The 57,266-nt window shown below is 68.4% G+C and carries 53 protein-coding genes and 1 tRNA gene; 36 read left to right on the plus strand and 18 right to left on the minus strand.

What is annotated here, in order from left to right:
• Window positions 1-154 precede the first annotated feature (154 nt).
• The 4 genes from fabG to E1181_RS19455 are packed head-to-tail and all read left to right on the plus strand — an operon-like array spanning window position 155 to window position 3,637.
• Window positions 155-910, plus strand: coding sequence for a 3-oxoacyl-ACP reductase FabG (fabG, locus tag E1181_RS19440; protein WP_235876881.1), 756 nt, complete (start codon window positions 155-157; stop codon window positions 908-910).
• On the plus strand, window positions 907-2,094 hold the full coding sequence (locus tag E1181_RS19445) for an acyl-CoA dehydrogenase family protein (RefSeq protein WP_235876882.1): 1,188 nt from the start codon (window positions 907-909) through the stop codon (window positions 2,092-2,094). The genes fabG and E1181_RS19445 overlap by 4 nt, the downstream gene beginning before the upstream one ends.
• Window positions 2,091-3,188, plus strand: coding sequence for an acyl-CoA dehydrogenase family protein (locus E1181_RS19450; protein ID WP_132676813.1), 1,098 nt, complete (start codon window positions 2,091-2,093; stop codon window positions 3,186-3,188). Before E1181_RS19445 ends, E1181_RS19450 begins: the two co-directional genes overlap by 4 nt.
• On the plus strand, window positions 3,185-3,637 hold the full coding sequence (locus tag E1181_RS19455; RefSeq protein WP_132676815.1) for a MaoC family dehydratase: 453 nt from the start codon (window positions 3,185-3,187) through the stop codon (window positions 3,635-3,637). Before E1181_RS19450 ends, E1181_RS19455 begins: the two co-directional genes overlap by 4 nt.
• A gap of 61 nt (window positions 3,638-3,698) precedes the next feature.
• On the opposite strand, the gene E1181_RS19460 is transcribed toward E1181_RS19455, so the two are convergent.
• From E1181_RS19460 to E1181_RS19480, 5 genes are all read right to left on the minus strand, one after another.
• Entirely contained in the window at window positions 3,699-5,249 is a 1,551-nt protein-coding gene (locus E1181_RS19460) for an AbgT family transporter (protein ID WP_132676817.1), read from the minus strand.
• A 98-nt stretch (window positions 5,250-5,347) separates the two neighbouring features.
• On the minus strand, window positions 5,348-5,959 hold the full coding sequence (locus E1181_RS19465; protein WP_132676819.1) for a TetR/AcrR family transcriptional regulator: 612 nt from the start codon (window positions 5,957-5,959) through the stop codon (window positions 5,348-5,350).
• A 47-nt stretch (window positions 5,960-6,006) separates the two neighbouring features.
• Window positions 6,007-6,771 (minus strand): SDR family oxidoreductase, encoded by a 765-nt coding sequence (locus tag E1181_RS19470; protein ID WP_268952482.1) that lies wholly within the window; start codon window positions 6,769-6,771, stop codon window positions 6,007-6,009.
• Between the two features lies 1 nt (window position 6,772).
• The gene (locus E1181_RS19475) at window positions 6,773-7,525 is read right to left on the minus strand and encodes an SDR family oxidoreductase (RefSeq protein ID WP_132676821.1); all 753 of its coding nucleotides are present in this window, start codon (window positions 7,523-7,525) and stop codon (window positions 6,773-6,775) included.
• Window positions 7,522-9,213: a class I adenylate-forming enzyme family protein gene (locus E1181_RS19480; RefSeq protein WP_235876883.1), complete on the minus strand. Its 1,692-nt coding sequence runs from the start codon at window positions 9,211-9,213 to the stop codon at window positions 7,522-7,524. Before E1181_RS19480 ends, E1181_RS19475 begins: the two co-directional genes overlap by 4 nt.
• Window positions 9,214-9,480: 267 nt before the next feature.
• On the opposite strand from E1181_RS19480, the gene E1181_RS19485 reads away from it, so the two are divergent.
• Window positions 9,481-10,065 carry a DNA-binding protein gene (locus E1181_RS19485; RefSeq protein ID WP_132676823.1) on the plus strand — a complete coding sequence of 195 codons (585 nt, stop codon included), beginning with the start codon at window positions 9,481-9,483 and terminating at the stop codon, window positions 10,063-10,065.
• 35 nt (window positions 10,066-10,100) lie between these two features.
• Complete coding sequence (locus E1181_RS19490) at window positions 10,101-10,757, plus strand: RES family NAD+ phosphorylase (protein ID WP_207922218.1); 657 nt, start codon at window positions 10,101-10,103, stop codon at window positions 10,755-10,757.
• Window positions 10,758-10,826: 69 nt separating this feature from the next.
• Here E1181_RS19490 and E1181_RS19495 read toward each other — a convergent pair whose 3' ends face one another.
• Window positions 10,827-11,792: a TerC family protein gene (locus tag E1181_RS19495; protein ID WP_207922226.1), complete on the minus strand. Its 966-nt coding sequence runs from the start codon at window positions 11,790-11,792 to the stop codon at window positions 10,827-10,829.
• A 676-nt stretch (window positions 11,793-12,468) separates the two neighbouring features.
• Here E1181_RS19495 and E1181_RS19500 point away from each other — a divergent pair.
• The 13 genes from E1181_RS19500 (at window position 12,469) to E1181_RS19560 (ending at window position 26,322) form a co-directional block, all read left to right on the plus strand.
• A complete protein-coding gene (locus E1181_RS19500) occupies window positions 12,469-15,093 on the plus strand; it encodes an alpha/beta fold hydrolase (RefSeq protein WP_235876888.1) in 2,625 nt (874 codons plus the stop codon).
• Window positions 15,090-16,016, plus strand: coding sequence for an ABC transporter permease subunit (locus tag E1181_RS19505; RefSeq protein WP_207922219.1), 927 nt, complete (start codon window positions 15,090-15,092; stop codon window positions 16,014-16,016). Before E1181_RS19500 ends, E1181_RS19505 begins: the two co-directional genes overlap by 4 nt.
• Window positions 16,017-16,302: 286 nt before the next feature.
• On the plus strand, window positions 16,303-17,211 hold the full coding sequence (locus tag E1181_RS19510; RefSeq protein WP_132676829.1) for a LysR family transcriptional regulator: 909 nt from the start codon (window positions 16,303-16,305) through the stop codon (window positions 17,209-17,211).
• A 132-nt stretch (window positions 17,212-17,343) separates the two neighbouring features.
• Complete coding sequence (locus E1181_RS19515) at window positions 17,344-18,534, plus strand: CaiB/BaiF CoA transferase family protein (protein ID WP_132676831.1); 1,191 nt, start codon at window positions 17,344-17,346, stop codon at window positions 18,532-18,534.
• Window positions 18,531-19,304: a crotonase/enoyl-CoA hydratase family protein gene (locus E1181_RS19520; RefSeq protein ID WP_132676833.1), complete on the plus strand. Its 774-nt coding sequence runs from the start codon at window positions 18,531-18,533 to the stop codon at window positions 19,302-19,304. The genes E1181_RS19515 and E1181_RS19520 overlap by 4 nt, the downstream gene beginning before the upstream one ends.
• The gene (locus E1181_RS19525) at window positions 19,301-20,050 is read left to right on the plus strand and encodes an acetoacetate decarboxylase (protein WP_207922220.1); all 750 of its coding nucleotides are present in this window, start codon (window positions 19,301-19,303) and stop codon (window positions 20,048-20,050) included. The genes E1181_RS19520 and E1181_RS19525 overlap by 4 nt, the downstream gene beginning before the upstream one ends.
• A complete protein-coding gene (locus E1181_RS19530) occupies window positions 20,047-21,003 on the plus strand; it encodes a 3-hydroxyacyl-CoA dehydrogenase NAD-binding domain-containing protein (protein ID WP_207922221.1) in 957 nt (318 codons plus the stop codon). Before E1181_RS19525 ends, E1181_RS19530 begins: the two co-directional genes overlap by 4 nt.
• A 12-nt stretch (window positions 21,004-21,015) precedes the next feature.
• Complete coding sequence (locus tag E1181_RS19535; protein WP_132676837.1) at window positions 21,016-22,200, plus strand: acyl-CoA dehydrogenase family protein; 1,185 nt, start codon at window positions 21,016-21,018, stop codon at window positions 22,198-22,200.
• A gap of 403 nt (window positions 22,201-22,603) precedes the next feature.
• Window positions 22,604-24,295, plus strand: a complete 1,692-nt coding sequence (locus tag E1181_RS19540; protein WP_132676839.1) for a sensor histidine kinase — start codon at window positions 22,604-22,606, stop codon at window positions 24,293-24,295.
• A gap of 73 nt (window positions 24,296-24,368) precedes the next feature.
• On the plus strand, window positions 24,369-24,809 hold the full coding sequence (locus tag E1181_RS19545) for a roadblock/LC7 domain-containing protein (RefSeq protein WP_132676841.1): 441 nt from the start codon (window positions 24,369-24,371) through the stop codon (window positions 24,807-24,809).
• A gap of 2 nt (window positions 24,810-24,811) precedes the next feature.
• On the plus strand, window positions 24,812-25,171 hold the full coding sequence (locus E1181_RS19550) for a DUF742 domain-containing protein (RefSeq protein ID WP_132676843.1): 360 nt from the start codon (window positions 24,812-24,814) through the stop codon (window positions 25,169-25,171).
• Window positions 25,152-25,724 (plus strand): GTP-binding protein, encoded by a 573-nt coding sequence (locus E1181_RS19555; protein WP_132676845.1) that lies wholly within the window; start codon window positions 25,152-25,154, stop codon window positions 25,722-25,724. The genes E1181_RS19550 and E1181_RS19555 overlap by 20 nt, the downstream gene beginning before the upstream one ends.
• Before the next feature lie 37 nt (window positions 25,725-25,761).
• Window positions 25,762-26,322 carry a GAF domain-containing protein gene (locus E1181_RS19560; RefSeq protein ID WP_132676847.1) on the plus strand — a complete coding sequence of 187 codons (561 nt, stop codon included), beginning with the start codon at window positions 25,762-25,764 and terminating at the stop codon, window positions 26,320-26,322.
• Window positions 26,323-26,389: 67 nt separating this feature from the next.
• Here the strand turns inward: E1181_RS19560 and E1181_RS19565 are convergent, their stop codons facing one another.
• Both E1181_RS19565 and uvrB read right to left on the minus strand, forming a co-directional pair.
• Entirely contained in the window at window positions 26,390-27,949 is a 1,560-nt protein-coding gene (locus E1181_RS19565) for an acyl-CoA dehydrogenase family protein (RefSeq protein WP_235876884.1), read from the minus strand.
• Between the two features lie 722 nt (window positions 27,950-28,671).
• A complete protein-coding gene (uvrB, locus tag E1181_RS19570) occupies window positions 28,672-30,837 on the minus strand; it encodes an excinuclease ABC subunit UvrB (protein ID WP_132676849.1) in 2,166 nt (721 codons plus the stop codon).
• A 193-nt stretch (window positions 30,838-31,030) separates the two neighbouring features.
• Here uvrB and E1181_RS19575 point away from each other — a divergent pair, with 193 nt between their 5' ends.
• Both E1181_RS19575 and E1181_RS19580 read left to right on the plus strand, forming a co-directional pair.
• On the plus strand, window positions 31,031-31,627 hold the full coding sequence (locus tag E1181_RS19575; protein WP_132676851.1) for a DUF402 domain-containing protein: 597 nt from the start codon (window positions 31,031-31,033) through the stop codon (window positions 31,625-31,627).
• A 140-nt stretch (window positions 31,628-31,767) separates the two neighbouring features.
• Window positions 31,768-32,250, plus strand: coding sequence for a hypothetical protein (locus E1181_RS19580; RefSeq protein ID WP_132676911.1), 483 nt, complete (start codon window positions 31,768-31,770; stop codon window positions 32,248-32,250).
• Window positions 32,251-32,411: 161 nt separating this feature from the next.
• On the opposite strand, the gene coaE is transcribed toward E1181_RS19580, so the two are convergent.
• Together coaE and rpsA are read right to left on the minus strand one after the other, a co-directional pair.
• Window positions 32,412-33,599 (minus strand): dephospho-CoA kinase, encoded by a 1,188-nt coding sequence (gene coaE / locus E1181_RS19585; RefSeq protein ID WP_132676853.1) that lies wholly within the window; start codon window positions 33,597-33,599, stop codon window positions 32,412-32,414.
• Between the two features lie 164 nt (window positions 33,600-33,763).
• Window positions 33,764-35,278 (minus strand): 30S ribosomal protein S1, encoded by a 1,515-nt coding sequence (gene rpsA, locus E1181_RS19590; RefSeq protein WP_132676855.1) that lies wholly within the window; start codon window positions 35,276-35,278, stop codon window positions 33,764-33,766.
• 307 nt (window positions 35,279-35,585) lie between these two features.
• Here rpsA and E1181_RS19595 point away from each other — a divergent pair, with 307 nt between their 5' ends.
• From E1181_RS19595 to E1181_RS19610, 4 genes are all read left to right on the plus strand, one after another.
• On the plus strand, window positions 35,586-36,443 hold the full coding sequence (locus E1181_RS19595; RefSeq protein ID WP_132676857.1) for a class I SAM-dependent methyltransferase: 858 nt from the start codon (window positions 35,586-35,588) through the stop codon (window positions 36,441-36,443).
• Between the two features lie 131 nt (window positions 36,444-36,574).
• Entirely contained in the window at window positions 36,575-37,507 is a 933-nt protein-coding gene (locus E1181_RS19600; protein ID WP_132676859.1) for a GNAT family N-acetyltransferase, read from the plus strand.
• Window positions 37,508-37,555: 48 nt separating this feature from the next.
• On the plus strand, window positions 37,556-38,185 hold the full coding sequence (locus E1181_RS19605) for an ATP-binding cassette domain-containing protein (protein WP_132676861.1): 630 nt from the start codon (window positions 37,556-37,558) through the stop codon (window positions 38,183-38,185).
• A 16-nt stretch (window positions 38,186-38,201) separates the two neighbouring features.
• Window positions 38,202-40,223: a YhgE/Pip domain-containing protein gene (locus tag E1181_RS19610; RefSeq protein ID WP_132676863.1), complete on the plus strand. Its 2,022-nt coding sequence runs from the start codon at window positions 38,202-38,204 to the stop codon at window positions 40,221-40,223.
• 252 nt (window positions 40,224-40,475) lie between these two features.
• Here the strand turns inward: E1181_RS19610 and E1181_RS19615 are convergent, their stop codons facing one another.
• Entirely contained in the window at window positions 40,476-40,862 is a 387-nt protein-coding gene (locus E1181_RS19615) for a VOC family protein (RefSeq protein ID WP_132676865.1), read from the minus strand.
• 240 nt (window positions 40,863-41,102) lie between these two features.
• On the minus strand, window positions 41,103-43,796 hold the full coding sequence (gene polA, locus E1181_RS19620; protein WP_268952483.1) for a DNA polymerase I: 2,694 nt from the start codon (window positions 43,794-43,796) through the stop codon (window positions 41,103-41,105).
• A 109-nt stretch (window positions 43,797-43,905) separates the two neighbouring features.
• Between polA and E1181_RS19625 the strand changes: the two genes are divergently transcribed.
• Window positions 43,906-44,304 carry a hotdog fold thioesterase gene (locus tag E1181_RS19625; RefSeq protein ID WP_246536489.1) on the plus strand — a complete coding sequence of 133 codons (399 nt, stop codon included), beginning with the start codon at window positions 43,906-43,908 and terminating at the stop codon, window positions 44,302-44,304.
• Between the two features lie 84 nt (window positions 44,305-44,388).
• On the opposite strand, the gene E1181_RS19630 is transcribed toward E1181_RS19625, so the two are convergent.
• Window positions 44,389-45,000 (minus strand): ANTAR domain-containing response regulator, encoded by a 612-nt coding sequence (locus tag E1181_RS19630; protein ID WP_093416966.1) that lies wholly within the window; start codon window positions 44,998-45,000, stop codon window positions 44,389-44,391.
• A gap of 121 nt (window positions 45,001-45,121) precedes the next feature.
• Window positions 45,122-46,426, minus strand: a complete 1,305-nt coding sequence (locus tag E1181_RS19635; RefSeq protein WP_132676915.1) for an amino acid permease — start codon at window positions 46,424-46,426, stop codon at window positions 45,122-45,124.
• Window positions 46,427-46,694: 268 nt separating this feature from the next.
• On the opposite strand from E1181_RS19635, the gene E1181_RS19640 reads away from it, so the two are divergent.
• The 4 genes from E1181_RS19640 to E1181_RS19655 all read left to right on the plus strand — a co-directional run bounded on the left by E1181_RS19640 (window position 46,695) and on the right by E1181_RS19655 (window position 49,587).
• A tRNA-Leu gene (locus E1181_RS19640) sits at window positions 46,695-46,770 on the plus strand.
• A gap of 83 nt (window positions 46,771-46,853) precedes the next feature.
• Window positions 46,854-48,116 carry a site-specific integrase gene (locus E1181_RS19645; protein WP_165944680.1) on the plus strand — a complete coding sequence of 421 codons (1,263 nt, stop codon included), beginning with the start codon at window positions 46,854-46,856 and terminating at the stop codon, window positions 48,114-48,116.
• A gap of 80 nt (window positions 48,117-48,196) precedes the next feature.
• Complete coding sequence (locus E1181_RS19650) at window positions 48,197-48,949, plus strand: hypothetical protein (protein WP_132676869.1); 753 nt, start codon at window positions 48,197-48,199, stop codon at window positions 48,947-48,949.
• Between the two features lie 50 nt (window positions 48,950-48,999).
• Window positions 49,000-49,587: an NUDIX hydrolase gene (locus E1181_RS19655; RefSeq protein ID WP_132676871.1), complete on the plus strand. Its 588-nt coding sequence runs from the start codon at window positions 49,000-49,002 to the stop codon at window positions 49,585-49,587.
• On the opposite strand, the gene E1181_RS19660 is transcribed toward E1181_RS19655, so the two are convergent.
• Window positions 49,534-50,667 (minus strand): protein kinase family protein, encoded by a 1,134-nt coding sequence (locus E1181_RS19660; protein ID WP_132676919.1) that lies wholly within the window; start codon window positions 50,665-50,667, stop codon window positions 49,534-49,536. The two genes, E1181_RS19655 and E1181_RS19660, sit on opposite strands and share 54 nt — an antisense overlap.
• A gap of 177 nt (window positions 50,668-50,844) precedes the next feature.
• A complete protein-coding gene (locus E1181_RS19665) occupies window positions 50,845-51,228 on the minus strand; it encodes a helix-turn-helix domain-containing protein (protein WP_132676873.1) in 384 nt (127 codons plus the stop codon).
• 173 nt (window positions 51,229-51,401) lie between these two features.
• Here E1181_RS19665 and E1181_RS19670 point away from each other — a divergent pair, with 173 nt between their 5' ends.
• Genes E1181_RS19670 through E1181_RS19690 form a run of 5 tightly spaced genes read left to right on the plus strand, consistent with a single transcriptional unit; the run spans window position 51,402 to window position 55,209 of the window.
• Window positions 51,402-51,677 carry a helix-turn-helix domain-containing protein gene (locus tag E1181_RS19670; protein WP_132676875.1) on the plus strand — a complete coding sequence of 92 codons (276 nt, stop codon included), beginning with the start codon at window positions 51,402-51,404 and terminating at the stop codon, window positions 51,675-51,677.
• A complete protein-coding gene (locus E1181_RS19675; protein WP_132676877.1) occupies window positions 51,674-52,057 on the plus strand; it encodes a WhiB family transcriptional regulator in 384 nt (127 codons plus the stop codon). Before E1181_RS19670 ends, E1181_RS19675 begins: the two co-directional genes overlap by 4 nt.
• A complete protein-coding gene (locus E1181_RS19680) occupies window positions 52,032-52,361 on the plus strand; it encodes a hypothetical protein (RefSeq protein WP_132676879.1) in 330 nt (109 codons plus the stop codon). Before E1181_RS19675 ends, E1181_RS19680 begins: the two co-directional genes overlap by 26 nt.
• Window positions 52,358-53,086, plus strand: a complete 729-nt coding sequence (locus E1181_RS19685) for a hypothetical protein (RefSeq protein WP_235876886.1) — start codon at window positions 52,358-52,360, stop codon at window positions 53,084-53,086. Before E1181_RS19680 ends, E1181_RS19685 begins: the two co-directional genes overlap by 4 nt.
• Window positions 53,083-55,209 carry an FtsK/SpoIIIE domain-containing protein gene (locus E1181_RS19690; RefSeq protein ID WP_132676881.1) on the plus strand — a complete coding sequence of 709 codons (2,127 nt, stop codon included), beginning with the start codon at window positions 53,083-53,085 and terminating at the stop codon, window positions 55,207-55,209. Before E1181_RS19685 ends, E1181_RS19690 begins: the two co-directional genes overlap by 4 nt.
• Window positions 55,210-55,423: 214 nt before the next feature.
• Here E1181_RS19690 and E1181_RS19695 read toward each other — a convergent pair whose 3' ends face one another.
• Complete coding sequence (locus E1181_RS19695) at window positions 55,424-55,627, minus strand: hypothetical protein (RefSeq protein WP_132676883.1); 204 nt, start codon at window positions 55,625-55,627, stop codon at window positions 55,424-55,426.
• Window positions 55,624-55,839, minus strand: coding sequence for a zinc finger protein (locus tag E1181_RS19700; RefSeq protein ID WP_132676885.1), 216 nt, complete (start codon window positions 55,837-55,839; stop codon window positions 55,624-55,626). The genes E1181_RS19695 and E1181_RS19700 overlap by 4 nt, the downstream gene beginning before the upstream one ends.
• A 284-nt stretch (window positions 55,840-56,123) precedes the next feature.
• Between E1181_RS19700 and E1181_RS19705 the strand changes: the two genes are divergently transcribed.
• Complete coding sequence (locus E1181_RS19705) at window positions 56,124-57,245, plus strand: hypothetical protein (protein ID WP_132676887.1); 1,122 nt, start codon at window positions 56,124-56,126, stop codon at window positions 57,243-57,245.
• Window positions 57,246-57,266 lie beyond the last annotated feature (21 nt).

The raw sequence follows: 57,266 nt of genomic DNA on the forward strand, positions 1-57,266 counted from the left end.
CCCCACGACCCCACCGGATTTCAGTGGAAATCCGCCACCCGACTTCAGCGGAAACCGGGTACCCGATTTCAGTGGAAATCCGGTACCGGAGTTCAGTGGAAGTCCGGGGGTTCGGCGGGGGGTTGGAAACGCACAGAGCAGCGAGGAGTTGTCCATGGTTGAGAGTCGTGTCGCGATCGTCACCGGTGCCGCTCGCGGGATCGGCGCCGCCACCGCGAAGAGGCTGGCCGAAGACGGGTTCGCCGTCGGCGTCATCGACCTCGACGAGAAGGCCTGCGGTGACACCGTTTCGGCGATCGAGGCGGGTGGCGGCAAGGCGCTGGCGATCGGGGCCAACGTCGCCGACGCCGAGCAGGTGCAGGCCGCCGTCGACCGGGTCGCCGCCGAGCTGGGCGCACCGACCGTGCTGGTCAACAACGCGGGCGTGCTGCGCGACAACATGCTGTTCAAGATGTCCGAGGACGACTGGGACACCGTGATGAACGTGCACCTGCGCGGCTCGTTCCTGATGGCCCGGGCGGTGCAGAAGCACATGGTCGAGGCCAAGTGGGGCCGGATCGTGAACCTGTCGTCGACCTCGGCGCTGGGCAACCGCGGACAGGCCAACTACTCCACGGCCAAGGCCGGTCTGCAGGGCCTGACCAAGACGCTGGCGATCGAGCTGGGCAAGTTCGGCATCACCGCGAACGCGATCGCCCCGGGCTTCATCGCCACCGACATGACCAAGGCGACGGCCGAGCGCGTCGGCATGTCCTTCGAGGACTTCACCACCGCCGCGATCTCGCAGATCCCGGTCGCGCGGGCGGGCAAGCCCGAGGACATCGCCAACACCGTCTCGTTCTTCGCCGACGAGCGTTCCGGCTTCGTCTCCGGCCAGGTCATCTACGTGGCCGGCGGACCGAAGGCGTGAGCACCGTGGACGCCACCGAGCTGCGCGGCCGGGTCCAGGAGTTCCTGGCCGCGCACGACCCGAAAAGCACCGACCGGCTGGAGTTCCTGCGCGCCCGGTTCGACGCCGGGCTGGCGTGGGTGCACTTCCCGGAGGGGTTGGGCGGTCTGGGCGCGGCCCGCGAGCTGCAGGCCGACGTCGACGCCGCCTTCGCCGAGGCGGGCGCACCGGACAACGAACCGCACATGAACGTCATCGGCCTGGGCATGGCGGCCCCGACGATCCTGCGCTTCGGCGACGACGAGCAGCGCAAGCGCTTCCTCCGTCCGCTGTGGACCGGCGAGGAGATCTGGTGCCAGCTCTTCAGCGAACCGGGCGCAGGCTCGGACCTCGCGGCGCTGTCCACCAGGGCCGTGCGCGACGGTGACGAGTGGGTCGTCGACGGGCAGAAGGTGTGGACGTCGCTGGCGCACCAGGCCCGGTGGGCGATCCTGGTGACCCGCTCCGATCCGGACCAGCCCAAGCACAAGGGCCTGACCTACTTCATCTGCGACATGACCGCGCCGGGCGTGGAAGTCCGCCCGCTGCGGCAGATCACCGGCGAGGCCGAGTTCAACGAGGTCTTCCTGACCGGTGTGCGCATCCCCGACTCGCAGCGGCTCGGCGAGGTCGGGCAGGGCTGGTCGGTGGCGCTGGGCACGCTGATGAACGAGCGCGTCGCCATCGGCGGCCGCACGCCCCCGCGCGAGAGCGGCCTGATCGGTGCCGCCGCCGATCAGTGGCGGAGCCACCCGGAGAAGCGCACGCCGGGCCTGCACGACCGGCTGTTGGAGCTGTGGGTGGAGGCCGAGGCGCTGCGGCTGGCCAGCATCCGCCTGCGGCAGCAGATGGCCGTCGGCGAGCCGGGACCGGAGGGTTCGGCGATCAAGTCGGCCTTCGCTGAGCTCAACCAGCGCCTCACCGGCTACCAGCTGGAGCTGCTGGGCGAGGAGGGCTTGGAGTACGACGACTGGACGTTCCGCCAGCCGGAGTTCACCGACTTCACCAAGCGCGGGCCCGGTTTCCGCTACCTGCGGGCCAAGGGCAACACGATCGAGGGCGGCACGACCGAGATCCTGCGCAACGTCATCGCCGAGCGGATCCTCGGGCTGCCGCCGGAGATTCGCACCGACAAGGACAAGCCGTGGAAGGAGCTGCCGCGATGACGGACCTGCTCTACACCGAGGTCGAGGAGGACCTGCGCTCCGGCGTGCGCCGAGTGCTGCGGGACCGCTGCGACTGGACGGCCGTCCTGGCCCGCGTCGAGACCGACGAGCCCTACGACCTGGACCTGTGGCGGTCGCTGGCCGGTGAGATGGGCCTGGCGGGACTGCTGGTGCCCGACGAGCTCGGCGGTTCCGGCGCCACGGCTCGGGAGCTGTCGGTGGTGGCCGAGGAGATCGGCCGCGCGGTCGCTCCGGTGCCCTTCCTGAGCACCGTGCTGGCCACCGCGGCGCTGGCGGGCTGCGCGGAGCGGACCGCGCTGCCGCAGCTGGTGGACGGTTCGAAGGTGGGCACCCTCGCGGTCGGGCTGACGACCGTTCCGCACGCGACGTTCCCGCAGTCGGTGAAGGCCGAGGACTCGGCGCTGACCGGCACGGTGTCGGCCGTGGTGGACCTGGAGGTGGCCGACTACGCGGTGGTTCCGGCCGTCGACACCGACGGTTCGGCGCTGTACCTGGTGGAGACCTCGGCGGCGACGCGCACGTCGGCGACGCCGCTGGACCTGACTCGCCGCTTCGGCACGCTCGTCCTCGACGGCACCGCGGGCGAGCGCATCGCCTCCGGCGCGGAGGCGGAGCGGGTCCTGCGCCACGCGCTGCTCACGGCCGCGGGGATGCTGGCGGCCGAGCAGGTCGGGCTCGCGCAGCACTGCCTGGACACCACCGTGGAGTACGGCAAGACCCGCTACCAGTTCGGCAGGCAGATCGGTTCCTTCCAGGCGATCAAGCACCGGCTGGCCGACCTGTGGACCAAGATCAGCATGGCGCGCGCGGTGTCCCGCAACGCCTCCGACGCGCTGGCCGCGGGCGCCGATGAGGAGCTGGCGGTGGCGATGGCGCAGGCCTACGTCTCCGACCTGGTGGTCCACGCGGCGGAGGAGCACCTCCAGCTGCACGGCGGCATCGGCATGACCTGGGAGCACCCCGCGCACCTGTACCTGGGGCGCGCGAAGAGCTCCCAGCTCACCTTCGGCATCGCCGAGGCCCACCGGGCCCGCATCGCCGAACTCGTCGACCTTCCCGGAGGAAGCGCATGAAGGTTTTCACCAGCAAGGAAGAGATCCTCGCCGCCCAGGGCGAGCAGCTGGGCACCAGCGAGTGGCTGACCATCACGCAGGAGCAGGTCAACACCTTCGCCGACGCGACCCACGACCACCAGTGGATCCACGTCGACGTCGAGAAGGCGAAGCAGGGGCCGTTCGGCACGCCGATCGCGCACGGCTTCCTGACGCTGAGCCTGCTGCCGAAGCTGAACTCGGAGACCTTCCGGGTCGACAACGTCAAGATGGGCATCAACTACGGCCTGAACAAGGTCCGGTTCCCCTCCCCCGTCCCGGTCGGCGCGCGGGTGCGCGCGACGACCGAGCTGATCAGCGCCACCGAGATCGAGGGCGGCCTCCAGCTGGCGGTCAAGGCGACGGTGGAGATCGAGGGCGCCGACAAGCCCGCCTGCGTCGCGGAGTTCCTCTCCCGCGTCCTGCTCTAGCGGCGGTTCTGGCGAATGTGGGGAGGTTTCCGCGGAAACCTCCCCACTTCTCGTTTCGGTCTCACGGCTGGATGTGGATGTCCATGCCGGGGCCCAGGGGGATGTCGGCGAAGTAGAAGACCGTCATGACCAGCGCCCACAGCAGCCAGAACGGGACGACGAACGGCACCATGCGGGCGACCAGGGTGCCGATGCCCGCGCTCGGTTCGTAGCGGCGCAGGTACCCCAGGATGATGATCATGTACGGGTTCAGCGGCGTCATGATCTGCGTGGCCGAGTCGCCGACGCGGAACGCCGCCTGGGCGAAGCCGGGTTCGAACCCCAGCAGCGCGAACATCGGCACGAACACCGCCGCCATCAGCGTCCACAGGCTCGACCCGGAGATGATGAACAGGTTCAGCAGCGAGGCCAGCAGCATGAACCCGAGGAACGCCGGATACCCGTCCAGGTGCATCGACTGCAGCAGGTCGGCACCCGAGACCGCCACCAGCGAACCGAGTTTCGTCCAGTTGAACAGCGCGATGAACTGCCCGAGCATGAACGCCAGCACCAGGAACCCGGTCAGGTCGCGCAGCGCGAGCGCCATCAGCCGCGGCACGTCGGCGGCCCGGGTGATGGACCCGGCCTTGGCGCCGTAGGCGATCGCCGGGACGGCGAAGCCGAGGAAGATCAGCGTCGTCACCGAGTCCATCAGCGGCGAGTCCGGCAGGAACCCGCCTTCGGCGTTGGCCAGCGGCGAGTTCGGCCAGAGCACCAGCACCAGCACCAGCGCGGTCGCGACCAGGAACGACACCCCGGCCCACCGCAAGCCCCGGCGCTCGGCGGGTTCCAGCGCGACCTTGAGGTCGGACGCCTCGCCGTCGGCGACCTCGCGGGGGACGCCGTTGCGGATCAAGCGCGGTTCGATGAGCCGGTCGATGAGGAACCCGGCGAGCAGCCCGAGCAGCACCGCCGAGACGGCGTTGAAGTAGTAGTTCGACACCGGTGTGACCAGCGTGCCCGGGTTCGGCAGCGTCTCGGCGACCTTGTTGCTGATCCCGGAGAACAGCGCGTCCAGGCTCGTGACCACGATCGACGTCGAGTACCCGGCGCCGGTGGCGGCGAACCCGCCCAGCAGACCGGCGACCGGGTGACGACCGGCGGCCTTGAACACCAGCGCCGCCAGCGGCGGGATGATGATCATCGAGGAGTCGGCCATCACGCTCGCGCTGACCCCGACCAGGCCCACCGCGTACGGCAGGACCGAGCGCCGGGCGTTGCCGAAGGACGACCTGATCAGGGCGGTCAGCATGCCGGTGCGCTCGGCCAGGCCGACCGCGAGCATGATCGTGACGACGGTTTCCAGCGGCGGGAACCCGATGAAGTTCTCCGCCATCGTCGTGAACAGGAACTCCAGGCCGTCGCCGGTGAAGGCGCCGCGGATCGGCGTCGCCTCGTCGGAACCCGGGATGGTCACCGAGACGCCGAACGCCGATATCGCCGTGGACACCACCGCGACCAGCAGAAACAGCAATCCGAAGAGGATGAACGGGTCGGGGAGCTTGTTGCCGATCCGCTCGATCAGGTTGAGCACGCGGTCCAGGCGCGGTGAGCGCGCTTCGGTCTCGGTCAAGGTCACTCCCGTCGGCCTCACGACATGCCGGCGTCAGCCAACCCCTCCGCACCGCCGGGTCACAAGCCCCGGGGGCGGAACGAAACACGACCGAAAAACTACGGTCTCAGCGAGTCCAGCAGGAGGTCGGCGAAGTGCTCGCCGACCTCCTGACCGGTGAGCTTGCCGTCCTCGTGGAACCAGGTGCCGAGGTGGTGCACCGCGCCGAAGAAGAAGTCCACCACCAGGTCCGCGGACTTGTCGGTGCGGAACACCCCGGTCTTCTGGCCCTCTTCGATCAGGCCGCGCACGCGCTCGTGGTAGCGGCGGCGCTCGGCGCGCACCTCGGCCTGCTTGTCGGCGTGCAGCAGGTGCATCGACCGGAAGAAGATGATCGTGTCTTCCAGGTTGGCCGTCGTGGTGGCCACGACGTCCGAAGCCGCGGCGTGCAACCGCTCCTTGACCGGCGAGTCGCTTTCGGCCGCGCTCTCCAGCCGCGCCTGCTGATCGCGCAGCACCCTGGCGTAGATCTCGTAGAGCAGGTCGTCCTTGGAGCCGAAGTAGTGGTACATCGCGCCCTTGGTGACGCCCGCGGCATCGACGATCTGCTGCACCGAGGTGGCTTCGAAGCCCTGCTCGGCGAACAGCCGGGTGGCTACGGCCAGCAATCGTTGCGGAACCGGCTCGGTGCCCGCCTCCGTGCCCGTGCGTGCGTTGGCCGACCGCGCCATCTCGTTCCTCCCCTTGTCGATGCCCTCGGGCAAGCCTAGTCGGGCCGCTACTCGACCTTTCGCTGCAGCTTGCGCATGCCCGCCTGCCAGCGCTCCGGCTGGCCCGCCCGCAACGCGTAGTAATCGGCGACCTCCGGGTGCGGCAGGATCAGGAACTCCTCGCCGCCCAGCTTCTCGGCCACCATCTCAGCGACGTCGGTGGCCTCGATGGCGGTGGCACCCATGAGGATCCGCCCGGTCTCGCCGCTGGCCTCCAGCAGCTGGGTGCGCACGCCTTGCGGGCACAGCGCCTGCGCCGTGACGCCCTTGTCCGCGTAGGTGATGTTGAGGTACTCGGCGAAGGCGACCGCGGCGTGCTTGGTCACCGAGTACGGCGCGGACCCGAGCATCGTGAGCAGCCCGGCGGCCGAGGCGGTACCGAGGAAGTGGCCCTCGCCGCGTTCCAGCCAGTGCGGCAGCACCGCGCGGGCCGCGCGCACGTGGGACATCACGTTGACCTCCCACGAGGCGGCCCAGGCGTCCTCGTCGGCCTCCGGCCCGCCGTTGCGGCCGATGCCGGCGTTGGCGCAGAACACGTCGATCCGGCCGTGCTCTCCCATCGCGGCGTCGACGAGCTCGGCCACGCCCTGCTCGCTGGCGGCGTCACCGGGCACGGCGATGCCGCCGACCTCGTCCGCGACCGCGCGGACGGCGTCCGAATCGAGGTCACCGAGAACCGTTCTCGCGCCGAGCGCGGCGAACTTGCGGGCCATCGCGGCACCGATGCCGTTGCCGGCACCGGTGATGATCACGACCGAATCGGCGAACTGCACGTCACATACCGCCCTTCAGGGTCGAACCGCCGTCGAGCACGAGGATCTGACCGGTGATCCAGGACGCCTCGTCGGAGAGCAGGAACGCCGCCGCACCGGAGATGTCCGACGGGATTCCCAAGCGCCCCAACGGGTATCCGGCGGCGACCTCGGCCTCGTTGTCGGCGTAGAGCGCGGTGGCGAACTTGGTCTTGACCACGGCCGGCGCGATCGCGTTGACGCGCACCTTCGGCGCGAGCTCCACGGCCAGCTCCTGGGTCATGTGCGCCAGCATCGCCTTGGTGGCGCCGTAGAACCCGATCCCGGGCGCGGGGTTGAGACCGGCCACCGAGGACACGTTGAGCACCGATCCGCCGTGCTCGCCCATTCCGGCGCGGAAGACCTGCTGGGTCCACGACAGCGCGGCGAGCACGTTGACCTGGAAGGTCTTCTGCGCGACGCCGTGGTCGAGGTCGATCATCGGGCCGTAGGCGGGGTTGATGCCGGTGTTGTTGACCAGCAGGTCCACCCGGCCGAAGGCCTCCGCGGTCTTGGCCACGGCCTCGGCCTGGTGCTCCAGGTCGTCGGCCTTGCCCGCGATGCCCAGCGCGTTGTCCTTGCCGAGGCTCTCGACGGCTTCGGCCAGCGGTTCGGGCTTGCGCGCGGTGATGGTGACCTTGGCACCTTCGGCGACCAGGCGTTCGGCGATGGCCAGCCCGATTCCGCGGCTGGCTCCGGTCACGATCGCCACTCGACCGTCGAAACGCTTGCTCACTGTTCGTTCCTTCCGTGTTGCTCGCCCGCGCGCGCCGTGTCGCGCAGTTGCCGGCGCAGGATCTTCCCGGTTGCGGTTTTCGGGAGTTCGTCGAGGATTTCGACGCTCCGGGGGTACTTGTAGGCGGCCAGCTGCCGCTTGCAGTGCTCGACGAGCTCCTCGCCGGTGGCGGTGCTGCCGCGGGCAAGGCTGATGAACGCCTTGACGGTCTCGCCGCGGTAGGCGTCGGGAACGCCGACGACGGCGGCTTCCCGCACGGCCGGGTGTCCGTAGAGGACGTCCTCGACCTCGCGCGGCCACACCTTGAAGCCGGAGGCGTTGATCATGTCCTTCTTCCGGTCCACGACGTAGAACCAGCCCTGCTCGTCCATGAACCCGACGTCGCCGGTGTGCAGCCGGCCGTCCCGGATGCTCGCCGCGGTCTCCTCGGGCTTGTTCCAGTAGGCCGGGACCACCATCGGGCCCTCGATGACGATCTCACCGACCTCGCCGACGGGCAGGTCGGATCCGTCCTCGTCGACCACCCGCAGCACGGTGTTGTACGTGGGCACGCCGACCGCGAGCGTCCCGGACGCGGCGTCGACCGGCGCTTCCTTGCCCAGCGGCACGGAGGTGGCGGTGGCCGTGGTCTCGGTGAGGCCGTAGCCGTTGCGGATGTAGAGCCCGAAGCGCTCGCGGAACGCCTCGACGACCGCCGAAGGCAGCGGTGCTCCGCCGGAGTGGACCATCTTCAGCGAGGCGAAGTGCTCCGGCGAGACCTCGGGGTGGTTCATCAGCGCCATGTAGGCCGTGGACGGACCGACCATGAACGCGGGCGCGTGCTCGGCGAGAGCGTCGAGCACGACACCGGGTTCGAACCGGTAGGCCAGGTCGAGCTGCCGGCCTGCCGCCAGGGCGGCGGCGAACTGCACGACCAGTCCGGTGATGTGGAACAGCGGGGCGAGCGCGAAGATCCCGCCGGGGGTGTCCTCGTTCAGCCGCAGCGCCGTGCCCTCGGCGTTGAACACGACGTTGCCGTGGGTATTGGTGGCTCCCTTGGGGACTCCGCTGGTGCCCGAGGTGTAGACCAGCAGCGCGATGTCCGATGCGGACGGCGAGACCGCGGGCGGGCGCTTGCCGGCGTAGGAGCGGGCGACGGCCAGCAGGTCGGCGCAGCCCTCGGCGGGTTGACGCTGCGACTTGGCGAACAGCCGCTGGTCGTCGCGGGTCTGCAGGTCCAGTTCGCTGGTGGTGACCGCGATGCCGATCTCCAGCGCGGTCGCGACTCCGCCGACGACGTCGTGCCAGCCCTGCTCGGAGGAGATCACGGCGGTCGGCCGGGAGTCGCCGAGGATCTTGGTGAGCTCGTGCATCCGGTACATCGGGTTGAGCGGGACGACGATGGCCCCGGCCTTCCACCCGGCGAGCACGGCGATGGCGAACTGCGGCACGTTCTGCAGGTAGACGGCGACCCGGTCGCCCTGGGCGACACCGCGTTCGACGAGGTGGCAGGCGAGCCCGTCGCTGAGCTCGTCGAGCTCGGCGAAGGTCAGCCGCCCGTCGAAGTAGGTGAGCGCGACGTCGTCGGGGTGGTCCCGGACCGTGTCGGCGAGCAGGTCCAGCATCGTGGCGTGCTCGGGCTCGATCTGCGCGGGGAGATCGTCGTCGAAGAGCTCCAACCACGGTCGTTCGTCGTACACGCTGCCCAACGCGCCACCTCCACTGTGAGACCGACCAGTCGGTACGGCCAGTCAACGATCCTTCGGCGCTCCCGTCAAGAGGCGATCCGCCGACAGTTCGCAGTCGCCGACCCCTCCTGCCGGGCGATCCGGCACACGGACGCCGCAGCCCGGGGAATCCGGTCAGAGCAGCCACACCGTCACCATCCGCAACAACTGCTGCACCCGCGGTGACGTTCAGGTGGGTCCGCGCACGTTCGCGCACGCATTTCGTGCGCTCTGCGGTATCCTCGGCATATGTCAGCCGCGCTGGAGACCGTGTTGGCCAGGGCCGGTTTGAAGGTCACCGCCAACGAATTCCTCACCCTCGTCGAGGACGCAGCCAGGAAGCTCACCTCGCCGCAGGTCGACCCAGCCGCGCACTTCACCGACTCGGAGCGCGCCGCGCTCGCGGCCACCGGGCTGGACCTGTCGCCGCTGGGCGACACCGAGGTCGACCCGCGGGCCCGCACCGTCGCCGAGCAGACGGTGCTGCGCGACACCGCGCTGTCGGTCGGTCAGGCCGCCGCGCGGATCGGGGTCGACACCAGCCGGGTCCGCCACCGCATCGGCGAGCGCCGCCTGATCGGCTGGAAGGACCGCGGCGGCTGGCGCCTGCCCGCGTGGCAGTTCACCGATTCCGACGCGCTGCCCGGCCTGGACGTCGTGCTCCCGTGGATGCCCGCGGACCAACCCGCGCTCGTGCTGGCGAACTTCATGACCACCCCCCAGGAGGATCTGGAGATCCACGACAGACCGGTGAGTCCGCGAGAGTGGCTGCTGGCCGGCGGCGATCCGCACCGGGTCGCCGAGCTCGCCGCCGCCATCGGCACCCCCGCCTGACCAGCCCCACCGCGACCACCACCTGGGACCACACATTGGCACGGCTACCCCAGCCGCCTGCTCCTGCAGCGCTGCAGGCGATCCTCCGCCGAACAGAGGACGTGATCGCGGTGCCCTCGGGCACCAGGCTCGCGCGCGTGTTCACCTCCGGCGGCAACCACCCGCAGCAGTGGAACAGCTTCCGCTACGCCGGACCGCTGCCGCACGCGCGGTTCGACCCGCACCTGCCGAACTCCCAAGGCGGACCGACGATCACGCGCGAGCACGGCGTCCTGTACTTCTCGCTGTCGGTGCAGACCTGCATCGCGGAGGTGTACCAGGCGACGTCCACCGTGGACCGGCGCACCCGCAGCCCGCACCTGGTGCTGTTCCGTCCACGCCGAACGCTGCGGCTGCTCGACCTCACCGGGCTCTGGCCCACCAGGGCGGGCGCTTCGCAGGCCATCAGCAGCGGGCCGAAATCGCGCACCCAGGCGTGGGCCCGCGCGATCCGCGCGTCCTACCCGGAGCTCGACGGCCTCTGGTACCGGTCCGCGATGGACTCCGGCAAGCCCTCGGTCTGCCTCTGGGACCCGCCCGCGGACACCGCGCTCCCGGACAACCCGGACGTCCTGCTCCCGCTGAGCCACCCCGGTCTCGACGTCCCGCTGGGACGCGTCTGCCAGGAGCTCAGCTACACCTTGCTGGACTGAAGGGGCACGCACGAGAAGATCCCCTCCGGACGGTGTCCGAAGGGGATCTCCTGGTCTTGCCGCGGAGCGTCAGCTCTGGCTGGCCTCGGTCGCCGCGTCCCGCTTGGACTTGGCGAGGCTCGCCCACGTGGTGATCGCGAGGGTCAGCACGATGAAGCTCAACGACATCCAGTTGTTGATCTCCGCCCACTCCGGCACCAGGTGGTACTCGTGGAAGGCGTGCAGGATCAGCTTCAGGCCGATGAAGCCGAGGATGACCGCCAGACCGACCGACAGGTAGACCAGCTTGTCCACCAGGCCGCCGAGCAGGAAGTACAGCTGCCGCAGGCCCATCAGCGCGAAGGCGTTGGCGGTGAACACCAGGAACGGGTCCTGGGTGATGCCGAAGATCGCCGGGATCGAGTCCACGGCGAACAGCAGGTCGGCACTGCCGATGGCCACGATGACCACGAACATCGGCGTCAGGTACCGCTTGCCGTCGATCTTCACCGTCGACTTGGCCTCGTGGTAGTCGTCGGTCACCGGGAACATCTTGCGAACCCAGCGGACGACCGCGTTCTCCTTGTACTCCTCTTCCTCGTCCTTCTTGCGGACCATGCTGAAGGCGGTCCAGATGAGGAAGGCGCCGAAGATGAAGAACACCCAGACGAACTGCGCGATCAGCGCAGCGCCGACGGCGATGAAGATGCCGCGCATGAGCAGCGCGAGCAGGATGCCGATCAGCAGCACCTTGTGCTGGTGGATCGACGGCACCGCGAAGCTGGACATGATCACCATGAAGATGAACAGGTTGTCCACGCTCAGCGAGTACTCGGTGATGTAACCGGTGAAGAACTCGATGGCGAAGTGCTGATCACCGAAGATCCACACACCGATGCCGAACAGGATCGCGCAGCCGATGTAGAAGGTGACCCACTTCGCCGCTTCGGCGGTGGTCACCTCGTGGGGCTTGCGGTCGACGATCACCAGGTCGAGCAGCAACAGCAGGGCGAGCCCGCCTAGGGTCGCTGCCCACACCCACCAGTGCACGTGCATCGTGTCGACTGCGGGCTGCTGCGCAGGGGCCGCGCGCAACAACAGGTCGGCACCCATCAATCACCTCCGGTTCAGGGCGTACACGTCCGGGACCGGAGGTCTCTTCCACCGATCTGCTTTATCGGTCGACGGCACCGGGCTTGACCAGGCAAGTTCCGTGATGACGACACCGTCGCGAAGGAATACTCCCCTCCACCACTCGTCAAGATTGTCACTTATGCCGGGGTCCCCGCACCAGGTGGGGTGACCAGTTGCAACGCAAGTCACGGATCGAACCTAGGTGGGACCGCTGAACGGGGCAATGCGGGTGGCGCGCGCTCCCCGATCCGGGGGCATTGCGTTCACACCGATGATCGCTAGTATCGCCACGGCCTGATCACTCGGGCACCGCACGCGGGGATGCGGCCAAGACCACACGAAGGCGGGCACGACGAGGTGTCCGATTGCGCTTTGGTCTCTGGTTCATAGCGTCTTGCCTTCCCTCCGCGTCTGGATGAAACCGGTGCCGCTCCGTTCACCTACTGTCAATGCCGTGTCCGCCTCCCCCCGTCGCCGAACCGGCCTGTACCTGCTCGCCCTGCCCTGCGTCCTCTTAGTGGTGCTGGGGGCGTTCCTGTGGTCCGGCCAGGTGCAACCGCTGCAACCGGCGGCGCAGCCCCCGGCTCCCCGAGAGGCCATGGTCGACGTGCTCGACGGCCCGGGCGGCACCGAGAGAGTGCAGATCGACGTCACGCTCCACTCCCCCGTCGACACCCCGGCGCCGGCGATCCTGCTGGCCCACGGCTTCGGCGGCAGCAAGGCCGACACCGCCGAGCAGGCGCGGGAACTCGTCCGGCGCGGCTTCACGGTGCTGACCTACTCGGCGCGCGGGTTCGGCCGCAGCACCGGGCAGATCGCGCTGAACTCCCCGGACTACGAGGTCGCCGACGCCCGGCAGCTGCTGGACTGGATGGCCCGCCAACCGGAGGTGCTGCGCGACGGCGACGGTGATCCGCGCGTCGGTGTCACCGGCGCCTCCTACGGCGGCGCGCTGGCGCTGATGCTGGCGGGCACCGATCCGCGGGTGGACGCCATCTCGCCGGTGATGACCTACAACGACCTCGGGCAGGCGCTGCTGCCCAACAACGCCAGCCAGGTGCGCATCGGCGGAGCCACCCCGGCAGACGGCTCGTTCAACCCCGAGGGCGTGTTCAGGCAGGCGTGGACCGGGCTGCTGTTCTCCGCCGGAGGCGCACCCCGGCCCACCGCGGGAACGCCGCTGACCTGCGGGAACTTCATCCCCGCCGTGTGCGCGGCCTACTCCGAGGTCGCCCAGTACGGACGCGCGAGCCAGCAGACGCTGGACCTGCTGGCCAAGTCGTCCCCCAAGACCTACAACTCGCGGGTCACCCAGCCGACGCTGCTGGTGCAGGGCGAGCGCGACACCCTGTTCGGGCTCGACCAGTCCGACGCCAACGCGCGGCAGATCTCCGCCGCCGGCGCCGAGGTCAAGACCATCTGGTTCGCCGGCGGCCACGACGGCAACCCGCCCGGCCCCGACGTGCGCGGGCGCGTCGCCGACTGGTTCGCCTTCCACCTGGGCGGCGTGCCACCGGTTCCCGACCCCGGCTCCGGTTTCCAGTTCGACATCGCCGGGCGGCCGCAGCGCGACGGCGACATCCCGGTGCGCACCATGACCGCGCCGTCCTACCCGGGGCTGCGGGACTCCCGGACGCCGCGCTACTCGCTTCCGCTGGACGGCCCGGTCACGCCGGTGATCAACCCGCCCGGCGGCTCCCCGGCGGCCACGAGCGCGCTGCCCGGCGCCGGCCAGGTGCTCGACGCGGCGGGCAGCCTCGGCCAGTCCCTGGCCCGGGACCTGCCCGGCCAGGTGGCGGTGTTCCGCACCCAGCCGCTGGAGGAGCAGACGCTGATCTCCGGCACGCCGCGCACGCGGCTGGCGATCGCCGCGGTGCCGGGCCAGCCGCAGCCCGCCGACGCGGTGCTGTTCGCCAAGCTCTACGACGTCGGCCCGGACGGGCAGCGGCAGCTGCTCGGCAACGCCGTGTCCCCGCTGCACATCAGCGACGTGCCCGCGGACGGCAGCCCGGTCGAGTTCGACGTCGCGCTGCCCGGTGTCGTGCACCCGATCGAGACGGGGCACCGCATCGAGCTCGCGGTCGCCACCACCGACCAGGCGTACGCGCTGCCGAGGGAACCGTCGGCGCACCTGGTGGCGCTGGCCGGCGACCGGACGGTGTCGATCCCGTCGGTGCACGCGACGTCCTCCAGCGCAGGTTCGGTCCCGGTCGGCCCGCTGGTGGGCATCGGGCTGGTGTTCGTGCTGGCGCTGCTGCTGTGGGTGATCTCGGCGATCCGCCGCAAGTTCAACGACGACCCGGATGCGCGGCTGGCGGAGACGCCGCTGGTGATCTCCGGGCTGACCAAGTCCTACCCGGGCAAGAAGGCCGCGGTGGACGACCTGAGCTTCCAGGTGGAGCGCGGTCAGATCGTCGGCCTGCTGGGTCCCAACGGCGCGGGCAAGACCACCACGCTGCGGATGCTGCTGGGGCTGCTGCGGCCGAGTCGCGGCGAGGTCCGCATCTTCGGTCACCGGCTGCAGGCCGGTGCTCCGGTGCTGTCGCGGGTGGGTGCTCTGGTGGAGTCGCCCGGTTTCCTGCCGCACCTGTCTGGCCTGGACAACCTGCGGCACTACTGGGCGGCGACCGGCCGTCCGATGCTGCGCGCGCACCTGGACGAGGTGCTGCAGATCTCCGGCCTGGAGAGCTCAGCGAAGCGCAAGGTGCGCACCTACAGCCAGGGCATGAAGCAGCGGCTGGCGATCGCCCAGGCGATGCTCGGCCTGCCGGAGCTGCTGGTGCTCGACGAACCGACCAACGGGCTCGACCCGCCGCAGATCCACCAGATGCGCGAGATCCTGCGCCGCTACGCCGCCACCGGCCGCGCGGTGCTGGTCTCCAGCCACCTGCTCGCCGAGGTCGAGCAGACCTGCACGCACGTGATCGTCATGCAGGACGGCACGCTCGTGGCCGAGGGCAGCGTCGCCGACATCACGGCCGTCAACGGGGAGGCGACCTTCCGGGTCGACGACCCGGAGGAGGCCGCCGAGGCGCTGCGCACCATCGAGGGGCTGGGCCTGGTCGAGATCGAGGACGACCTGGTGCACGCCGACCTCGCCGGGCACAAGGCCGCGGTCGCGGTGAACGTGCTGGTCGCATCGGGTGTCTCGGTGCACCAGGTGGGCCCGAGGCGCCGCCTGGAGGACGCCTTCCTGCAGCTCGTCGGAGAGGAACAGCGGTGAGCAACAACGAAACCCCCACCGAGGTCGCGGTACCGGAGACGGAGACCGCGCTGGTGCGCGCGCCCGTGCTGGGAGTCCCGCAGGCCGACGGCGCCGCGGAGGGCTACTCGGCCAAGCGGACGCTGCCGCTGCGGGTGGAGCTGGCGCGCCAGCTGCGGCGGGTGCGCACCCGGCTGACCCTGGCGTTCCTGGTGCTGCTGCCGCTGCTGCTGCTCGCCGCGTTCGAGCTCGGCGAGGACGACTCGCGCGGCGGGCGGAGCTTCGCCGACATGGCCACCGCCAGCGGGCTGAACTTCGCGGTGTTCACGCTGTTCGCCTCGACCGGGTTCCTGCTGGTCGTGGTGGTGGCGCTGTTCTTCGGCGACACCGTGGCCAGCGAGGCGTCCTGGTCGAGCCTGAAGTACCTGCTCGCCGCGCCGGTTCCGCGGATGCGGCTGCTGCGGCAGAAGGCGAAGGTCGCCGCGCTGCTGTCGGTCCTCGGCGTGGTCCTGCTGGTCGGGGTGGCGCTGGCGGTGGGCGTGCTCTGGTTCGGCACCGGCGACCTCATCAGCACCACCGGCGAAGCCCTGACCTTCCCGCGCGGGGTGCTGAGCCTGGCCGCCGCGACGCTCTACGTCGCGGTCCACCTCAGCTGGATCGCCGGGCTCGCCCTGTTCCTCAGCGTCAACACCGACGCTCCGCTGGGCGCGGTGGGTGGAGCGGTCCTGATCTCCATCCTCTCGGAGATCATCGACCAGATCTCCGCCCTGGGCGACCTCCGCAACTACCTCCCCACCCACTTCTCCACGGCCTACTCGGACCTGCTCAGCGAGGACATCGACCCCTCGTCGATGATCACCGGCTGCTTCTCGGCCCTGTCCTACGCCGCGGTCTTCACCACCCTCGCCATCTGGCGCTTCAACCGAAAAGACATCACCAGCTAACCCTTCCCCCGCCACACACCCCCGGATCACGACCGTCCTCAGAACCCGGAATACCGCCGTAATCAGGCACCGGAATACGGCCGTAATCGGGTCCCTGATTGCGGCCGTACTCGGGGATCGGAGCACTGCCGTGTTCGGGGACCGGAATACCGCAGTAATCCGAGACATGATTACTGCGGTATTCCGGGTAAGTGGTCGGGGACGGCACCTGGGTGGGTGTGCGACGAGGGATGGGTTGGGCGTGTGGCGTAGTGGGTTGGGTCTGGCGGCGTAATGTTGTTGGGCGATGGAGATCTTTCATCTTCGGTACTTCGTCGCCGTGGCGGAGAAGCTGAGCTTCTCGGGCGCCGCGCGGTCGTTGCACATGGCCACCTCTCCCCTGAGCCAGCGGATCCGGGATCTGGAGCGCGAGCTCGGGACCGTGCTGTTCGAGCGGGACTCGCACCACGTGCAGCTGACCGAGTCCGGGACCGCGCTGCTGCCGATCGCGCGGGACGCGTTGAGCCGGTTCGACGACGTGCCGTGGCGGCTGCGGGAAGCGATCGGACGGCACCGGCCCGTCGTCTACCTCGGCGTTCCGCCCGGCCTGCACTCGACCTTGCGGGAGCGGCTGACGGTGTTCACCCGCCGCTGCGCCGAGGTGTGCGACCTGAAGCGCTGGCCCGGCGGGAGCCGCGAACTGCTGCTCGGGGTGCAGCGGGGCGAGCTGGCGATGGCCCTGGTGCACCTGCCGGTGCACGCCGAGGGCATCGAGGTGTTCGAGCTGATGCGGGAGCCGCTGGGCGCGGTGCTGCCCGCCGCGGACTTCGCCGGCCGCGAGGCGGTGTCGCTGCACGAGCTGGTCGGGCTGACCTACGTGCGCCCGGTGGCGCGGATGCTGCCGGACTACTGGGACGAGCTGGAGGCGCGGCTGACCGCCGCCGGAGTGCACCGCCGGATGACGCTGGACACCGGTGATTACGGCAGCACGGCGGAGGTCATCGCCAACCGCGGAGCATTCGCGATTTCCATGCTCGACCCGAAGAGCGGAATGCAGAAAATGCGCGACGAGAACATCACCGTGCTCCCCATCCAGGATTTCTCACCCAGCCTCGCAACCGGTCTGATCTGGCGCCAGGACCGCACCGAGGAGCAGCCTGAACTGCACGAACTCATCGCCGCCGCGAAGGAATCGATGACTGAACCGGCGGCGTGACCGCTGTGGTCACGCCATTGTTCGCGATACGGTTCCACTGATCAATTGAACACCGCTCCACAGCCGACCTAACGTAGTTAGCGAAGCAAATAAGTCGATTCGGGACGATTTCCCGACGCACTAGGAGTGGTGATGGCAACCCCCGCCGACAACGCCTCCGGCCCTCTGGCCGGCGTGCGTGTCATCGACCTGTCGACCGTGGTCATGGGCCCGTACGCGGCCCAGATCCTCGGCGACCTCGGCGCCGACGTGATCAAGATCGAGTCGCCGAAGGACACCGCGAGGCTCGGCAACGTCCACCGCACCCCCGGCATGACGCCGCTGGCGATGAACGTCAACCGCAACAAGCGCAGCGTCGCGCTCAACCTCAAGGACGCCGACGACGCCCAGCGCGCCCGCGACCTCATCAGCAGCGCCGACATCGTGATAACCAACATGCGCATCAACGCGCTGCGGCGCCTCGGCATGGACTACGACAGCCTCGCCGCCGACAACCCCCACCTGATCTACGCCCACGCGCAGGGCTTCCGCCCGGACTCCGACCGCGCCGAGCTCGCCGCCTACGACGAGACCGTGCAGGCCGCCTCCGGTCTGCTCGACCTCGCCCAGCGCGCCGGCGACATCGGCAAGCCCGTGGTGCTGCCGAGCATCTTCGGCGACAAGGTCGCCGCGCTGACGATCGTCTACTCGGCGCTGGCCGCGCTGGTGCACCAGCGCGCGACCGGGCAGGGCCAGCTGGTCGAGGTGCCGATGGCCGACACGATGCTGGCGTTCAACCTCGTCGAGCACCTGCAGGGCCGGATCTTCGAACCGCCGAAGACCGACACCGGCTTCCCGCTGTCGATGACCACCGGTCACCGCGCCCGCCCCACCAAGGACGGGTTCGCGATGATCATGCCCTACTCGCCGAAGAACTTCCGCGACCTGTTCACCGCCGCCGGACGCGACGACCTCGCCGCCGATCCGCGCCTGGCAGGCGACTACATCGACGCCCGCGAGCACGGAACGGCGCTGGTCGAGCTCATGGAGTCGGTGACGCCGACGCTGACCACCGCCGAGTGGGTCCAGGTGTGCACCGAGCACAGCATCCCGGTCGGCCCGGTCCTGCGGCTCGACGAAGCCGCCGACGACCCCTACGTGCAGGAAGGCCACCTGCTCGACCTGGCCGAGCACCCCACCGAGGGCAGCTACCGGCAGGTGGGGGTCCCGATCCAGTTCTCCGCCACGCCGGCCTCCATCCGACTGCACCCGCCGATCCCCGGCCAGGACACCGACGCGGTCTTCACCGAACTCGACGAGCGCAACGAGGGGAACGCGGCATGACCACACCGAACACGACCGTGCGGACCGAGACCCGCGGCAACGCCCTGGTCATCACCATCAACCGGCCCGAGGCGCGCAACGCGATCAACGCCGACGTCGCGCACGGCATCGCCGCCGCCGTCGACGAGCTCGACGCGAACCCGCAGCTGCGGGTGGGTGTGCTGACCGGAGCGGCGGGCACCTTCAGCGCGGGCATGGACCTCAAGGCCGCCGCGCGCGGGGAATCCCCCAGCGTCGAGGACCGCGGTTTCGCCGGGATCACCGAGTTCGACAGCGCCACACCGCTGATCGCCGCCGTGGAGGGCTTCGCGATGGGCGGCGGCTTCGAACTGGCGCTGGCCTGCGACCTGGTGGTCGCGTCCTCGGGCGCGACGTTCGCGCTGCCGGAGGTCAAGCGCGGGCTGATCGCCGGTGGTGGCGGCGCGATCCGGCTGCCCAAGCGGATCCCGCACCACCTGGCCATGGAACTGCTGCTGACCGGCCGCAGCATCGACGCCGGCCGTGCCGCCGAGCTCGGCCTGGTCAACCGGGTCGCCGACGACGGCGCCGCGCTGGACGCCGCGCTGGAGCTGGCCGAGGAGCTGACCGCCAACGCGCCGCTGGCGCTGACCGCGGTCAAGCAGGTCGTCCGGCACTCCGACCGGTTGCCCGAGCCGGAGGCGTTCGCCGCCCAGCGCCGCGAGATCCGCGGTCTCCACGAGTCCGCCGACTTCGCCGAGGGCGTCCGGGCCTTCACCGAGAAGCGCGCACCGAAGTGGACGGGACAGTGAACAGCGAAGAGATCCTGCGCCGCGTGGCGACCCCGCTGGGCGCCCCGGCCTACGCACCGGCGGTCGCGCGGTTCACCGACCGCGAGTACCTCAACGTCGTCTACCGCACCGACCCCGAGGCGCTGCGCGCGGTGGTTCCCGAGCCGCTGGAGTTCGACGAGCCGCTGGTGCGCTTCGAGATCATGAACATGGGCGAGGTCACCTCGTTCGGCCCGTACGTCGAGGCGGGACAGGCGATTCCGGTGCGCTTCGGCGAGGAGCGCGGCGAGTACCTGCACGCGATGTACCTGAACAACTTCCCCGCCACCGCCGCCGGCCGCGAAGCCAGCGCCTACCCGAAGGTGATGGGCGAACCCGCGCTCGAGGTGGAGAACTCCGCGCTGGTGGGGACGCTGGACTACGGCTCGCAGCGGGTCGCGACGGCGACGATGGGCTACAAGTGGTTCCCGATGGATCTCGCCGCCGCCGAGGCCGAGATCACGGTGCCGACGTTCATGCTCAAGCTCGTCCCCGGCTACGACCACCGGCCGCGGATCGCCGAGCTCGTGCGCACCCGCATCACCGACATCACCGTCAAGCAGGCCTTCACCGGACCCGCGCGGTTGCAGCTGTTCGAGCACGCGCTGGCACCGCTGGCGGACCTGCCGGTGCGCGAGGTCGTCTCGGCCAGCCACATCATCACCGATCTCACGCTGTCGGGAGTCGAGCCCGTCCACGACTACCTGGCGGAGAGGAAGCAGTCATGAGTCCGAAGTGGACGAACGTCGCGGTGGTGGGCGCTGGGACCATCGGCCTGGCCTGGGCGGCGCTGTTCGCGCACGCCGGCCTGGAGGTCCGGGTCACCGATCCGCGCGACGACCTCGACGCGGCCGTCGACGACGCCCTGCCGATGCTCGCCGAGAGCATCCCCGGTGCCGACGTCACCGCGCTGCGCAGCCGCATCACCGCCACCGACGACCTGGCCGAGGCGGTGGAGAACGCGCAGCTGGTGCAGGAGAACGGGCCGGAGCGGCTGGAGTTCAAGCAGCAGCTGTTCGCCGAGATCGCCCGGCACGCCCCCGCGGATGCGGTGCTGGCCTCCTCCAGCTCCGGGATCGTGGCCTCCGCGATCGCCGCCGAGCTGGACGAGGACGTGGCCGCGCGGCTGCTCATCGCCCACCCGTTCAACCCGCCGCAGGTGGTGCCGCTGGTGGAGATCGTGCCCGGCGCGACGGCCGAGGAGGTCGTGCAGCAGGCGATCGCCTTCTACCGCGACCTGGGCAAGACGCCGGTGCGGATCCACAAGGAGGTCGACGGGTCCGTCGCCAACCGGTTGCAGAGCGCCCTCCTGCGCGAGTCGATCTCGCTGGTGCAGCAGGGCGTCGTGTCCGCCGAGGAACTCGACACCGTGATGAAGGCGTCGCTGGGCGGCCGCTACGCGACCATCGGCCCGTTCGAGAGCTTCCACCTCGGCGGCGGCCCCGGCGGGATCCGCCACATGATGGCCCACCTCGGCGTGGGCATGGCCGACCGCTGGGCCGAGCTGGGACGGCCGGAACTCGACGAGCCCACCATCACCTCGATCGTCGAGCAGACCGAGGCCGCCTACGGCGCGGGCCCGGAGTCCTACCGCGAACGCGCGCGCCTGCGCGACCGCAAGCACAACGCACTCAACCACGCCCTGTTCGGAATCGAAACAGGCGCGGACGCAACGATCTGACGAGGAACGACGATGCCCAAGCCCGCAATCACCAACCCCGACTTCTTCGGCTTCTACGACCTGCTCAGCGAGTCCGAGCGCACCGAGCTCGCCGAGATCCGCGAGTACCTGGAGCGCGAGGTCAAGCCGCTGGCCAACCAGGCGTGGGACACCTCGGAGTTCCCCTTCGAGGTCGTCGAGAAGTTCGCCGAGCTGCGGCTGGCCGGCTACCAGTTCGCCGAGCACGGCGACGGCAAGCCGCGGAGCCCGCTGTTCACCGGCTTCCTGAGCCTGGAGCTCAACCGGATCGACCCGTCGCTGGCCGTGTTCTCCGGCGTCCACACCGGACTCGCGATGGGAAGCATCTACCACGGCGGTGACCAGGAGCAACGCGATCGCTGGATCCCGGACATGGTGGAGATGAACCGGATCGGCGCGTTCGCGCTGACCGAGCCCGAGGGCGGCTCCGACGTCGCCGGCGGCATGCGTACCACCGCCCGCAAGGAGGGCGATGAGTGGGTGCTCAACGGCGCCAAGCGCTGGATCGGCAACGGCACCTTCGCCGACCTGATCGTGGTGTGGGCGCGCGACGAGGCCGACGGCAACGTCAAGGGCTTCGTGGTGGAGAAGGAAACTCCCGGCTTCACCGCCACCAAGATCGAGGGCAAGATCGCGCTGCGCACGGTGCAGAACGCCGACATCACCCTCACCGACGTGCGGGTTCCGGAGGCCAACCGGTTGCAGCAGGTCAACAGCTTCCGCGACACCGCGAAGGTGCTGGCCATGACCCGCGGCGGCGTCGCGTGGCAAGCGCTGGGCGTGGCGGTGCGCGCCTACGAGCTGGCTCGCGAGTACGCGGTGAACCGCGTGCAGTTCGGCAAGCCGATCGGCGCCTTCCAGATGATCCAGGACCTGCTGGTCAAGATGCTGGGCAACATCACCGCCATGTTCGGCGTCGTGGTGCGGCTCAACGAACTGGTGGCGCAGGGTTCCGGAAGCGCCGAGCAGGCGGCGCTGGCCAAGGCGTTCACCACCACCAAGATGCGCGAGGTCGTGTCCTGGGCCCGGGAGCTGTTCGGCGGCAACGGAATCGTTTTGGACCACGAGATCGCGAAGTTCTTCGCCGACGCCGAGGCGGTCTACTCCTTCGAGGGCTCCCGGGAGATGAACACGCTGATCGTCGGCAAGTCGATCACCGGCCACAGCGCCTTCGCGTGAGGACCGGCTTCGGAATCCGACCTGCTCGGCGGTGCGGCTAGCGGAACCTCAGCGGCTCCGCTCGGGAGCGCGCCCACCGATGTCCGCTTCAGATGAGACCCGTTCGGGTACTTGCGCTCCAGTCCTCCCGATCTCAACCAAAAATTTACGCAGTCCCCCCGAGAGACGGCCGCTCACCTCGATTTCCGAGGTGGGCGGCCTTCCTACGGCCTCGCGCTCAAATCGTCCATCCGCCCAATGGAGGCATCGTTGAGCGGAAAGGTCCAATTCAGCGGCCGAGCGCACTATCATCACGCCGAGTGATACTTTTGATCATTAGTGGAGCACCAGTAGTCCCCGGTGGCGCCCCCGACGTTTCGGCACCGCGGTGCCCGTCACCGAAAACCCCGTACCAAGGACGCTGATGTCTGAAAGCCCCTTACCCGCGATCCAAACCGACCGAGCCCCCGAAGCCCCACCCCACAACGATCTTCGGGCGAAGCTGCAGCGGCTGGTCGTGGCGTCCCTGGCCGCGACGGCGCTGATCGGGACCGCCACGGCGGTCACGCTGGTCTTCGTCCCTCCGCCCGAACTGCGCTACACCGTCCTCGCGGTGGGCATCGTCGCCAGCATCGCCGTCGTGGTCATCGGATACCTGCGCGCGAACACGCTGGCCGACGACGTCGACCGGCGCATCCACGAATCCGGCCACGACGCCCAGGCCAGGCTGCAGGAGTCGCTGCGCAACTCCCACCAGTGGATCGAGTCGCTGCGCGGCACCGTCGCCCAGGGAACCCGCGAACTGCCCCAGCTCGTCGAGCAGATCCAGTCCGGCCAGCAGCCCGCGCCGAAGTGGCCCACGGGCGAGCCGGTCACCGGCAACCCCTACGAGCTGCTCGCCCACGAGCTCCGGCAGGCCCAGATGGCCGTCGAGTTCGCGCTGGTCCGCATGCAGAGCGAGCCCGCGCAGGCCAACATCGACCCCAGCGTCGCGGTCTTCGCCAACCTCGCCCGACGCGTGCAGTCCCTGGCTCACCGCGCCATCCAGCGGCTCGACGAGCTGGAGCAGCAGGTCGAGGACCCGGACCTGCTCAAGGGCCTGTTCGCGGTGGACCACCTGGTCACCGGCGTGCGCAGGCAGGCCGAATCCCTCGCCGTGCTCGGTGGTTCGATGCCGCGGCGGCAGTGGAGCAAGCCGGTCGCGATGTACACCGTGCTGCGCTCCGCGGTGGCCGAGGTCGAGCACTACGCCCGCGTCAAGGTGATCCCGCCGGTCGACGGCACGCTGCACGGCCACGCCGTCGCCGACGTCATCCACCTCATCGCCGAGCTGGTGGAGAACGCCACCGCGTTCTCCGAGCCCGACACTCAGGTGAGCATCAACAGCCAGATCGTCACCGCCGGTCTGGCCATCGACATCCGCGACCGCGGCCTGGGCATCGACCAGCGCAGCCGGGTCACGCTCAACGGGCTGCTCACCAACCCCGACGACGTCGACCGGGACGCGCAGCTGCGCGACGGCCGCATCGGCCTGTACGTGGTGGCGCAGCTGGCGCACCGGCACCACATCGGCGTCGAGCTCGAGAACAACATGTACGGCGGCACCGACGCGCACGTGGTCATCCCCAACAACCTGCTGGGCGAGACCGACATCGAGCCGGACGAGTCCGCCGCGCAGAGCTCCAGCAGCGTGCTGTCCACCGTCGAACCGCAGGTCAACGGCCACGACTCGCGCGGATCGCTGATGCCCTCGCCGGCGCAGACGTTCAACAGCGGTCGCCACACCGGCCAGCAGCCCGTCCACGCGACCGGGCCGCAGCCAGCGGTCCGCGAGGAGCGCCCCGCCCAGCAGCAGCACAACCCCTACGGGCGCCACTCCGGCGCCGTGCCGGAGGCTCCCCCGGTGACGACCTCCGGTCCGGTCAACGCCGACAACGCAGAACGGCCCGCGCTACCCCGGCGCGACCGCACGCGCAGCTACCTGGTCCCGCAGCTCGCGGAGAGCTCCTCCACGCCCGAGGAGAAGCCGCGGGGCGGACCGAGCCCCAGCCTGTACGCGTCCTTCCGCTCGGGTGTCGAGGGCGGCGTTTCGGACGACAAACCAGGCCAGGGCTGACCCCGCACCACACCCCTCCCCCGCACAAGATCTGCCCCCGCGCAGTGAGAAGAGTCAGGAGACGTTTTCCACAATGGCCAATGACGCAGCGGGCTCGTCGTCCGACCTGAGTTGGCTACTCGCCGACCTGCTCCGACGAGTCCCGCACACCCGCTGTGCCCTGCTCGCCTCGACCGACGGAATCAAGCGGTACTACAGAGGGCTCGACAACGACGAGGCCGACGCCCTCGCCGCTTGGGCCGCCGCGCAGTGCTCGCTGGCCCGCAACGGCGGCCGCCGCTTCGGCATGGACGGTGGTGGCGTCCGCCAGGTCGTCGTCGAGTTCAACGACCTGGTCGTGTTCGTCTCCGCCGCCGGTAGCGGTGCCGTGCTCGTCGTGCTGGCCACCCCGGAAGCCGACGCCGCGGTGCTCGGCTACGAGATCGCCCAGCTCGTCAAGCGAGTCCCGAACCACCTGGCTACCCCCATGCGGCAGCCCACCGCCGCGCGGAGCACCGGTGAGATGGGCAGGTGAGCATGCCCGGACCATCGGACAAACCGTGGTTGGACAACGAAGCCGGACCGCTGCTGCGCCCGTACTCGCTGACCAACGGCCGGACCGAACCCAGCGAACCGCTGTCCCTGCAGTCGCTGGTGCGGTCCACAGGGCGCTTCTCACCGGAACGCATCGAACCGGTTCACGCCAAGATGCTGACGCTCTGCCGGCACGCCACCTCGGTCGCCGAGGTCGCTGCTCACCTGCGGCAACCCGCCGTAGTCACCAAAGTCCTGCTCTCCGATCTCATCGACTGGGGAGCGCTCACCACCCACGCACCCGCCGACGTGCCGAAGCGCGATCAACTGGAGGCTTTGCTGAATGGGCTCCAACAGCTCTGAGCCATTCCCGACCTCGTTCAAGTTCCTCATAGCGGGTGGGTTCGGAGTCGGTAAGACCACGTTCATCCATTCGGTCAGCGAGATCGAGCCGCTGACCACGGAGGAGACGCTCACCGTCGCCAGCGTCGGGCACGACGACCTGACCGGCGTCGGGGACAAGAACACGACCACCGTGGCGATGGACTTCGGTCGAATCACGTTCGACCCGCAGAACATCGTGCTGTTCCTGTTCGGCACGCCGGGTCAGGACCGGTTCTGGTTCATGTGGGACGACCTGGTCGACGGTGCCCTGGGCGCGGTCGTCCTGGCCGACACGCGTCGGCTGGAGGACTGCTTCGCGGCCGTGGAGTTCTTCGAGCGACGCGGAATCGATTTCCTCGTGGCGGTCAACCAGTTCGAGAACAGCTTCCGCTACCAGCCCGAGGAGGTGCGGCGAGCGCTGGACATCAAACCGCACATCCCGGTCGTGCTCTGCGATGCGCGCGACCGCCGCTCCGCGGCCTCGGTGCTGGTGCAGCTGATCGAGCACGTGATGGAGACCCGCGCCTTATGACCCCGCCCCGAATCCCCCAACTCAATCGGAGTTTCTCGTGACGACCTTCGATGCTGCCGGACACCGGCACTTCAGCCCCGTCGACGCGCACGCGCACGAGCGTGCGGCGCGGCTGCGCCAGCTCGGCCTGGGCGACGCCGGAGATCCCGAGTTCGACGCGTTCGCGCAACGCGTCGCCCAGACCCTCGGCGTGCCCAACGCGATGGTCAACTTCATCACCGACACCCACCAGTACCTGGGTGGTCTGTTCACCAAGGTGGCGGGGATGGAAGACCCGAACTCCGACGCCGACCCGCGTTCGGCTCCGATGGAGACGGGCTACTGCCCGCACGTCATCGCCCGCCGGATGGCGCTGGTCCTCGAAGACGTCTGCGACTACCCGCGTTTCGCGGGCAACGACGTCGTGGACAAGATGAACGTCCGCTCCTACCTGGGGGCTCCGCTGATCGACCGCACCGGCATGGCGCTGGGCACGGTCTGCGTCATCGACAGCGAGGTGCGCCCGTGGGGCCGCGACGGCCTCAACGCCATCAAGGCGCTGGCCGGCGAAGGCGTCGATCTGATCCACCGCCGCGAGCGGGACCGCCAGGCGGGCTGAGCACCACCTGCGACGAGGGGGCGGGACCGGCACGGCGGTCCCGCCCCCTCGATGCTCTCCGCGGTCCTCAGCCCCGGCGCAGGAGCAGGTCCAGGTCGTGCTGGATGCCCGGCCTGCGCTGCTCGACGTTGCCGATGGACAGCTCGAACTCGCCGATGTGGCGAGCGAGCTCGTCCACCGTCGGCAGCTCCACGAACGGCTTGCTGTCCTCGGCGACGCGCAGCTTGTCGAGGAGCTGCTGCTCGCTCCAGGACGCCGTGTGGGAGTACATCGAGGAGCGGTTGCGCCCGTCGGCGGTGAGCACCGCCATGATCGCCCAGCAGGCCAGTTCACCGATCTGGCTGGCCAGGATGTGCCGCTGCTGCCCATCCGCGGTCGTGGTGGTGGTCAGCTTGTCGATCCGGGACACGTGCTCGGCGAGCTTCGGGTCGACGTCGAAGTCGTCGAAGATCGAGAAGAACTGCTGCGGGTGCTTGAGGATCGTCGACCCGAGGTAGACCGTGATGGCCTCGGTGCTGCCCTCGAAGATCCGGAACAGCCGGTAGTCGCGGTAGAACTGGCCGACGACGTTGGTGTCGACGAACCCGCGCGCGCCGAGCAGCTGCACGCACCGGTCGACGACCTGCCACATCAGCTCGCAGCCGAGGATCTTCGCCGCGAAGTAGAACGGCTCGGGGAGCTCGCGACCGGAGTCGAGCCGGTCGGCCATGTGCTCGACCAACGTCTCGACCGCCTGCGTCGCGGCCACCGATTCGGCGATGATCTGCTGGATGCGGCCGTTCTCGGCGAGGTTGCCGGTGGCGACCTCGCGACGCCGGGCGAAGCGTTGCGTCAGCTCCAGCGCTCGCATCGCCGCGCCGAGCGCACCGGTGGCGAGCATGAGCCTGCCCCGGGTGAACGCGGTCTTGGCGGCCACCAGGCCCTTGCCCTCCTCGCCGAGCAGGCGCTCGGCCGGGACGTGCAGGTTCTCCAGGCTGAGGCTGTTCTGCGGAACGGCCTTGAGGCCGAGCGTGACCACCTCCGGTCCGCGCACGAAACCGGGTGAGGAGGAGTCGACGAGGAACCCGGTGATCCCGGCGTCCTGCCCGTTCTCGTCGGTCAGACGCGCGAAGACGTTGACGTAGTTGGCGTCGGCACCCAGCGAGATCCATTGCTTGCCACCGTTGAGGACATAGGAGCCGTCCGGCTGCTTGGTGGCGCTGCTGGAGATCGCGCGCACGTGCGATCCCATGCTCTGCTCGCTGATCGCGCTGGTCACCAGCCTCCGGCCTTGCGCGAGCTCGGGCAGCACGGCCGAGCGCACGTCCTCGCTGGCGAAGTCCTGGATCGGTGGGACGCCGAGGGTGTTGTGCACCGCGAGCAGGATGAGCAGGTTGCAGTCGATCGCACCGGCCTGCCTCCACACTCTGAGGGTGTCGGAATGGGAGAGTTCCTGACCCTGGTAGCGCTTGGGGATTTGCACGCCGAACAGGCCCGCGTTGGCGAGGTCGGGGATCAGGGAGAGCTGGAAGCCACGACGCTCGTCCATTCGCCGGGAGTCGAGTTGCTCTCTGCTGTACCTGCGCAGGAAATCGAGCATCTCCGACGCCGCGCCGGGGTGCGGGGAACCGCTTTCGGTCGACTCCATTCCGTTTGGTCCTTCCTGGGAAAGGCTCTCGCGAGGGGGTGGTCGCGAATGGGGGGGATTCGGGCACGTTTGATAGGACGAACGGGCACCGCACCGGAATTCGGCGCGGGTGGATTACCGCGTTCGTCGTCTCATTCGTTCCGCTGAGGTGAGAGGGCGACCCCATCTTCAGACGCGCGCTGACACCGGCCCGAGCAGTGGGGATGCCCGGGGCGCAACCACGGTGTTGATCTACCGGAGAGAAGGAGGCGGCACGTCTTCAGCATTGGGGATGTCGAGGTTGCCCAGTCCTGCCGCGTTCACGTGACGCAGGCTCGATCTCGGATCGGATCGCCGTCGGACCCCGGAGGGTACGAGGTCTTGGCGATCGGTCGAGATCCATGGCGAAAACTCCGTTTCTTCGCAAGCCGGCACTGTCCACGTGAGCACAGCCGGAGTGGGAAAATACCGTAGCCCACCAATTCGGGGTACCCCCTTTGCGGTGAGCCGAACAACGGACCGTAATCACCGCTGGTGGCGAGAACCTGAGAACTCTGTAAGGAAATCACCTTAACCGGAGTGCGGATTCTCGAAATCCAAGTCCTCTGTGGACGGGAACGGGAATTGTCCGAGGTCACGAGCAGAACTCGGCAGTAGGCTCGAAACGCCCGTCGCGGGCTGAAACCCGGCGGGCACGCCCGATCGCGGAAGGCGAGATCTTGATCACCTTCCGCGATCGCGGCTCATTCGATGCCTGCGGCGTCCATTCCGCGGATCTCCTTCTTCAGGTCGGCGATCTCGTCGCGCAACCTGGCCGCCAGCTCGAACTGCAACTCCCGCGCGGCGTTCATCATCTGGTCGTTGAGCTGCTGCACCAGGTCCGCCATCTCGGCGCGCGGCATCCCGGAGATGTCGCGGTCCTCCAGCAGGCCGGCGCTGGCCACCGCCTCGCCCGAAGGCTTCTTCCCGCGCGAGGTGTTGCGGCCCGAACCGCCCACCGACACCGACTCCTCGGTGTCCTCAGCCTCGCTGTAGACGCGGTCGAGGATGTCGGCGATCTTCTTGCGCAGCGGCTGCGGATCGATGCCGCGCTCTTCGTTGTAGGCGATCTGCTTGGCACGGCGCCGGTTGGTCTCGTCGATGGCGTGCTGCATCGAATCGGTGATCCGGTCGGCGTACATGTGCACCTGGCCGGAGACGTTGCGCGCGGCACGCCCGATGGTCTGCACCAGCGACGTCCCGGAGCGCAGGAAGCCCTCCTTGTCGGCGTCCAGGATCGACACCAGAGAGACCTCCGGCAGGTCCAGGCCCTCGCGCAGCAGGTTGATGCCGATCAGCACGTCGTACTCGCCGAGCCGCAGCTGCCGCAGCAGCTCCACCCGCCGCAGGGTGTCGACCTCCGAGTGCAGGTAGCGCACCCGGATGCCCAGCTCCAGCAGGTAGTCGGTGAGGTCCTCGGCCATCTTCTTGGTCAGCGTCGTCACCAGCACCCGCTCGTCGCGGTCGGCGCGCTCGCGGATCTCGTGCACCAGGTCGTCGATCTGGCCCTCGGTCGGCTTGACGACGACCTCCGGGTCGATCAGACCCGTCGGGCGGATGACCTGCTCGACGAACTCGCCGCCGGCCTGCGCCATCTCGTACGGGCCGGGCGTGGCCGACAGGTAGACGGTCTGGCCGATGCGGTCGGAGAACTCCTCGAAGGTCAGCGGCCGGTTGTCCAGCGCGCTGGGCAGCCGGAAGCCGTGCTCGACCAGCGTCCGCTTCCGGGACGCGTCGCCTTCGTACATGCCGCCGATCTGCGGGACCGTCACGTGCGACTCGTCGACGATGAGCAGGAAGTCGTCCGGGAAGTAGTCGATCAGCGTCGCCGGCGCCGAACCCGCCTCGCGGCCGTCGATGTGCCGCGAGTAGTTCTCGATGCCCGAGCAGAACCCGACCTGGCGCATCATCTCGATGTCGTACTGGGTGCGCATCCGCAGCCGCTGGGCCTCCAGCAGCTTGTTCTGCTTCTCCAACCGACCCAGCTGGTCTTCGAGCTCGCCCTCGATGGCGCGGATCGCCTTGTCCATCCGCTCCGGACCGGCGACGTAGTGGGTGGCCGGGAAGATCCGCAGCTCCTGCACCTCGCGGACGATCTCACCGGTCAGCGGGTGCAGGTAGTAGAGCCGGTCGATCTCGTCGCCGAAGAACTCCACCCGCACCGCCAGCTCCTCGTAGGCGGGGATGATCTCGACGGTGTCGCCGCGCACCCGGAAGGTGCCGCGGGCGAAGGCGATGTCGTTGCGGCTGTACTGCACGTCGACCAGCGCGCGCAGGAACACGTCGCGATCGATCTCGCCGCCGACGGCCAGCGGGATCGCGCGGTCGAGGTAGGACTGCGGCGTGCCCAGGCCGTAGATGCAGGACACCGAGGAGACCACCACGCAGTCCCGGCGGGAGAGCAGGTTCGAGGTGGCGGAGTGGCGCAGCCGCTCGACGTCCTCGTTGATCGAGGAGTCCTTCTCGATGTAGGTGTCGGTCTGCGGGACGTAGGCCTCGGGCTGGTAGTAGTCGTAGTAGCTGACGAAGTACTCCACGGCGTTGTCCGGGAAGAACCCGCGCAGCTCGTTGGCCATCTGGGCGGCCAGCGTCTTGTTCGGCTCCAGCACCAGCGTGGGGCGCTGCACCCGCTCGACCAGCCACGCGGTGGTGGCCGACTTGCCGGTGCCGGTGGCGCCGAGCAGCACCACGTCCTTCTCGCCGGAGTTGATCCGCCGCTCCAGATCCTCGATGGCCTGCGGCTGGTCCCCGGCCGGGTCGTAGTCGCTGACCATGCGGAACCGGGCGTCGGTCCGGGGGATGTCGCCAACCGGGCGGAACTCGGAGTGCGCCAGCACGGAGTCGTCAGGGCGCTCAGTCGCAAAAGCCACGTCGCCCAGCGTACGAGCCACCACCGACATCATGTTGCGTCACGGGGTGCCATCCGGCCGATGAGGGCGGACAATGGGATGCGTCACCGGCCCCGACCGATGGGAGGTGACCTGCGAACAGTGGAAGAGAGATAGCGGGCGCGGCGTGCTTCGGACGTCGCGCCCGCCTCATGCCGTCGCTTAGAGTGTCGTTGTGACCACTCAGCGGGAGATCGCCGAGCGTCTGGGACTGCCCGTGCATCCGCCGAAGACCGAGGTCTTCGACCTCTCGGCGGGCACCAACACCGACCCCAAAGGCCACGTGCGCACCGTGAGCCGCTTCCGCCGCGAGCCCTTCGGGCTCTACCTCGCCCGGCCGCTGCCGGGGCAGCCCAAGATCGCCGCGCTGGAGTCGTGGCTGCTGCCCTCGCTCGGGCTGCGGGTGACCCGCTGGTACTGGCGGCCCGGTTTCGAACGCGACCTCGACTACTACCTCGATCTGGTGGACGTCGAATCGAGTGACACCCAATGGCGGACCGTCGACCACTACCTGGATCTGGAAGTGCGCCAGGGTCGGGGCGTGGAACTGCTCGACGTCGATGAATTCGTGCTCGCGGTCCAATCCGGACTTCTCGAACCGGAGACGGCCGAGCGCGCGATGCGGCGGGCCACCGCGGCGCTGGAGGGGATCACCCGCTGCGGCTACGACCTGCCGAAGTGGTTGCGCACCAACGACATCGAGCTGTCGTGGAGTGGACAACCCACCCAAGATCCCGTACCCGGGCCGCGTTCGCTACCGCCAGCGGAGTGATCATCACCGCTGGTCCCCGCGCAATTCTCGGCGCCCACTGACCATTGCGGAAAAGTTATGTGAAAAACCGGTGCTGATGATCTCGTTGCCGGTTTTCGCGGCTACTCTCTGAAACTGTGAGCGCTGCGATTTCCCCCAAAATGATGGAAGTCATCGATCTCTTCAGCTCGCAGCGCAGACATCCTTCCGGTTACGTGCACCAGCTGGAGGTCTGCCACGTCGAGCGGTGGGGGCTTGCCGTGGAGTGCCCGACTCCGCAGGCCCCGGAGCACGACGTCGAGGTCACCTGGATACTGGCCGACCTGGGTCTGCGCCTGACGAAGTTCCGCCCGCGCAACCGGCACTCCCGCCCGAGCCCGAGCACGCTCACCGCGGTCACCATCCACCGCGACACCCGCTCCTGGGCCACCACGGACCTCCTGCTCGGCCTGGAGCTCTCGGATCGGGGTCGGCCCCGCATCACCAGGGCCGCGGAGTTCGCCTCCGCGGTGGCCACCGGCGCCATCCGCCAGAGCGAGGCCGACTACGCGTTCCAGACGGTCCACCGCACGCTCGACGAGGTCAGCCTCCACCGGTCGATCGACCAGTGGCTCGCCTACCGAGGCATCTTCGACCCCTGGTAACCCGCCCCCACAAGCCGTCCCCGATTTCCACGGAACCCAGGTCCCCGATTTCAGTGGAACCCGGGCCTCCGACTTCCACTGAAGTCCGGGTTCCGATTTCAGTGGAACTCAGGGTTCCGATTTCCACTGAGATCCGGGACCCCGGCGGTGGGAACGAAGGATCAGGGAGTCCAGTGGGTGGCGTCTGCCCAGGTCATGGCTCTGGGGAGGTTCGCGGCGAACCAGGGTTCTTTGGCCTCGGCGTAGCCCTCGTGGTCCTGGTCGTCGGCGTGAGCCTCGGCGGCCTGTCGCTTCGTCGCGAGGTAGTCCTCGCGGGCCTGGGGGTCCGCCCGGAGCCAGTCGGGGAACAGCAGGGCCACCCGCCAGGCCGCGGTGCCCTCGACCCGGACGTGCAGGTTCACGTGGCGACCGGGATCCGCCGCGGCGTGGAGGCGCTTGGCCCACTGCTCCGGCTCCGGGGCGAAGTCGTGGGAGTGATCGTGGTCGCTGCCGGGCACGACTGGGAAGCCCGCGTCGCTCAGTGGTTCTGCCAGGGCGTCGGCGTCGGCGAGGGTGCGGACGGTGAGCTGGAGGTCGATGACGTCCTTGGCGGTGATCGGCACCGAGGTGGAGCCGACGTGGTCGACGCGCACCGCGCGCTGCCCCGCCGCTCGCTCCACGCGAGCGATCAGCCGCCGGGCCTGGGCCGCCCACTCCGGATCCCGGTCGACGAGCTTCGGTGGCATGGGTTGGGCCCGCCGACGGTGCCGCATGTTCTGCTCGAAGGGCACCAGGCGGTCCCGCCACAGCTCGTCGACGCTCGTCAGCAGGTCCTCGACCGAGCCCGCGTTGTCCAGCCACACGTCGGCGGCCTCGCGCCGCTGCTCGTCGGTGGCCTGGGCGGCGATGCGCGCGCGTGCGTCGTGCTCGGCGAGCCCGCGCTCGATCAGCCGCCGCACCCGGACGTCCTCATCGGCATCGACGACGATCACCAGGTGATAATGCGGGGAGTATCCCGCCTCCACGAGCAGCGGGATGTCGTGCACCAGCACCGAGTCGGCGGGCGCTTCGGCCATCCGCTTCGCGGTCAGCTCGGCGACCTTGGGGTGCACGATCGCGTTGAGGTCGAGCCGGGACTGCTCGTCGGCGAACGCCGTGGCCGCCAGGGCCGGCCGGTTCAGGGCACCGGACTCGTCCAGGATCGCCTCGCCGAACCGCTCGACCAGTTCGGCCAACCCCGCGCTGCCGGGCTCGACGACCTCGCGCGACAGGGCGTCGGCGTCGATCACCACCGCGCCGAGCTCGGCCAGCCGCCGAGCCACCGTCGACTTGCCCGATCCGATGCCTCCGGTCAAACCCACGCGCAACATGCGCTACATCCTGCCAGCTGATCACCCGTCTGTGAGGGGGCAGTTCTGGTCGGGCGAACCGGACATTGCTCTTGGACGGACCAGAGCAGCCCAAGACGCGAAGCGGCCCCGCATCCACGGGGGATGCGGGGCCGCTTCGGACTTCAGCCTTCAGGCGTCAGTGCTCACGCACCACCGGAGAGCTTCTCGCGGAGGGCGGCCAGCTGGGCGTCGCTCGCGAGCGAGCCGCTGTCCTGCTGCTCGTCGTTCGAAGCCGACGAGTAGTTGCCGCCACCGGTCGGAGCCGGCTGCTCGTCGTCGCCACCACCGGCGGCCGCGGCAGCCGCGGCCTCGGCGTCGGCCTGACGGGCCTTCGTGATCTGCGCGATGTGCTTCTCGTAGCGGGTGTGCGCCTCGGCGTACTGGCGCTCCCACTCCTCGCGAGCCGACTCGAAGCCTTCCTGCCACTCCTGGGTCTCCGGATCGAAGCCCTCGGGGTAGATGTAGTTGCCTTCGTTGTCGTACTCGGCAGCCATGCCGTACTGGGTCGGGTCGAACTCCGAGTCGGGGCTGAAGCCCTCGTTGGCCTGCTTCAGCGACAGGGAGATCCGGCGACGCTCGAGGTCGATGTCGATGACCTTGATCATCACCTCGTCGCCGACCTGGACGACCTGCTCCGGGATCTCCACGTGGCGCTCGGCCAGCTCGGAAATGTGGACCAGGCCCTCGATGCCCTCGTCGACGCGGACGAACGCACCGAACGGCACCAGCTTGGTGACCTTGCCCGGCACGATCTGGCCGATCGCGTGGGTGCGGGCGAACTGACGCCACGGGTCTTCCTGGGTGGCCTTCAGCGACAGCGAGACGCGCTCGCGGTCCATGTCGACGTCGAGGACCTCGACGGTGACTTCCTGGCCGACCTCGACAACCTCGGACGGGTGGTCGATGTGCTTCCAGGACAGCTCGGAGACGTGCACCAGACCGTCGACTCCACCGAGGTCGACGAACGCACCGAAGTTGACGATGGAGGACACGACGCCCTTGCGGACCTGGCCCTTCTGCAGCTGGTTGAGGAACTCGCTGCGGACCTCGGACTGGGTCTGCTCCAGCCAGGCGCGACGGGACAGGACCACGTTGTTGCGGTTCTTGTCCAGCTCGATGATCTTGGCTTCGAGCTCGCGGCCGACGTAGGGCTGCAGGTCGCGGACACGACGCATCTCGACCAGGGACGCCGGCAGGAAGCCGCGCAGTCCGATGTCGAGGATGAGGCCGCCCTTGACGACCTCGATGACGGTGCCCTTGACGGGCTCGTCCTTCTCCTTGAGCTCCTCGATGGTGCCCCAGGCACGCTCGTACTGGGCGCGCTTCTTGGAGAGGATCAGTCGGCCTTCCTTGTCCTCCTTCTGGAGAACAAGCGCCTCGACGAAGTCACCAACGGTGACGACCTCGGCGGGGTCGACGTCGTGCTTGATCGACAGTTCCCGGGACGGGATGACGCCCTCGGTCTTGTAGCCGATGTCAAGCAGCACCTCGTCACGGTCGACCTTGACGATGGTGCCCTCAACAATGTCCCCATCGTTGAAGTACTTGATGGTCTGGTCGACGGCGGCGAGGAAGTCCTCCTCCGTCCCGACGTCGTTCACTGCGACCTGCGGCTTGGTGGCGGCTGCAGTCGGGACGGTGGTGGTGTCGGTGGACATCAGGTGGGTTGCTCCGGTACGGATAGGTTGGTCGCTGGTTCTACGCTTGTGCCGCGCCACGGCCGGTTTCGTCCGGTCCAGCGGGTAGCCGGACCTGCGGATTCCGTTTTGCCGAACGGCCTTCACAACCCGGTCTGAACCGGGCCGCGGAAGCCGCCGAGAAAAAGACCCACGGCGCGGGCGGTATCGTACGCGCTTTCTCGATCGCCGGGCAAACCGCGGTACCCCTGGATGGCAGACGGGCTTCGGACGCGCGACACAATCTCTTCACGTCCACGCCCTGAACCACCTTCACCCGGGGGAATCCTTGACACATCCCGACGAGCCGGAAAACGCCAGCTCCCAGAATAGCTCGGCTGAGCAGTTGCTGGGGACGGTCGGTGTCCGCAAGCGCAGCGTGGACGCCGCGGAGTCGCGTTCGGCGAACCGGCTGTGGTGGGACGCCGACGCCGACGACTACCACGCCGAGCACGGCGACTTCCTCGGCGACGACGACTTCGTCTGGTGCCCGGAGGGCCTGCGCGAGGAGCACGCCGGCCTGCTCGGCGACGTGCGCGGCAAGCGGGTCCTGGAGGTCGGCTGCGGTGCGGCGTCGTGCGCGCGCTGGCTGGCCGGGCAGGGTGCCCAGGCCGTTGGCCTGGACATCTCCGCCGGAATGCTGCGGCACGGGGTCGACGCCGCGAAGCGCAGCGGGACGCACGTGCCGCTGGTCCAGGCCAGCGCCGACCTGCTGCCCTTCGCCACCGACAGCTTCGACCTGGCCTGCTCGGCGTTCGGCGGAGTGCCATTCGTCGCCGACGTGGGCGCGGTGTTCCGCGAGGTGGCCCGGGTGCTGCGGCCGGGCGGCAAGTGGGTGTTCGCCGTCACTCACCCGATGCGGTGGATCTTCCCGGACGACCCGGGGCCGACGGGCCTGACGGCGACGAACTCCTACTTCGACCGCACCCCCTACCTGGAGATCGACGGCGACGGCCGCGCCACCTACGTCGAGCACCACCGCACGCTGGGCGACTTCGTGCGGGCGCTGTCGGGCGCCGGGATGCGCTTGACCGATCTGATCGAACCGGAGTGGCCCGAGGGGCACACTCAGATCTGGGGGCAGTGGAGCCCGCTCCGCGGCAGGCTGTTCCCCGGAACCGCGATCTTCGTGTGCGCGCTCGACTGAGGCGTCCACCGGCCGGCTCGCTCGGCGCTGCGGGGAGCGGAACCTCAGGCGGTGGAGGAGGCGACTTCACCGCTCGGCCGACGTCCACGCCTGCGCCCGGGAGGCGCGGGCCCTAGGTGTGAGGAGCCCCGGTGGCGACCGCGCAGGATTTGATGCAGGCCCAGTTCGCGCGGTTCGCCGCCCTGGACCCGCAGTTACCGCAGGACCAGTTCGTGCCGACCGACGCCGAGCCGGTGGCGGCGCGGACCCCCGACGGGCACGCGGTGGCGGGGCTGGTCACGCACACCTCGAACCCGGAGGGCTCGGCGCGCGGGCTGTGGCAGGCCGGCGAGGCGTTCGAGCTGTTCCCGATCATCGGCGAGCACCCCCGCGCGGGGATGGATTCGCTGCTGGGCGCGTGGCGGGAATGGCTGGGCGAGCAGGACGACCCGGGGCCGAACTCCTCGGCGATGGTGGTCTGGCCGAGCCATGACGTGCAGGCCACGCGGGCGTTGCTGGATCACGGCTTCCTGCCGCTGTCGGTGCTCGCGATTCGATCACCCACCCCGGTCGCAGATACGGAACTGTCTGGTACCGTAAAGGTGCGTCGCGCCGGACCGGCCGACCTGGACGCCGTCGTCGAGCTCACCCTCACCGAGCTCGAATACGCCGCCCTCGTCGGAACCGCCACGTACCGCTCCGATGCCGCGCAGCTGAAGCGGACCGCCGCCCGAGTGCGCCTGCACTCCGACGATCCCGTCTGGCTCGCGGAGCAGGACGGCACGCCCGTCGCGGTCGCGGAATGCGGCTGGATCGACACCGGCAAGTCCCCGCGGGCTTACCGGCTGCGCCCCGGCTCGTGGGGATACGTCAACTGCGTGTCGGTGCACGAGAAGGCGCGCGGCACCGGCATCGGCAGGCACTTGATGTCGGTGGTGCACAACGAGTTCGTGCGCCGGGGCGCCATCGGCAGCTTCCTGTACTACAACCCGCCCAACCCGCTGTCCTCGGTGTTCTGGCCCCGCCAGGGATACCGGCCACTGTGGACGATGTGGGAGGTGCGCCCGGCCACCGCACTGCGCTGACCCCGATCCGGGGCCTGCGCGCAGGTCCTAGAGGATCGAGGAGAAGGCGTGGAGATCGTCGCCACCGGCGTCGAGGTCATCGGCGCACACGGGCCGCTGCTGGCCCCCACCTCACTCCGGGTCGCCGACGGCCAGACCCTGCTGGTCACCGGCGAAGCCGGGACCGGCAAGACCGCGCTCGCGCTGGCCCTGTCCGGACGGCTCAAGCCCAGCAGCGGCAGCATCCGGCTGGACGGCTCGGCCGACGCGGACCGGCTGCGCCGCGCCGTCGCCGTCGTCGATGCCCCGCAGATCACCGAACCGGACGACTCCCTGCAGGTCCGCGACGTGACCGCCGAAGGTCTGGCACTGGCCCGGCGCGGTTCGACCCGCCGCAAGGTGCGCGACTGGCTGGCCGAGCGCGAACTGCCCGGCGACGTCCGGTTCGAGAACCTCACCGCGCACCAGCGCACCCGGTTGCTGGTCGACCTGGCCTGCGAGTCCCGCACCACGCGCGCGCTGGTGCTCGACTGCCCCGACCGCCACGGCGACGACCCGCAGCTCTGGCACTCCCTGGCCACCGCCCGCGCCGAAGGAGGCATGGCGGTGGTCGTGCTCTGCTCCACGCACTCCGCCGACAAGCTCGGAGCGCCCGCCGTCCGCATCGGCGCGGACGACAAGTCCACTTCGGCCGGTTGACACCTGAAGGTCCGTGATGACTACTTTCCGGCTCGCCGCAACGGAATTGCGACGACTGACCTCGGGCAAGCTGCCCAAGCTCGCGCTGCTGGCGGTCACCTTGGTGCCGCTGCTCTACGGCGCGATGTACATCTACGCCAACTGGGATCCCTACGGGAAGCTCGACTCGGTTCCCGCCGCGGTCGTCATCGACGACACCGGTGCCCAGAAGGAGGACGGCCAGCCGCTCAACGCCGGCCAGGACGTCTACGAGGAGCTCCTCGACTCCGGCACGTTCTCCTGGACCCGCACCGATCTCCAGCACGCCCAGGCGGGCGTGGCCAACGGCGACTACACCTTCGCGCTGGTGGTCCCCCGGGACTTCTCCCACGCCCTGGTCTCCCCCGCCGACTTCGAGCCGCGGCAGGCCAAGCTGCAGCTGATCACCAACGACGCGAACAACTACCTGGTGGGCACCATCGCCGACAAGCTCGCCGGTGAGGTCCGCAAGGGCGTCGCGTCCAACGCGGGATCGACCGCCGCCGAGCAGTTCCTGCTGGGCTTCTCCACGGTGCACGACAAGACCGTCGAAGCCGCCAACGGCGCGGGCAAGCTCGCCGACGGAGCCGGGCAGCTGCGCGACGGGCTCGGCCAGGCCGAGCAGGGCGGCACCCAGCTCTCCGACGGCGCCCACCAGCTGCTCAGCGGGCAGCAGCAGCTCGCCTCCGGCGCCAACCGGCTGGCCGACGGAACCGGCCAGCTGCACACCGGCCTGCAGCAGCTCCAGGCCTCGACCGCGCAGCTGCCGGACCAGACCGCGAAGCTGGCCGACGGCGCCGAGAAGGTCGCCCAGGGCAACGAGCAGCTCGCGCAGAAGGCCAACGTCGTCGGGAACCTCTCCCAGGGCATCGTCGACAACCTGGACCAGACCAAGGCCAAGACCGCCGCGCAGCTGCGCCAGGCCGGCGTCGACGAGGCCACCGTGCAGAAGATCGTCGCCGGGCTCGACGACCTGGGCAGCCCCGCCACCGATGCCAACACCAAGCTGCAAACGCAGGTCGGGCAGCTCAACATGCTCGCCGACGGAGCCCGCCAGGTCGCAGACGGCAACCGGGCGCTGGCCAACGCCACCCCGCAGCTGACCAGCGGCATCCAGCAGCTCACCAGCGGCGCCGGGCAGGTCGACGACGGAGCCGCGCAGCTGCGCGACGGCGAGCAGCAGGCCCTGTCGGGCACCAGCAGGCTCGCCGACGGCGCCGACCAGCTCGTCGGCGGCACCCGGCAGCTCCACGACGGCTCCGGCCAGCTCGTCGACGGTTCCAACACGCTGGCCACCGAGCTCGGCAAGGGCGCGGGCGACATCCCCAACCCCGACGACAAGACCCGGCAGGCCACCGCCGACACCATCGGCGACCCGGTCGCCGTCGACACGCAGGCGCAGGTCAAGGCCGACACCTACGGCGCCGGGCTCGCTCCGTACTTCATGGGCCTGGCGCTGTGGGTCGGCGGGTTCGTCCTCTTCCTGCTGATGCGGCCGATGTCCAACCGGGCGCTGGCGGCCGGTGTGGCGCCGTGGCGGGTCGCGCTGGGCGGCTGGCTGCCCGCCGCGCTGATCGGGCTCGTGCAGGCGGTGCTGCTGTTCTCGGTGGTCGTGTTCGCCATCGGCGTGCACCCCGCGCACCAGTGGCGGACGCTCGCCTTCCTGATCCTGACCTCGTTCGCGTTCACCGCGGTCGTGCACTCGCTGAACGCGGCGTTCGGCCCGAAGGGCAAGTTCATCGCCCTGGTGATCCTCGTGCTGCAGCTGGTCACGGCAGGCGGCACGTTCCCGTGGCAGACGATTCCGGAACCGCTGCACCCGCTGCACCAGGTCCTGCCGCTGGGCTACGTGGTGACGGGGCTGCGCCACCTCATCTACGGCGGCACGGAGGGCTCGGTCGCCCAGGCCGTGGCCGTCCTGCTCTGCTACCTGGTGGCGTCCCTGCTGCTGACCACGATCGCGGCCTGGCGCCAGCGCGTCTGGACCCCCAGCCGCCTCAAACCCGAGCTGTCGCTCTGATCAACGCGAACGGCGGGCCTCCGGACAGATCCGGGGCCCGCCGTTCGCGTTGGTCAGGGTGGGAAGCGGTGTGTGCAACGCGGCGGAGCCGCAGTCTCAGGTGTGGGACTCAGCCGGCACCGACTCGGGTTCTGACACGTCTTCTGGCGAGTACGCCGCGACGCCGTGCATCGGCATACAAAAGGAGTGGCGCACGGCGTCCAGAAGGCGTCGCCACCCGCACCGCCAAGCGAGGCGACCACCGAACAGGTCTCAGTCGTCGTAGCGGGCGATCTCGATGAGGTTCCCGTCTGGGTCGCGCAGGTAGAGCGAGGTGATGGGGCCGCGGGAGCCGGTGCGACCGACCGGGCCCTCCTCGATGCGGACCTCGTTGTTGCGCAGGTGATCCTGGACGTCGGCCAGCGCTTGGCTGGTGACGAAGCACAGGTTCGCGGAGCCGGGGACCGGGTGGGTCGCGGTCGGTTCGACCAGCTCGGCAGCCGCGTGCAGCTTGATGGTCTGGTCGCCGAAGCGAACCGCACGCCGCTCACCGGGGAACTCCACCGGCTCCATGCCGAGCACGTCCTGGTAGAACTCGACCGCCCGATCCACATCGGCGACGGTGAGGACCAGGTGGTCGACTCGGTCGATGCTGATCATGCTCCTCCTCGGGGTCGGCGCGGTCAGCTCCGGGAGTGCTGCCGCGCCCTGGTGACGCCCCGCCGGCCACAACGCCGCAGCGGCCGAGCCCGGCCGGAGCGTGTACCGCAGGCTATCCGCACCGGTGTTCGGTACCCGCGTTCGGGCCCCACCAGCGGTGATGTTCGCCATTGCACAACATCACGCCGGAGGGGATCCCCGAAACGGCGGTTCCGTGATCGAGTCGAGATCCCTCACCGCTCAGTGCGCGGCGGAGTCCCAGGAGCGGCCCGAGCCGACCGAGACCTCCAGCGGGACGTTCAGCGGGTACGCCGAACCCATCTGCTCGCGCACGAGCTTCTCCACCACGTCCCGCTCGCCGTCGGCGACCTCGATGATCAGTTCGTCGTGCACCTGCAGCAGGGTCCGCGAGCGCAGGCCCTCGGCCTTGATGGCCCCGTGCACGCCGAGCATGGCGACCTTGATGATGTCGGCGGCGCTGCCCTGGATCGGGGCGTTGAGCGCCATCCGCTCGGCCATCTCGCGGCGCTGCCGGTTGTCGCTGAGCAGGTCCGGCAGGTAGCGGCGGCGGCCCATGATCGTGGAGGTGTAGCCGTCCTTGCGCGCCCGGTCGACGACCTCGCGCAGGTAGTCGCGGACCCGGCCGAAGCGGGCGAAGTAGGCGTCCATCTGCGCCTTGGCGTCCTCGGCGGAGATGCGCAGCTGCTGCGCCAGACCGTAGGCCGACAGACCGTAGGCCAGGCCGTAGGACATGGCCTTGACCCGTCGGCGCAGCTCCTGGTCGACCTCGCCGATCGGCACGTCGAACGCCTGCGAGGCGACGTAGTTGTGCAGGTCCTCGCCGGTGTTGAAGGCCTCGATGAGCCCTTCGTCGCCGGAGAGGTGCGCCATGATGCGCATCTCGATCTGGCTGTAGTCGGCGGTCATCAGCTCGGCGTAGTCACCGCCGACGACGAACACCTCGCGGATCCGGCGGCCCTCTTCGGTGCGGATCGGGATGTTCTGCAGGTTCGGCTCGGTCGACGACAGCCGGCCGGTGGCGGCGATCGTCTGGTTGAACGTGGTGTGGATGCGGCCGTCGTCCGAAATGGACTTGGCCAGACCCTCCACTGTGGTCTTGAGCCGGGTGGCGTCGCGGTGTTCCAGCATGTGCTGCAGGAACGGGTGCTCGGTCTTCTCGAACAGGGTCTGCAGCGCTTCGGCGTCGGTGGTGTAGCCGGTCTTGGTGCGCTTGGTCTTCGGCATGTTGAGCTCGTCGAAGAGAACCACCTGCAGCTGCTTCGGCGAGCCGAGGTTGATCTCCTTGCCGATGACGGCGTACGCGTCCTGCGCGGCCTGCTTGACCCGCGCGGCGAAGCGGGCGCCCAGCTCGGCCAGCTGCTCGGCGTCCACGGCGATGCCGGCGCCTTCGAGCTCGGAGAGGACCAGCAGCAGCGGCAGTTCGAGGTCGGTGAGCAGCTTGGTGCTGTCGATGCGGGCGAGCTCGGTGTCCAGCGCGTCGGCGAGTTCGGCGACCGCGCGGGCCCGCAGCAGTTCACCCTCGGCGGCCTTCTCCTGGCTCTCCGACTCGTCCTCCAGCAGCGACAGCTGGCCGTCGTCCTCGCCGCTGTCGGCGCGCAGCTCGCGCTGCAGGTAGCGCACGACCAGGTCGGGCAGCTCGAAGGAGCGCTGGCCGGGACGCACCAGGTAGGCGGCCAGGGCGGTGTCGCTGGTGAGACCGGCGATGGTCCAGCCGCGGTCGCGGATGGCGTGCAGCGGGCCCTTGACGTCATGAGCGGCCTTGGGCGCATCGGCGTCGGCCAGCCAGGACGCGAGCGCCTTCTCGTCCTCGCTGGTCAACGAGGTGACGTCGACGAACGCGCCTGCTCCGTCGGCGGTGGCCAGCGCGATGCCCGCCAGGTCGCCGTGGCCGCGCGCCCAGGTGCCGGTACAGGACAGGCCCACGCGGGCGCCGCCGCGGGCGTGCTGGTCGAGCCACGCGGCGAGCGCACCGGGCTCGATGACGCCGCCGGTGATCTCGAAGCCCTCGTCGACCTCGGGTTCAGCGCTGGAGAGCGTGGCGAACAGCCGGTCGCGCAGCACCCGGAACTCCAGGTCGTCGAACAGCCGGTGCACCGCGTCGCGATCCCAGGCGCGCACCTCCAGCTCGTCCGGCCCAGCTTCGAGCTCGACGTCGCGCACGAGCTCGGTGAGCTGCCGGTTGAGCAGCACCGACGACAGGTGCTCGCGCAGGTTGTCGCCAGCCTTGCCCTTGACCTCGTCGACCCGGTCCACGAGACCGGCGAGCGAGCCGAACTGCTGGATCCACTTGGTGACGGTCTTCTCCCCCACCCCCGGGATCTTGGGCAGGTTGTCCGACGGGTCGCCGCGCAGCGCCGCGAAGTCGGGGTACTGCTCGGGGGTCAGCCCGTACTTGGCCTCGACGGCTTCCGGGGTGAACCGGGTCAGCTCGGAGACGCCCTTGGTCGGGTACAGCACCGTCACGTCGTCGGTGACGAGCTGGAGCGCGTCGCGGTCGCCGGTGCAGATGGCGACCTTGAAGCCGCCGCCGGTGGCCTGGGTGGTCAGCGTGGCGATGACGTCGTCGGCCTCGTAGTTGTCCTTGCTCAGCACCGGGATGTTCAGCGCGCCGAGGATGTCCTGGATGAGGCTGACCTGGCCCTTGAACTCGTCGGGGCTGGCGCTGCGGTTGGCCTTGTACTCGGTGAAGGTCTCGCTGCGGAAGGTCTTGCGGGAGACGTCGAAGGCGACCGCGAGGTGGGTGGGCTGCTCGTCGCGCAACAGGTTGATCAGCATCGAGGTGAAGCCGTACACCGCGTTGGTGTGCTGCCCGGTGCCGGTTTGGAAGTTCTCCTTCGGCAGGGCGTAGAAGGCGCGGTAGGCCATCGAGTGGCCATCGATCAACAGCAGGCGTCGGTCCTCGGAATGCGTCACGGCCGCGAGTTTAGGCTGAAGCTCTGACAGCCAGTACCGCAGGCGACGGGGAGGACCAGCAGTGCCCGCTACCGACAACGGTGAAGCCGTGACCAGCGGCGACGCCGACCTGGAGGCGTTGCTGAGCGCCACCGACGAACAGCTCAGCGCCCGGATGGGCATCGAGATCGTCGAATACAGCCCCGATCGGGTGGTCGCGACGATGCCGGTGGCAGGCAACCGCCAGCCCTACGGCCTGCTGCACGGCGGCGCGAACGCGGTGCTCGCCGAGCAGGCCGGTTCGATCGCAGCGGCGCTGAGCGCCGGCGAGGGCCGCATCGCGGTCGGCCTGGAGCTGACCTGCACCCACCACCGGGCAGCCACGGAGGGCCAGGTGACCGCGGTGGCCAGCCCGCTGCACCGGGGCCGCTCGACGGCGACCTACGACATCGAGATCACCGACGAGAAGGGCCGCCGCACCTGCTCGGCGCGGCTCACCTGCATCCTGCGCGACCAGCCGCCGAAGTGATCCGGACGTGAAAGAGGCGGGGCGCCCGTGGGCACCCCGCCTCTCATCGTCGATCAACCGCCACGCAGGCCGCCGGAAACCCGTCTAGGACAGGTTTTCGAGAACCGCCTGCGCGACCGCCTTCATCGTGGTGCGGCGATCCATCGCGGTTCGCTGCAGCCAGCGGAAGGACTCGGGCTCGGAGAGGTTGTGCTTGCTCATCAGCAGGCCCTTGGCCCGCTCGATGGTCTTGCGCGCCTCGAGGCGTTCGGTGAGGTCGTTGACCTCGGCTTCCAGGGCCTGCACCTCGGTGAACCGGGACACCGCCAGCTCGATGGCCGGCACCAGGTCGCGCTTGGCGAAGGGCTTGACCAGGTAGGCCATGGCCCCCGCGTCGCGCGCCCGCTCCACCAGATCGCGCTGGCTGAAGGCGGTCAGGATGACCACCGGCGCGATCCGGTCCCCAGCGATGTTGGAAGCGGCCTCGATGCCGTCCATCTTCGGCATCTTGATGTCCAGGATCACCAGATCGGGTCGAAGTTCCTCGGCGAGCCGAACGGCTTCCTGTCCGTCACCAGCCTCGCCGACGACCTGGTAGCCCTCCTCGCGGAGCATCTCCACGAGGTCAAGCCTGATCAACGCCTCGTCCTCGGCCACGAGTACGCGACGTTCGACGGGCTTGGCCTCGCGTGTGTCCTCGGCAGCCGGCGTCGTCACCGGGATCCTCCAGTAGAACTCGGGGTCCGCCGATGCGGTTTGCATCGGAAACCGCAGCTTACCGGTAGTGACTTCACGCCGAGGTTAATAGGCGGCGTGACCATTGCGACATCGTGAGCGCTCACGCTTTCGAAGGTTTCCTCCGCACGAACACCAGGTAGATCAACAGGATCGCGGCGACGCTGACCAGGCTCAGCACGAGCTGCGACCGGATGTCCGGCACGAAGATCATGGCGGCGATCACGGTGCCGATCAGCCCGAGCGTGACCCAGGTCAGGTAGGGGAAGAACCACATCTTCAACTTCAGCGACTCCGGCGCCTCGCGCTCCAGGCGACGCCGCATCTTCAGCTGCGAGAACGCGATCATGGCGTAGATGAACAGCGCCACGGCACCCGCGCTGTTGATGATGAAGTAGAAGATCGTGTCCGGAGCGACGTAACTCGCCGCAACAGCGACGTAACCGACCAGTGTGGACAGCAGGATCGCCTTCCACGGCACACCCCGGCCGTTGAGATCGCGCACCCACCCGGGAGCGAACGACCGCTGCTGCAACGCGAACAGCATGCGGGAAGCCGTGTAGAGACCGGAGTTGAGCACGGAGACCACCGCGGTGAACACCACGACGTCGACGACCACTTCGGCCGCGGGAAGCCCGAACCGGGTGAACGCCGCCGCGTACGGGCTGCCTTCGGAGGGGATCTGGTCCCACGGCGTGATCATCACCAGCAGCGTCACCGACCCCACGTAGAACAGCAGCACCCGCCACACCACGGCCTTGGTCGCCTTGGCCACCGAGCGCTCCGGCTCGTCGGACTCGGCGGAGACGATGGTGACGATCTCGGTCCCGAAGTAGGAGAAGATCACGATCACCACGCCGTGCAGCACGGAGAAGCCGCCGTTGGCGAAGAACCCGTCCTTGCCGATGTTGCCGACCGACAGCTCAGCACCGGGCCAGAGCCCGAGGACGAACACGGTCCCGCACAGCAGGAAGATCACGATGGTGATGACCTTGATGGACGCCAGCCAGAACTCGGTCTCGCCGAACGAGCGCACCGACACCAGGTTCGTCCCGGTCAGCACCATCATCAGCACGAGCGAGATGACCCACTGGGGCACCATCGGGATCAGCGGGTTGATCAGCTCGGCCCCGGCGACGGCCTCGAAGGCCACCACGCCGACCCAGTAGTACCAGTACAGCCAGCCGAGCGTGAATCCCGCCCACTCCCCCAGCGACGTCCGCGCGTACTCCATGAAGGAGCCCAACGTGGGCGCCGCGGTGGCCATCTCACCGAGCATCCGCATGACGAGCACGACGATCAGCCCGCCGGTCGCGTAGGACAGCACGGCCGCCGGCCCGACGGTCGAGATCACCGCCCCGCTGCCGATGAACAGGCTCGCCCCGATGATCCCGCCGAGCGCGATCATCTGCAGGTGCCGGTTCTTCAGACTCCGCCGCAACCCGGCGGGCGTCGGCTCCACCTGGGTTCTCCCATCGACCAACACGGCCTCCGCGCGTTCGACCCACCACACACTGCACGACCCCGCGAACCTAAAACCGCCGTGATCACAACCACCAGACCCCCGCGGTAAAAGGTCATCCGAAACCCGAAACAACACCCTGACCAGGGGTAACCCACCGGACACCCTCCCGGAAGACCCTGATCAGCCGTCCCGTATGCTGACAACAAGACCAGCCCCCGTAGCCCAACGGCAGAGGCAGCGGACTCAAAATCCGTCCAGTGTGCGTTCGAATCGCACCGGGGGCACCAGCCTTCACCAGGCAAAACAACCGAATATGTGGATCATGGAAATGGTCCTGGGTGCGGCCTTGGGTGCGAGTACACTCAAGGCCATGAGTCGTGCACACCCCGATGAACGTCAGCGCGGTCGCATCGAGGAGCGCAGCAAGACGCTCCGGGTGGTCGTCTTCGCGGGCAACGACCCGGTGACGGGTCGCCGCACCTACCTCCGCGAGACGATCAACGGCACGGACAAGGCCGCCTACAAGCGCGCCGAGAAGGCGCTCACCAAGCTGCTGGCACAGGTCGACAGCCAGCGCTCCACCCCGTCGACGGTGAGCCTGTCCTTCGCCCTGGACGAGTGGATGCGCACCAGCGAGATCGAGGACAGCACCCGACACACCTACAGCGGCTACATCGACCGCTCGATCAAGCCGGCGCTCGGCGAGACTGCGGTGAACAAGATTTCCGCGAGGATGCTCGAGGGCTTCTACACCGAGCTTCGACGCTGCCGCGCTCGCTGCGATGGCAAGCCCTACATCGAGAAGCACAAGAAGCCGGGCGAGCACGACTGCGTCGCCGAGGAATGCCGTCCGCACGCGTGCAAACCGATGGCCGCCTCAACGGTCCGCCAGATCCACGCGATCATCAGCGGCACCCTCGACGCCGCCGAACGCTGGGACTGGATCAGCTCCAACCCTGCCCGCGTCGCACGGAAACCGCGCCAGAAGCGCCCGGAGCCTGATCCGCCCACTCCCGCCGAGGCAGCGCGACTGTCCGAGGAAGCGTTCCGGATGGACGAGGACTGGGGCACGCTCGTCTGGCTCGCCATGACCACCGGCATGCGACGCGGAGAACTCGTCGGTCTGCGCTTCTCCCGCATCGACCTCGACGAGGAAGTCATCGACCTCCGCCGCAACTGGGTCCGCGGCAAGGAGAAGGACACCAAAACCCACCAGAACCGCCGCATCGCCCTCGACTCAGAAACCGTCACCCTGCTCCGCGAACACCGCGACCGCGTCGCCAACCGAGTCCGAGACCTAGGCGCCAAGTTCAACGACGACCTCTACGTCTTCGCCGGCACCCGACACCCCGACCACACCCGGCCCTACTCCCCCAACGCCATAACCCAGCGCTACAAGGACATGGCCGATCGGCTGGGCATCAAAACCCACCTCCACGCTCTGAGGCACTACTCCGCCACCGAGCTCCTCACCGCCGGCATCGACCTTCCCACCGTCTCCGGCCGCCTCGGCCACGGTGGCGGAGGCGCCACCACCCTCCGCGTCTACGCAGCCTGGGTCGCAGCATCTGACCGCAAGGCCGCCGAAATCCTTGGCTCGCGCATGCCCAAACGCAAATCCCCGAAAGATTAAGTTCTGGTTCCATCCGTCAAAACTCCACCACAATTGAGACATTAGCGGAGAATCTCACTAGTTTCACGAGAGGTTGCCACATGACGCAAGATACTTTTCTAGGGTTGCCTCCGTCCGGATGGTCAGCAATATCGTCCTTTATTGCAGCGGCCGGAATCATTGGGGCGGCGGTCACCATATTCATCGCATACAGGCAGTTCAAAATTGCGCAGCAAACGCACGAGAATCAAACCCGGCCGTATGTAATCGTCGACTTTGAATCGAATCCAGCCTCATGGCACTTGTACGACCTAGTGATCAGGAACATCGGATCAACGCCCGCATACGACGTGTCGATTGAAATAGATCCGACCCCAATCCGCTCCAAGGAAGAGGACCATAACACTTTCGCCGACGCCAGGGTTCTAAACGAGACGACACCGATGATCGCGCCGAATAGGGAGATTCGACTCTTTTTCGACAGCATGTTTGACCGTCGCCATACCGACCTTCCAAGTCAGCATAATGCCACCGTCCGCTACACACTGGAAGACAGAAGCAAAACCTGGACCGAAACCAGCATCCTCGACCTGGATCTCCACGAGGGTGCAAGTCAGGTTACAAACTACGGAATCCATCACGCAGCCAAGGCACTGAGAGATCTTGAGAAGACCCTACGGAAGGAGCTTCGTAAGATCGACCCATTGGAAGTGGTAGTTGAAGACCGGGAAATCAATATCGAGAGAAGACGAAAAGAACACGAACAAAGATCCCAGAGAATAAAGGAAATCAACGAGAAACTTATCTCGCCAAATAACCAACAAGGGGAAGATGAGACGTCGGAGGAGGGGTGAATCCCTAAAGCGCTCTCCTGCCAGCACCAACACACACGTACCCTCCCCTTGTGAGCGATGAGCGCGGAGCATGGAAGACGTACGGGGAGCGGCTGGTCTACGACAACCGGTGGGTTCGGTTGGGGTTGGCTGACGTGGAGGCGCCGAACGGTGAGCGGTGGGAGTACCACGTCGTTCACCTGGCGCGGATCGCGATCGCTCTGATCGTGGACGAGCAGGACCGGGCGCTGATGCTGTGGCGCTATCGGTTCCCGACCCAGCAGTGGGGTTACGAGCTGCTTGGTGGCTTGGTCGACGACGGTGACGATTCGGCTGGCACGGCCGCTCGCGAAGCAGCTGAGGAGAGCGGTTGGGAGCCGGTCGGCGAGGGTCAGCACCTGGTGAGCTTCGAACCTCTGCCTGGACAGGTCACCGCTCCGGTAGACGTTTATCTGTGGCGCGGGGCGAAGCACATCGGCGATCCGACCGACACCGAGGAAGTCGGCCAGGTCGAGTGGGTGCCGCTATCTCGGGTTACTGAGCTGGCGCAACGGCAGGAGCTGCTCGGTTCGGGAACCCTGGTGGCGCTGCTGTACTTCCTCGCTTCACGCAACACCCTCGGTGGAACCGGGCAAGATCAGCCCGCCGAGCCGGCGTAGGTGCCGATCTGACTTGATCTGAGCTGCCAGACGTCGCGCTTGCCTGGAGTGGTCAAGCGCGGCGTCGCGGTCTCCAGCCGCTGCAAACGCTAGCGCCAGGTCGACAAGCAGGCCTGTTCGCGCCCGCACGAACTGCGCTGGCACTCGAGGAAGCGCTTCGACGAGCTGGTCGATCGCCTCGGGTTCACCGAGCTTGCTCAGAGCGTTGCCGCGCCAGCGGTCGAGGTGCGAGCCACCCAGGAAAAGGAACGGCAGCGCGGCATCGACTGGCTCGGATGGCAACAACGCATCTGCCACGTCGAACGCCCGCAACGCACCGTCGCGGTCGCCAATGGCGGCCAGTCCCTCTCCGTGAGCTGCGGACAGCCACGCTCGCAGCAGCGGCGGTGCCGTCCCCTCCGCGACCTCACAGGCGTACGCGAGCTGTTCGACGGCCGAGGCGGTCTCGCCGACGTCGATCAGCACGAACGCCTGCTCCGCCGCGGCGTGTGCCAACAGGGCCGGAGCCATGGCCTCTCGGGCCGCTGATTTTGCACGTTCGTAGTGCTCCCACGCCTGCCTGAGGGCATTCCGGTCCAGTGCTTCCCAGCCCGCCAATGTAGACGCCTCGGTGAGCGCACCGGCGAGCCTTTCCCGTTGGCTGCCAATGGTGTTGTAGCTGAGCAGGTCTTCGACCTGCTTGATGGCGCTGCGGAGCTGGTCGAGCAGTGTGATCCCGCCGAAGCGGCGGTCGACGTGCCTCGCATCGTTGATCTGCCGCAGGAAGACCTCGACCGTGTCCGCATCCACGGTCTTCGCCATCGCCAGCCTCGACCGCAGCTCCGCGGCGTCGCTGTCCTCGGCCTCCGGAGGAAAGCCGAGTTCTTCGTTGGTGCGGCCGTAGATGTCGCGGAACAGCCGCTGATAGGTCGCGCTGACGGCTTCGTGCCCGTTCTCCCAGCGGGAGAGCTTCGTCTTCAGGCTCGCCGCCGTCATCACCGGGACGCCGAGGGCGTCGGCGCGTTTGAGAAGCATGCGAATGACAGCCTCGGCCGAGTAGCCGAGCTGCTTGCGGACCGCCTGAAGTCGCTTCTCCCCCATCACCGCCCCCACCTTGAATAACGGTCCTGACCTGCGAAGTTAATTGCAGTTAATGGATTCGCGGTTAACCCGCGCCATCTGCAAAAACTTCCGCGAATGCCGTTTCTTGGTGGCATGCGCAGCACGAACGCAACCACCAGCCCGCCACTGCGGCGGGCCGTCGAGGACCAGAGCCGGCTACCCCGCACGCTCACCATCACTGCCGGTCCCAGCGCGCAGTCGCGCGTTCATCTCGTCAAGTTGGCGGGTGATCTGGCCGAGCTGACGCTCGATGGCCGAGAGCCTGGAGGGCACGTCGTCCTCTTTAAACACCGGCTCGCCGGCCAGGGGCGGCTCACGCCCTTCCAGCACTGCCAACAGATGTTCCGGGTGCCAGCCGAGCGCGAGCGACAGCGCTTCCAAAGTTCGCGCGCTGCGGCGTCGCTGCACCGTGTTGCGCTGCAACTCGCGCACCGTCGCCTGCGACACGTGCGAGCGCCGCGACAGCTCCCGCTGACGCATGCCCAGCTCGCTCGTGCGCTGATTGATCGCGCGCGCGACCGCAGCCCAGTCTTCCGTCACGTATTCCTCCGCGCTCCGCCTCAGCGCCGAGATTAGCGCGAAATAGCGAATCCGAAAGACAGACCCGGCTCACGAATCGCCGGGGTTCGACCAATCTACGCAATTGAGCGCTGAAATTGGCGTTCAAATGCGCCTAAACAAGCTGCTTCCTCTTCAATCGAAGGGCACACACCATGGAAACAAGCGCTGAAAACGCGCGGCCGACCTTCTACACGGTCCGTGAAGCCGCGCAGATCATGCGATGCAATCCCTCGACCCTCTACCGAGCCATCCGCGAAGGTGCGTTCCCCGCAGTTCGGGTCCGCACCCGCTACGTCGTCCCCGTCGCAGCGGTGGACAAGCTCGCCAATGAGGCCAGCACCTCCGGCGGCTGCGTTGACGTCGCCCGGATGGCCGCTGAGCACCGCACCGCCCAGGAGATCGCTCGGCTCACGGGTGGTGCGCGATGACCCACCTCGACATCGAACATCTCCAGCGCATCGCCGCACAGCTGGATCGCTTGCGGCACGTCCCCACCGAGGTTCTCGCCGAGGTCGTCGTGCGCGACGGCAGGTGCATGCAGATCACAACAGGCGAAGAACCGCCGGAACCCACCGGCGCGGACCCGGATCGGCAGCTCGCGGCCGATCTGTGCACGGGCTGCACCGTCCAGGACGCATGCCTGGAGCTCGAATTCCGGTTGCACGGCGGACGAACGCTCGGCGTGTGGGGAGCAATGTCCGATCAGGACCGAAGAGCGCTCTACCCGATTTGGTTGGCGCATCGACAGCACGGACCAACGAGCAACGAGGAGGTGACCGGCGATGATAGTGCAACTGACACCCGTTGAAGTGCTGATCGGCCTGGGCATCGTCGTCGCCTTGTTCGCAGTGTGGCGTGCGAGTGCGCGCGCTGCGCACCGGGCTTCCGAGGCGACGCGGGCTGGAGCCCGACTCATGTCGCTCACAGGGCGGGTGCTGCTGACGGCGGCGACCATCGTCGGGGTTCAGTGGATCGTAATAGTCAATCCTGGCAACACGGTGCTGCTGCTCTCAGTGCTCGCGGTGCCGGCTCTGCTCGCGTCGTACACGCTCACCCGGGCTCTGACCGTGACCACGCTCGACACTCCGCAGCGAAGGAGTCGGCGGCGATGATCGGGCAGGTTCCGCCTCCGGCGAAGGGTGGGCGGCCACTACCGCCCACCCGGGCCGAGGCCGAGCACGTCGAACAGGTTCGCAAGCAGGTCGACCGGTTGTGCTGGACGGGCATCCTGCTCGGCCTGGCCTTCACGATGACCAACGTCCAGCAGTTCGCTGCCGCTGACTCGCCACCGTGGTCGCTGGTGTGGTTGGCGGCGTGGCTGCTCGACCCGATGGTGTCGCTGGTTCTCTTGGCGATCCTGCGCGCCGAGCAGGTAACCGCGAGGTACGGCATCCGCACCGGTGGCTGGGTGCGTGCTGCGAAGTGGTTCACGCTCGCGGCCACGTACGTCATGAACACCTGGGCCGCATACGCGGCCGGCGAGGCCGACTCCGTGGTGCTGCACTCCGTGCCTCCGCTGGTCGTGTTCGTCGCAGCCGAGGCCGTGACCGATCTGCGGGACAAGCTCAGCGAGGCCGTCCGGACAGCGTTCACGAACGCAGCTGTCGACTCGCCTGACAACGCTCCCGATGACCACGAGCGGCCGGCTCGCCCAGCGAGAGTCAAGCGACGGACGTCGTTTGAGGAGTACTTGGAGCGGGCGCGCAGCGCGTGGAGTCCGGACGTGACGGTGTCGCCCTCGTGGATTCGGGAGGTAACTGGCTGCTCGCGTGGACTCTCGTCGCGGCTGGCCGCCGCACTCGCATCTGAAGTGAACGAGGGAGGTGATCCGCGATGAACGAGCAGGGCGAGCCGCTCCCGGTGCCACGGCCATCGAGCGAAGTCGAATCCGCGATCTTCGACGCAGAGCTCGTGGACGATCCGCCGTCGATCCCGAAGCTGACCCGATGGCAGCGGTTCATGAACTGGTGGGAGCGTTCACCACGCGTGCCTGCCGCACTGAAATCACGGAAGGCCGCCAAACAGGCCCTCCTAGATCTCCTCCTGTTCGTCGTACACCTCCCGTGGCGGTTCGTCAGCGCCGTCGGCCGCGGGACGGTCGCCGCAGTGCGTGCTTGGCGTCGGTGGGTCCGGGTTCACGACTACCGGGACGCTGCGGAGCAGTCCGAGAAGCTCGCGGACAAGTTCATCGAGATCCGAGAGCTGACCCTGTTCCGGTGGAAGGTGACCGGAACAGCCGCGTTGGCTTCCGCCGCCGTCGTCGTGGTCGCGTACGTCCTGTACAGCGCACCAGCTCTGTGGGCTGCGGCTGGCTTGTCGGCTGCGACGTTGGCAATCTTCGGACGCCGCAAGGAGGGATCGCCGGGCCGGAAGCCCGTGCTGTCCGGCCCTCGCAGCCTGACCTGGACGATGGACCCGCAAGTCCTGGTCGAAGCGTTCCGCGATGCCAAGCTGATCGGCAAGGACGAGTCCCTCCGCCTGGTCGAAAGGGCTGCTCACGACGGCGCGGGCTGGGCGGTCACCGTCGATCTGCCGGCGACGCGCAAGGCAGCGGACGTCATCAAGCACAGGGAAGCGCTCGCATCAGCGCTTGCAGTCGATGAGCTGCAGCTCATCATCGAACGAGTTCGAGGCCGCGGCGGGCACGCCGGTCGCGTCTTCCTGTGGGTCGCCGACGCCGACCCGTACGCAGGGCCTCCGATGCGATTTCCGCTCCTCGACGTCGAGCAGTGGGACGCGTGGCGAGCGATCCCGTTCGGGCGCGACGCTCGCAACCGTCGCGTCGACCTGCAGCTCGTGTGGACATCGTTGCTCATCGGCGCGATTCCCCGGCAGGGCAAAACCTTCTCGACCCGACTGCCCGCTGCAGGGTTGATCCTCGACCCGCACGCACGGCTGTACGTCTTCGACGGCAAGGGAGGTAAGGACTGGGAGGCCGCAGAGGCCGTCGCGCACCGGTTCGTGTGCGGTGACGAGATCGAGCACGTCGAGGCCGTTCGCGATCACCTCGTGGAGCTGGTGGCAGAAGTCCAATCCCGCTACGCGCGGATGTCCAGGCTTGATGACGACATCTGCCCGGAATCGAAGATCACCCCGGCAATCTCCCGGGACACCGACCTCGACATGCCGATCACGGCCGTGATCATCGACGAGGTGCAGGTGTACCTGGAGAACCCTGCCCGCGAAGACGTCGGCGGCAAGAAGAGCACGATCGGCGCCTACATCGCTGACCTGCTCACCTACCTCACGAGGAAAGGTCCGGCCGTGGGTATCGTGGTCATCCTCGCCACCCAGCGACCCGACTCGAACACGATCCCGTCCCGGCTGCGCGCGGTGCTCGGTTCGCGATTCGCGTTGCGGGTCATGGACTGGCGTGATTCCAACATCGTGCTCGGCGAGCAGATGAACACCCGGGGTTTTGATGCCTCGACGTTGCTCCCGAGCCACAAAGGGGTCGGCATCCTCCGACCGGACAGCGAAACCGGCGCGGACACCATCGCCACGTTGGTCCGCACGTTCTTCATGCCGAACCCGGAATGGCGAAGCATCTGCGGCCGCGGAAGAGCTCTGCGGGAGGCAGCCGGAACGTTGACCGGACATGCCGCTGGTGATGACCTGCAACGGGCAGTCGACCCAGCCGCAGTGGCCAAGGCGCTCGGCAGCGGCTCCGAGGTTCTGGACGACCGCTCGGCACTGCCAGAGCCCCTGTCGTCGGTCGTCGACTACCTGGGAGACGACATCGACCGGCGCGATTTCGTACCGACGGCCGAGCTCATCGACGCACTCGACACCGAACCGACTTTGTTCGGCCGGCAGATGGGCGAGCTCGGCTGCCAACCAAGACGCGCCCGCGTCGCCTCCGAAGACGGCTCCGTGCGCCAGGTCCGCGGCTACTACACCGCGGACCTCCGGGAAGCAGTGGACGAGGCCCACACGGCCGAGGAGAAGGGAGGCGAATAGGCGTCCCATGACAGCCGCGAACCCGTCCCAACTGTGACAACCACGCCCGCACCCGTCCCACGCGACGGGACGCGATCAAGTAGCCGTTGACCAGGCAATACACTCAGCGGGGCGGCTGGGACGGGTGTCCGCGCACCCGTCCCAGCCGTCCCAAACCAGGCTTCATATCGACTTCACGAGCCTCACGACTGCAGCCTGTCCCACGAGAGCTCTTTCAGCTTCCGTGCTTGGCGTCGGTAGCGAGAGTTGGTAACTCACCCTGGCTTCGCAGGAGCTTCGCGACACCCTCCAGAACGCCAGCCACCTGGCCCAGGTCAATTTCATCCATACGTCCGGCAGCGACCTCGTACGCAACGTCGTCGAGAAGCCATTGAGTCTTCCGCAGCAGGACCGCAAGCGCGGCAACCTCGCTGGTCACTGGCTCACTCCCGCCTCGACCAACACATGGGCTTCGCGATTGCACTCCGCACAGGTGGGCCACAGCCATGCGAGCTCGGTTCCCCGAGCGACGGTCACGGAACGCCGGCACAGCGCAGTGATGCTCTCCCCCACCGCATATGCGCCAGCGAGGCGGATGTCCGCCGTGGCATGGCGACCGCCGTCCGCAGGCACCCAGCGAAACGGATGCATCCTGACACCTCCAAGATCCCCAGCTCGAACAGCGTGCGCAGGGACCGGAGCCCGAGGGGTCGGTCACGTCCGGCCCCGGTCCCTGCCTTCGAACCCGGCGACGCGCGAAAGCGCGGAGAGCACGCCGCCAGGCCGAGGTGTGACCGCGAGTAGCCATCCCGATCACACTGAAATAAGCTTGTCTACTGAGCGATATAAGCGCCATGCCAGGAACACGACACAAGGAGGACTTGGGGACCACCCGCGCGCGGACGGGAGGGAAGACCGTGCGGCCACCTCGCACTTTGCTCGAGCAGAAGATCCGAGAGCGACGCCAGACGCTAGAGGAGTTCGCTGAATCAGCAGAGCGGTTCGCCCGCGATCATGGCGAGGCAGGCACGCTCGGTGTGCGCCACCTGCAGCGTCTCGTCTCCGGTCGAGGATCCAACGGGCGGCCACTCGGCCCCGTTCGGCCGGCCACAGCCCGGCTCCTCGAGAAGATGCTCGACGCGAATATCGAAGAGCTGCTTTCGCCGGTGACGAGCCCGGCCGCGGCCGACGAACCAGCAAACGAGCTACGCCAGATGCTGCACACCTCGCGGCAGGTCGACGACCAGGTGCTCAACCTCCTGCGTGAGCAGCTCGCAACGATCCGTCGCCTTGATCGTCAGCTCGGCGCAGTCATGGCCCACGAAGAGGCTTGCCTGAAGGCCGCGCAGGTCAGCTCGCTCCTCACCCACAGCCTTCCCGGCTCCGTCCGCGAACAACTCGCCGCCCTGCTGTCCGAGCTGCACACCCTCGCGGGCTGGCAAGCCCTCGACCTCGGCAAGACCAACAGCTCGTGGCAGCACTACGAACAAGCCAAGCGAGCCGCCCGCGAGTCCAGACTCGAGTCCTACGAAATCCACACCGCAGCTGAGCAGGCATTTGTGCTGCTCGACATCGGCGAAACCAAAGCCGCGACGGAACTCCTCGAAGTAGCGCGAAACCGGAGCAAAGCGGGATCGCCACCGGTGTTGAACTCGTGGCTCGCAGCCGCTCACGGGGAAGCACTCGCCGCCGACAACCAACCTGCCAACAGCCTCCGAGCCTTCGACACCGCTTCCAAGCTGCTCCCTGTCGACAGCATCAACCTGGACGGCCCCTACGTAGCGCTCGACTCCGTACACCTGGGGCGCTGGCGAGGCCACGCCCTCGCCCGATTCGGAGCCCCTGAAGCGATCGACACACTGATGTCAGCACTAGACGAGCTCGACCCGACCTTCGTTCGGGCCGAGACCTCGCTGCGGATCGACCTGGCAAGAGCCTTCGCGGCCGCCGACAACCGCGAAGCGGTTAAACCCCAGGTCGATAGGGCCTCATCTCTAGCTGAAAGCATCGGCTCAGTGCGTCAACAACGCCGAATCGCGGCATTGGAGTGCGGATAACCGGACCATGCGCCAGCACTG

Origin of the sequence: Saccharopolyspora terrae (assembly GCF_004348435.1) — a bacterium.
GTDB lineage: Bacteria > Actinomycetota > Actinomycetes > Mycobacteriales > Pseudonocardiaceae > Saccharopolyspora > Saccharopolyspora endophytica.

Bases quoted from the DNA above. Each gene is read 5' to 3' on its own strand.
- E1181_RS19535 (WP_132676837.1), top strand. From the start codon at position 21,016: ATGCCCAAGCCCGCAATCACCAACCCCGACTTCTTCGGCTTCTACGAC.
- E1181_RS19565 (WP_235876884.1), bottom strand. From the start codon at position 27,949: ATGGAGTCGACCGAAAGCGGTTCCCCGCACCCCGGCGCGGCGTCGGAG.
- E1181_RS19450 (WP_132676813.1), top strand. From the start codon at position 2,091: ATGACGGACCTGCTCTACACCGAGGTCGAGGAGGACCTGCGCTCCGGC.
- E1181_RS19610 (WP_132676863.1), top strand. From the start codon at position 38,202: ATGACTACTTTCCGGCTCGCCGCAACGGAATTGCGACGACTGACCTCG.
- E1181_RS19540 (WP_132676839.1), top strand. From the start codon at position 22,604: ATGTCTGAAAGCCCCTTACCCGCGATCCAAACCGACCGAGCCCCCGAA.
- E1181_RS19700 (WP_132676885.1), bottom strand. From the start codon at position 55,839: ATGCATCCGTTTCGCTGGGTGCCTGCGGACGGCGGTCGCCATGCCACG.
- E1181_RS19515 (WP_132676831.1), top strand. From the start codon at position 17,344: ATGGCAACCCCCGCCGACAACGCCTCCGGCCCTCTGGCCGGCGTGCGT.
- E1181_RS19670 (WP_132676875.1), top strand. From the start codon at position 51,402: ATGGAAACAAGCGCTGAAAACGCGCGGCCGACCTTCTACACGGTCCGT.
- E1181_RS19500 (WP_235876888.1), top strand. From the start codon at position 12,469: ATGGTCGACGTGCTCGACGGCCCGGGCGGCACCGAGAGAGTGCAGATC.
- E1181_RS19510 (WP_132676829.1), top strand. From the start codon at position 16,303: ATGGAGATCTTTCATCTTCGGTACTTCGTCGCCGTGGCGGAGAAGCTG.
- rpsA (WP_132676855.1), bottom strand. From the start codon at position 35,278: ATGTCCACCGACACCACCACCGTCCCGACTGCAGCCGCCACCAAGCCG.
- E1181_RS19635 (WP_132676915.1), bottom strand. From the start codon at position 46,426: ATGATCGCGCTCGGCGGGATCATCGGGGCGAGCCTGTTCATCGGCAGC.
- E1181_RS19580 (WP_132676911.1), top strand. From the start codon at position 31,768: ATGATGGAAGTCATCGATCTCTTCAGCTCGCAGCGCAGACATCCTTCC.
- E1181_RS19555 (WP_132676845.1), top strand. From the start codon at position 25,152: ATGGGCTCCAACAGCTCTGAGCCATTCCCGACCTCGTTCAAGTTCCTC.
- E1181_RS19545 (WP_132676841.1), top strand. From the start codon at position 24,369: ATGGCCAATGACGCAGCGGGCTCGTCGTCCGACCTGAGTTGGCTACTC.
- coaE (WP_132676853.1), bottom strand. From the start codon at position 33,599: ATGTTGCGCGTGGGTTTGACCGGAGGCATCGGATCGGGCAAGTCGACG.
- E1181_RS19680 (WP_132676879.1), top strand. From the start codon at position 52,032: ATGATAGTGCAACTGACACCCGTTGAAGTGCTGATCGGCCTGGGCATC.
- E1181_RS19530 (WP_207922221.1), top strand. From the start codon at position 20,047: ATGAGTCCGAAGTGGACGAACGTCGCGGTGGTGGGCGCTGGGACCATC.
- E1181_RS19520 (WP_132676833.1), top strand. From the start codon at position 18,531: ATGACCACACCGAACACGACCGTGCGGACCGAGACCCGCGGCAACGCC.
- E1181_RS19455 (WP_132676815.1), top strand. From the start codon at position 3,185: ATGAAGGTTTTCACCAGCAAGGAAGAGATCCTCGCCGCCCAGGGCGAG.
- E1181_RS19615 (WP_132676865.1), bottom strand. From the start codon at position 40,862: ATGATCAGCATCGACCGAGTCGACCACCTGGTCCTCACCGTCGCCGAT.
- E1181_RS19465 (WP_132676819.1), bottom strand. From the start codon at position 5,959: ATGGCGCGGTCGGCCAACGCACGCACGGGCACGGAGGCGGGCACCGAG.
- E1181_RS19685 (WP_235876886.1), top strand. From the start codon at position 52,358: ATGATCGGGCAGGTTCCGCCTCCGGCGAAGGGTGGGCGGCCACTACCG.
- E1181_RS19495 (WP_207922226.1), bottom strand. From the start codon at position 11,792: ATGCACGTGCACTGGTGGGTGTGGGCAGCGACCCTAGGCGGGCTCGCC.
- E1181_RS19675 (WP_132676877.1), top strand. From the start codon at position 51,674: ATGACCCACCTCGACATCGAACATCTCCAGCGCATCGCCGCACAGCTG.
- E1181_RS19550 (WP_132676843.1), top strand. From the start codon at position 24,812: ATGCCCGGACCATCGGACAAACCGTGGTTGGACAACGAAGCCGGACCG.
- E1181_RS19690 (WP_132676881.1), top strand. From the start codon at position 53,083: ATGAACGAGCAGGGCGAGCCGCTCCCGGTGCCACGGCCATCGAGCGAA.
- E1181_RS19485 (WP_132676823.1), top strand. From the start codon at position 9,481: ATGTCAGCCGCGCTGGAGACCGTGTTGGCCAGGGCCGGTTTGAAGGTC.
- E1181_RS19660 (WP_132676919.1), bottom strand. From the start codon at position 50,667: ATGGGGGAGAAGCGACTTCAGGCGGTCCGCAAGCAGCTCGGCTACTCG.
- fabG (WP_235876881.1), top strand. From the start codon at position 155: ATGGTTGAGAGTCGTGTCGCGATCGTCACCGGTGCCGCTCGCGGGATC.
- E1181_RS19645 (WP_165944680.1), top strand. From the start codon at position 46,854: ATGAGTCGTGCACACCCCGATGAACGTCAGCGCGGTCGCATCGAGGAG.
- E1181_RS19650 (WP_132676869.1), top strand. From the start codon at position 48,197: ATGACGCAAGATACTTTTCTAGGGTTGCCTCCGTCCGGATGGTCAGCA.